The 56858-nt window shown below is 68.6% G+C and carries 51 protein-coding genes (2 of these 51 running past the window's edge); 20 read left to right on the top strand and 31 right to left on the bottom strand.

Going from position 1 to position 56858, the window contains the following annotated elements; translation table 11 throughout:
- The 7 genes from KIH31_RS05220 to KIH31_RS05190 form a co-directional block, all read right to left on the bottom strand.
- Positions 1–545 carry the 5' end (the start) of a bifunctional polysaccharide deacetylase/glycosyltransferase family 2 protein gene (locus tag KIH31_RS05220; RefSeq protein ID WP_250545490.1) on the bottom strand. Its footprint begins 1507 nt before the window's first position, so 545 of the gene's 2052 nt are visible here — the first part of the coding sequence; its start codon is at positions 543–545; the stop codon falls past the left edge of the window.
- A gap of 976 nt (positions 546–1521) precedes the next feature.
- Positions 1522–2142 (bottom strand): maleylpyruvate isomerase family mycothiol-dependent enzyme, encoded by a 621-nt coding sequence (locus tag KIH31_RS05215; protein WP_214426014.1) that lies wholly within the window; start codon positions 2140–2142, stop codon positions 1522–1524.
- Entirely contained in the window at positions 2139–2582 is a 444-nt protein-coding gene (locus KIH31_RS05210) for an SRPBCC domain-containing protein (protein ID WP_214426013.1), read from the bottom strand. The genes KIH31_RS05215 and KIH31_RS05210 overlap by 4 nt, the downstream gene beginning before the upstream one ends.
- Positions 2575–2931 (bottom strand): helix-turn-helix transcriptional regulator, encoded by a 357-nt coding sequence (locus KIH31_RS05205; RefSeq protein WP_214426012.1) that lies wholly within the window; start codon positions 2929–2931, stop codon positions 2575–2577. Before KIH31_RS05205 ends, KIH31_RS05210 begins: the two co-directional genes overlap by 8 nt.
- Before the next feature lie 295 nt (positions 2932–3226).
- Positions 3227–4156, bottom strand: coding sequence for a matrixin family metalloprotease (locus tag KIH31_RS05200; RefSeq protein ID WP_214426011.1), 930 nt, complete (start codon positions 4154–4156; stop codon positions 3227–3229).
- 278 nt (positions 4157–4434) lie between these two features.
- Positions 4435–5517: a DUF1648 domain-containing protein gene (locus KIH31_RS05195; protein ID WP_214426010.1), complete on the bottom strand. Its 1083-nt coding sequence runs from the start codon at positions 5515–5517 to the stop codon at positions 4435–4437.
- The gene (locus KIH31_RS05190; RefSeq protein WP_214426009.1) at positions 5514–5906 is read right to left on the bottom strand and encodes a GntR family transcriptional regulator; all 393 of its coding nucleotides are present in this window, start codon (positions 5904–5906) and stop codon (positions 5514–5516) included. The genes KIH31_RS05195 and KIH31_RS05190 overlap by 4 nt, the downstream gene beginning before the upstream one ends.
- 428 nt (positions 5907–6334) lie before the next feature.
- Here KIH31_RS05190 and KIH31_RS05185 point away from each other — a divergent pair, with 428 nt between their 5' ends.
- The gene (locus tag KIH31_RS05185) at positions 6335–6520 is read left to right on the top strand and encodes a hypothetical protein (protein WP_214426008.1); all 186 of its coding nucleotides are present in this window, start codon (positions 6335–6337) and stop codon (positions 6518–6520) included.
- 176 nt (positions 6521–6696) lie between these two features.
- Here KIH31_RS05185 and KIH31_RS05180 read toward each other — a convergent pair whose 3' ends face one another.
- Positions 6697–7575 (bottom strand): undecaprenyl-diphosphate phosphatase, encoded by an 879-nt coding sequence (locus KIH31_RS05180; RefSeq protein ID WP_214426007.1) that lies wholly within the window; start codon positions 7573–7575, stop codon positions 6697–6699.
- Positions 7576–7681: 106 nt separating this feature from the next.
- A complete protein-coding gene (locus tag KIH31_RS05175) occupies positions 7682–9007 on the bottom strand; it encodes an MFS transporter (protein WP_214426006.1) in 1326 nt (441 codons plus the stop codon).
- 215 nt (positions 9008–9222) lie between these two features.
- Between KIH31_RS05175 and KIH31_RS05170 the strand changes: the two genes are divergently transcribed.
- A complete protein-coding gene (locus KIH31_RS05170; RefSeq protein ID WP_214426250.1) occupies positions 9223–10278 on the top strand; it encodes a DNA polymerase IV in 1056 nt (351 codons plus the stop codon).
- 41 nt (positions 10279–10319) lie between these two features.
- On the opposite strand, the gene KIH31_RS05165 is transcribed toward KIH31_RS05170, so the two are convergent.
- From KIH31_RS05165 to KIH31_RS05130, 8 genes are all read right to left on the bottom strand, one after another.
- Entirely contained in the window at positions 10320–11111 is a 792-nt protein-coding gene (locus tag KIH31_RS05165; RefSeq protein WP_250545488.1) for an isocitrate lyase/phosphoenolpyruvate mutase family protein, read from the bottom strand.
- Positions 11108–12340 (bottom strand): non-homologous end-joining DNA ligase, encoded by a 1233-nt coding sequence (gene ligD, locus KIH31_RS05160; RefSeq protein ID WP_214426005.1) that lies wholly within the window; start codon positions 12338–12340, stop codon positions 11108–11110. The genes KIH31_RS05165 and ligD (KIH31_RS05160) overlap by 4 nt, the downstream gene beginning before the upstream one ends.
- Before the next feature lie 94 nt (positions 12341–12434).
- Positions 12435–13994 (bottom strand): long-chain fatty acid--CoA ligase, encoded by a 1560-nt coding sequence (locus KIH31_RS05155; protein WP_214426004.1) that lies wholly within the window; start codon positions 13992–13994, stop codon positions 12435–12437.
- 4 nt (positions 13995–13998) lie between these two features.
- Entirely contained in the window at positions 13999–15351 is a 1353-nt protein-coding gene (locus KIH31_RS05150) for an MFS transporter (RefSeq protein ID WP_214426003.1), read from the bottom strand.
- A gap of 44 nt (positions 15352–15395) precedes the next feature.
- Positions 15396–15851 carry a MaoC family dehydratase gene (locus tag KIH31_RS05145; protein WP_214426002.1) on the bottom strand — a complete coding sequence of 152 codons (456 nt, stop codon included), beginning with the start codon at positions 15849–15851 and terminating at the stop codon, positions 15396–15398.
- Positions 15852–15900: 49 nt separating this feature from the next.
- Positions 15901–17127: an acyl-CoA dehydrogenase family protein gene (locus KIH31_RS05140; RefSeq protein ID WP_214426001.1), complete on the bottom strand. Its 1227-nt coding sequence runs from the start codon at positions 17125–17127 to the stop codon at positions 15901–15903.
- Position 17128: 1 nt separating this feature from the next.
- Positions 17129–18022 (bottom strand): amidohydrolase family protein, encoded by an 894-nt coding sequence (locus tag KIH31_RS05135; RefSeq protein ID WP_214426000.1) that lies wholly within the window; start codon positions 18020–18022, stop codon positions 17129–17131.
- A gap of 1 nt (position 18023) precedes the next feature.
- The gene (locus KIH31_RS05130; RefSeq protein ID WP_214425999.1) at positions 18024–18959 is read right to left on the bottom strand and encodes an SDR family NAD(P)-dependent oxidoreductase; all 936 of its coding nucleotides are present in this window, start codon (positions 18957–18959) and stop codon (positions 18024–18026) included.
- Between the two features lie 122 nt (positions 18960–19081).
- Here KIH31_RS05130 and KIH31_RS05125 point away from each other — a divergent pair, with 122 nt between their 5' ends.
- Together KIH31_RS05125 and KIH31_RS05120 are read left to right on the top strand one after the other, a co-directional pair.
- The gene (locus tag KIH31_RS05125) at positions 19082–19564 is read left to right on the top strand and encodes a MarR family winged helix-turn-helix transcriptional regulator (RefSeq protein WP_214426248.1); all 483 of its coding nucleotides are present in this window, start codon (positions 19082–19084) and stop codon (positions 19562–19564) included.
- Positions 19565–19760: 196 nt separating this feature from the next.
- Positions 19761–20648, top strand: a complete 888-nt coding sequence (locus KIH31_RS05120; protein ID WP_214425998.1) for a TIR domain-containing protein — start codon at positions 19761–19763, stop codon at positions 20646–20648.
- Between the two features lie 305 nt (positions 20649–20953).
- On the opposite strand, the gene KIH31_RS05115 is transcribed toward KIH31_RS05120, so the two are convergent.
- A complete protein-coding gene (locus KIH31_RS05115; RefSeq protein WP_214425997.1) occupies positions 20954–21655 on the bottom strand; it encodes an SCO1664 family protein in 702 nt (233 codons plus the stop codon).
- 13 nt (positions 21656–21668) lie between these two features.
- Positions 21669–22331 (bottom strand): MSMEG_4193 family putative phosphomutase, encoded by a 663-nt coding sequence (locus tag KIH31_RS05110; RefSeq protein ID WP_374224847.1) that lies wholly within the window; start codon positions 22329–22331, stop codon positions 21669–21671.
- A gap of 47 nt (positions 22332–22378) precedes the next feature.
- Between KIH31_RS05110 and KIH31_RS05105 the strand changes: the two genes are divergently transcribed.
- The 4 genes from KIH31_RS05105 (at position 22379) to KIH31_RS05090 (ending at position 27690) form a co-directional block, all read left to right on the top strand.
- Positions 22379–23767, top strand: coding sequence for a sigma 54-interacting transcriptional regulator (locus tag KIH31_RS05105; protein ID WP_214425995.1), 1389 nt, complete (start codon positions 22379–22381; stop codon positions 23765–23767).
- Positions 23768–23794: 27 nt separating this feature from the next.
- Entirely contained in the window at positions 23795–25798 is a 2004-nt protein-coding gene (locus KIH31_RS05100; protein WP_214425994.1) for a VWA domain-containing protein, read from the top strand.
- Positions 25799–25828: 30 nt separating this feature from the next.
- Entirely contained in the window at positions 25829–26494 is a 666-nt protein-coding gene (locus tag KIH31_RS05095) for a dihydrofolate reductase family protein (protein ID WP_214425993.1), read from the top strand.
- 98 nt (positions 26495–26592) lie between these two features.
- Complete coding sequence (locus tag KIH31_RS05090; protein ID WP_307857549.1) at positions 26593–27690, top strand: Zn-dependent alcohol dehydrogenase; 1098 nt, start codon at positions 26593–26595, stop codon at positions 27688–27690.
- A 47-nt stretch (positions 27691–27737) separates the two neighbouring features.
- Here the strand turns inward: KIH31_RS05090 and KIH31_RS05085 are convergent, their stop codons facing one another.
- From KIH31_RS05085 to KIH31_RS05070, 4 genes are all read right to left on the bottom strand, one after another.
- Entirely contained in the window at positions 27738–29306 is a 1569-nt protein-coding gene (locus KIH31_RS05085) for a cytochrome b/b6 domain-containing protein (protein WP_214425991.1), read from the bottom strand.
- Between the two features lie 2 nt (positions 29307–29308).
- Positions 29309–30292, bottom strand: coding sequence for an electron transfer flavoprotein subunit alpha/FixB family protein (locus KIH31_RS05080; RefSeq protein ID WP_214425990.1), 984 nt, complete (start codon positions 30290–30292; stop codon positions 29309–29311).
- An 11-nt stretch (positions 30293–30303) separates the two neighbouring features.
- On the bottom strand, positions 30304–31080 hold the full coding sequence (locus KIH31_RS05075) for an electron transfer flavoprotein subunit beta/FixA family protein (RefSeq protein WP_214425989.1): 777 nt from the start codon (positions 31078–31080) through the stop codon (positions 30304–30306).
- A gap of 102 nt (positions 31081–31182) precedes the next feature.
- Complete coding sequence (locus KIH31_RS05070) at positions 31183–31755, bottom strand: MOSC domain-containing protein (RefSeq protein ID WP_214425988.1); 573 nt, start codon at positions 31753–31755, stop codon at positions 31183–31185.
- Positions 31756–31796: 41 nt separating this feature from the next.
- Between KIH31_RS05070 and KIH31_RS05065 the strand changes: the two genes are divergently transcribed.
- The 5 genes from KIH31_RS05065 (at position 31797) to KIH31_RS05045 (ending at position 38474) form a co-directional block, all read left to right on the top strand.
- Positions 31797–32270: a DUF427 domain-containing protein gene (locus KIH31_RS05065; RefSeq protein ID WP_214425987.1), complete on the top strand. Its 474-nt coding sequence runs from the start codon at positions 31797–31799 to the stop codon at positions 32268–32270.
- On the top strand, positions 32267–34900 hold the full coding sequence (gene hrpB / locus KIH31_RS05060) for an ATP-dependent helicase HrpB (RefSeq protein ID WP_307857548.1): 2634 nt from the start codon (positions 32267–32269) through the stop codon (positions 34898–34900). Before KIH31_RS05065 ends, hrpB begins: the two co-directional genes overlap by 4 nt.
- 240 nt (positions 34901–35140) lie before the next feature.
- Complete coding sequence (locus KIH31_RS05055) at positions 35141–35464, top strand: DUF732 domain-containing protein (protein ID WP_214425985.1); 324 nt, start codon at positions 35141–35143, stop codon at positions 35462–35464.
- A gap of 75 nt (positions 35465–35539) precedes the next feature.
- Positions 35540–36562 carry a non-homologous end-joining DNA ligase gene (gene ligD, locus KIH31_RS05050; protein ID WP_214425984.1) on the top strand — a complete coding sequence of 341 codons (1023 nt, stop codon included), beginning with the start codon at positions 35540–35542 and terminating at the stop codon, positions 36560–36562.
- Positions 36563–36806: 244 nt separating this feature from the next.
- A complete protein-coding gene (locus KIH31_RS05045) occupies positions 36807–38474 on the top strand; it encodes a GAF domain-containing sensor histidine kinase (protein ID WP_214425983.1) in 1668 nt (555 codons plus the stop codon).
- 10 nt (positions 38475–38484) lie between these two features.
- Here the strand turns inward: KIH31_RS05045 and KIH31_RS05040 are convergent, their stop codons facing one another.
- Both KIH31_RS05040 and KIH31_RS05035 read right to left on the bottom strand, forming a co-directional pair.
- Positions 38485–39447 carry a 1-phosphofructokinase family hexose kinase gene (locus KIH31_RS05040; RefSeq protein ID WP_214425982.1) on the bottom strand — a complete coding sequence of 321 codons (963 nt, stop codon included), beginning with the start codon at positions 39445–39447 and terminating at the stop codon, positions 38485–38487.
- 31 nt (positions 39448–39478) lie between these two features.
- The gene (locus tag KIH31_RS05035) at positions 39479–40099 is read right to left on the bottom strand and encodes an L-threonylcarbamoyladenylate synthase (RefSeq protein WP_214425981.1); all 621 of its coding nucleotides are present in this window, start codon (positions 40097–40099) and stop codon (positions 39479–39481) included.
- Between the two features lie 87 nt (positions 40100–40186).
- Here KIH31_RS05035 and acsA point away from each other — a divergent pair, with 87 nt between their 5' ends.
- From acsA to KIH31_RS05010, 5 genes are read left to right on the top strand one after another with little or no spacing between them, the layout of a single operon-like run.
- Positions 40187–41992 carry an acetate--CoA ligase gene (gene acsA / locus KIH31_RS05030; protein ID WP_214425980.1) on the top strand — a complete coding sequence of 602 codons (1806 nt, stop codon included), beginning with the start codon at positions 40187–40189 and terminating at the stop codon, positions 41990–41992.
- On the top strand, positions 41989–42987 hold the full coding sequence (gene pdhA, locus KIH31_RS05025; RefSeq protein ID WP_214425979.1) for a pyruvate dehydrogenase (acetyl-transferring) E1 component subunit alpha: 999 nt from the start codon (positions 41989–41991) through the stop codon (positions 42985–42987). Before acsA ends, pdhA begins: the two co-directional genes overlap by 4 nt.
- Complete coding sequence (locus KIH31_RS05020) at positions 42984–43964, top strand: alpha-ketoacid dehydrogenase subunit beta (protein WP_214425978.1); 981 nt, start codon at positions 42984–42986, stop codon at positions 43962–43964. Before pdhA ends, KIH31_RS05020 begins: the two co-directional genes overlap by 4 nt.
- Positions 43957–45381 (top strand): dihydrolipoamide acetyltransferase family protein, encoded by a 1425-nt coding sequence (locus KIH31_RS05015; RefSeq protein WP_214425977.1) that lies wholly within the window; start codon positions 43957–43959, stop codon positions 45379–45381. Before KIH31_RS05020 ends, KIH31_RS05015 begins: the two co-directional genes overlap by 8 nt.
- A complete protein-coding gene (locus KIH31_RS05010) occupies positions 45378–45626 on the top strand; it encodes an acyl carrier protein (RefSeq protein ID WP_214425976.1) in 249 nt (82 codons plus the stop codon). Before KIH31_RS05015 ends, KIH31_RS05010 begins: the two co-directional genes overlap by 4 nt.
- Positions 45627–45658: 32 nt before the next feature.
- Here KIH31_RS05010 and KIH31_RS05005 read toward each other — a convergent pair whose 3' ends face one another.
- From KIH31_RS05005 to KIH31_RS04990, 4 genes are all read right to left on the bottom strand, one after another.
- Complete coding sequence (locus tag KIH31_RS05005) at positions 45659–47317, bottom strand: SulP family inorganic anion transporter (protein WP_307857547.1); 1659 nt, start codon at positions 47315–47317, stop codon at positions 45659–45661.
- A 75-nt stretch (positions 47318–47392) separates the two neighbouring features.
- A complete protein-coding gene (locus KIH31_RS05000; protein WP_214425975.1) occupies positions 47393–48907 on the bottom strand; it encodes a CYTH and CHAD domain-containing protein in 1515 nt (504 codons plus the stop codon).
- Positions 48908–49166: 259 nt separating this feature from the next.
- Entirely contained in the window at positions 49167–50330 is a 1164-nt protein-coding gene (locus KIH31_RS04995) for an alkaline phosphatase family protein (protein ID WP_250545487.1), read from the bottom strand.
- Positions 50327–51592, bottom strand: a complete 1266-nt coding sequence (locus KIH31_RS04990; RefSeq protein ID WP_214425974.1) for an alkaline phosphatase family protein — start codon at positions 51590–51592, stop codon at positions 50327–50329. The genes KIH31_RS04995 and KIH31_RS04990 overlap by 4 nt, the downstream gene beginning before the upstream one ends.
- Positions 51593–51819: 227 nt before the next feature.
- On the opposite strand from KIH31_RS04990, the gene KIH31_RS04985 reads away from it, so the two are divergent.
- On the top strand, positions 51820–53088 hold the full coding sequence (locus tag KIH31_RS04985; protein WP_214425973.1) for an LCP family protein: 1269 nt from the start codon (positions 51820–51822) through the stop codon (positions 53086–53088).
- Positions 53089–53102: 14 nt separating this feature from the next.
- Here KIH31_RS04985 and KIH31_RS04980 read toward each other — a convergent pair whose 3' ends face one another.
- Positions 53103–53543: a hypothetical protein gene (locus KIH31_RS04980; protein ID WP_214425972.1), complete on the bottom strand. Its 441-nt coding sequence runs from the start codon at positions 53541–53543 to the stop codon at positions 53103–53105.
- 301 nt (positions 53544–53844) lie between these two features.
- On the bottom strand, positions 53845–56337 hold the full coding sequence (locus KIH31_RS04975) for a beta-propeller fold lactonase family protein (RefSeq protein WP_214425971.1): 2493 nt from the start codon (positions 56335–56337) through the stop codon (positions 53845–53847).
- A 160-nt stretch (positions 56338–56497) separates the two neighbouring features.
- On the opposite strand from KIH31_RS04975, the gene KIH31_RS04970 reads away from it, so the two are divergent.
- On the top strand, positions 56498–56858 hold the 5' portion of the coding sequence (locus tag KIH31_RS04970; protein WP_214425970.1) for a VOC family protein. Its footprint extends 113 nt past the window's final position; only the first 361 of its 474 coding nucleotides appear in the window; it begins with the start codon at positions 56498–56500; its stop codon lies off the right edge, out of view.

Raw genomic sequence — 56858 nt, 5'->3', positions numbered from 1 at the left:
TGCCAGTCCTCGCTGTCCTTCGTGGTGAGTACCGTGAGGTAGCCCTGGTCTGCGGCTGTGCGCATCGCTGACCAGGTGCCGTCCCTGACGGCGTCGTTCTCGGAGCTGTACGGCGGCCGCAGGAGCGTTGCGGCGTGGCCGGTGATGCCCGCGATGGTCTGCTGGTCCCCCTGCACCTCGAGTCGCTGGCGCCAGGGTGGGACACTTCCAAGGTCGGCGTGGGTCAGGGTATGGACGCCGATCTCATTGCCATCAGCAAGGATGCGGCGGACGAGATCGGGATTATCGATGGCGGCCGAACCGACTACGAAAAACGTGGCATGGACATGGTGCTTCCGGAGGACATCGAGGATCCGGGGCGTCCAGACGGGATCCGGGCCGTCGTCGAATGTCAGCGCCAGTGTGTGGTCCGCGGGGGAGACCGTGCGGACGGCTCCGCCCCGAGCGTCGACCACCGGGCCGCCGCGGGAGACCGAAGCCGGGACAGTCCCGGAGGAGCCTCCGCCGGGGACTGAGTCATCGGCAATCCCAGCCAGGTGATGCATGTATCCCTGCACGGCGAGGGCGACCCCCAGCGCAAACAGGACGGCCGTGAGGATGAACCAATGGGCCCTTACGCTGGCGGGAACAGCGGCCTTGCCCGGGCGGCGGACCCTCACGGGTGCGGCGGGGTCGACGGTCGTGTGGCCTGCCCTGGCGCTGTTCCGCTCCTGCCCGGCGCCGTCGGCGCCGTGCTCGTGGCGGGGGCGGGGGCAGCCGCGACGGGCTGCCTTGCGGCAGCATTCGTCGGCGGTGCTGCCGGAACGGCCGACGCCGGAGCAGCCGGGGCCGGGGCAGCACCCACCGGGGCCCGGAAAGCGGGCGCCGGGGCTTGCGTTGCGGTCACGGGCGCCCGGAAAGCGGCTGGCCCTGCGGGGCCGGCCGGGCGGGGTTGGCTGGCTTGGAGCCCGGATGCGGGGGAAACCGGTGCCGACGGCGACGGGCGGTCGCGGGCCGCCGGAGCGCCGGGCAGCGGTAGGAAAGGCGCGGCCACATTGGAGCCGCCGAGGAATGCCACCAGCAAGAGGATGACATATCCAGCCACGAGCCCGAGGGCCCCGAGGCCGATAAGTTTGACCCGCCGCAGGCGCCGACCTGAGGCATCAACAAAGACCGGCCCACGCGGGGATTCGGACCGCCTCTGATCGGGCGATTCGTCAAGAGCTACCATCGGGCATCAATCGTAGTTGCTTCAGTCGCTGATCCCTAAACTCACCGCCGCGCACGCCCGGCCTGCAGCCCGAATATCGCCGCGGGCGTTGACGAACACCTCTGACTGCCACGTTTCAGGGAGGCAATCTTGCCCGCAAGGAATGCCGAACCTGGTGGTGCCGACGGCAGGAAGTCCCGCTGATGCGAAGGCCAGTCCGGACCCGACGTCCCAGCCGCTCCGAAGCAGGAGGGGGAGAGGACGCACCGTGGCGAAGATGACGCCGTGCAGTTCGGCCAGCCGGTTCCCGTCGGGGATCGGAAGGATACGGGTCAGTAGACTGTGAACCGGGCGGCAGCCGGGCCTTGGAGGGCGGCGGCGGGCAGCCTGCGATCCATAAGGACCATGAGCAGATGTCGTGCAGGGCCGCGGAGCGGTTGGCCGTGCCCGAATGACCAGTCCAGGTCGTCGGCCTCGAGCCGGACGTCTGTGAGGTCCACTCCGAAGTGCTTCAGGCTCAACGGGCCGGTGGCATGATGTAGGACGATACGCAGGGCGGGCTCACTGACCGGATGCTCAATGCCTAACGGAATGGTGATGTCCAGACCGTGGACGGTGTCGTGGGTGAGCGCACCTTCGAGGCCGCCACCCGGCGGCTTCCACCGTGTGCTCTCGTGGGTGCGCCATGCGTCGAGGAGCGCGCCGGTCGGAGCCAGGGCGTCTCGGCGGGCGACCCGGTCGGCCATCCGCGCGAAGCTGCCCCGCGAACGGATCATCTCGCCTGCGAACCGCGGCGCGGAAAAGCGCAGGGGCATGATCATGTGTGCGACGACCTCACGCGCCCGCCATCCGGCGCATAGCGAGGGGGCGTTCCAGTCCTGCTCGGAGAGGGCGGCGAGTACGTCAGTGAAAGCCCTCCGCCCAGCGACGATGGTCGGCATCAGATCGGTCATCGACCTGCACCTGTCAGTTCGGCCAGGTGGGCGGAGAACCGATCGAGGGACGTGAGGAATCCGGCTTGCGCGCCGGGATCCATCATCGGCGCCGGCACGTTGGTCTGTTCGATGTCGACCCGGGTGCGGCCGTCGCCGAGTTCGATGAAGGTGATGGTCACGGTCATCCCTGAATGGTCTTCGATCCAGGACAATCGCTCCGGCGCCCTCACCTCAAGGTAACGAGCGCTCGTGGGGTAGGTGCTGCCGTCGGCGTCGTTGACCATGACGGTCGTGAAGGCTCCGCCGGCTCGGGCGTCGACGGTGATGGTGTCCAGTGGTGTGCTGACTCCGATGGGGCCCCAGAATTGGGCTAGATGCTCCGGCTCGATCATGCAGCTGAAGACAAGTTGCCGCGGCGCGTTGAAGACTCGGGTAAAGCGCAGGACCTGCTCAATCATGGTGATCTCCGTTCAAGGGTGCTTGCAGGGCGCGGAGGTGGTCGTCGAGTTTGTCGAAGCGTTCCGACCACAGGCGGCGGTTCTCCTCGATCCAGTCGGCGGCGACGTCGAGGGCCTGTCTCTCCAGATGGCACGGGCGAAACTGTGCCCGGCGGTGGCGGCTAATCAGTCCCGAGCGTTCGAGCACCTTCAGATGCCTGGAAATGCCCGGCAGGCTCAGCGCGAACGGCTCGGCCAACTCATTGACAGTCGCATCCCCGACGGCGAGCCGGGCCAGAATCGCCCGGCGGGTCGGATCGGCAAGTGCGGCGAACGTCGCGTCGAGCCGTTCACCCAGTGCTGCCGTCATAGGACTCTCCGGGGTGTTCTCATGGCTTTATTTAACCAAACAGTTAATTAACCGTCAAGCAAAATACTCAGGTAGTTTGGCTTCGCAGTCAGCTCACCGGCCGGGGTAAGTCGTTTAGAAGGATCTCGACGTGCCGTTTAGCGCCCGCCCCGCAGATCCCCATCGGGGCCGCGGAAGCCGAGGCCGGCGCCGAGGAGACCACACCTGCCCGAACACCTGGTCAGAGGGACACCGGCGCAGCGGAAGCTCACCGATACGGGCCGGCTTGCAGCCTGTATACCGCGGGGCGCAGTGCTTAGAGGTCCGGTTCGCAGGGGCCCTGGCCGAGTTGAGCCAGGCCCGTGAGGTCGCCGGTGTTGTAGGCGAGCCGACCCGCTCCGGATTCGGGGTACATGAGCTGTGCGGGGTCGGTGGTGTGGTCCAGACCCACCAGGTGCCCGAGTTCGTGTTCGATGACGGCTTGGACGGCGGCCGGACCTTGCCGGGCTTCCTGGGCCGTCAGGCCGGCGGCGTTCAGTTTCATTTGCCCGGTGACATACACCCACGGGTGGCCGTTGGCTGCGGCGTCCGAGCTGCCGGTGAGCCCGAGGACGGTGTGCTCGCTGTACCCGTAAGCCGTGGGCGTAGTCGTCGTTTTGAAGCTCGGTTCTTCCCGGATGGTGTCCCACGTGATCAGGACGGGAGCCCACCTGTCCCCGTAGCGGGCCTTTTGAAACATCTGCCGCTGCTTGGAGGGCCCTTCGATGGTGGACCCGTCGTCGATGAACCGCAGCCCCGTGGCCCGCGAGAGCCTGGCGAACGCTGCCTGCAGCAGTGCCGGCCCGTCAGCTGGCTCATTGGCAGCCCGGACCACGTAATGCACCGGGCGGCACGGGTCATAGGCCACGAACCGTTGGGTGGGGCTGCTCAGCAGGAACTTGTAGGAGGCGCTGCGGGCGGAGAGTGCCTCGGGGCGACCAAGGGGTGCGGGTGCTTCCCCGTATCCGGGTGTCGGGAAGGCGCCGCCGCGCGGAACTGAGGCGGGGGAGGGAACAGCATCGTGCGCATGGATGGCCGACTGCGGAGAGGGCGCGGGCCCCGCCTGTGGCGCCCGGGCGGTCGCTGCGGGCTGACCCCAGCGCGTGGGGGTCCGCACGGCGGACTGGGGGTGGGCCGTGAGCCCGTCGATCAGCGGGTACCCGAAATAGATGGCGGTACCCAGTACAGCGGCGCCTGCGAGGCTCATGGCAATTCTTCGGCCGGTGCCCCCGCCGCGGGGTGCGGGGGTGGTGGGCTCCGGGCTGTCCTCGCTCACAGGGCGACCGGCATCGGCTGCATGGCCGGGCATGGCGCCGTGCCGGCGAAGCAAGCGTCAGCGCCGTCGAACGCACAGCGCGGCCGCGGGCGATCCGCCTGCTGGAGAAAGCGTGACACGGGGCTCCTGAACTACGGTGGCGACGGCGATAGACGCCGGTGGGCAAGTGCTCGCCCTTATTATGCGGCACAGCGGGCTGCTTGGAGGGCTCAGCGCTCGAAGCGGAGGGTGAGGAGCAAGCCGACGAGCGCGACGATGCCGGCCAGGAGCATCGCGGCCCTCGGATTGGCGAAGTTGAGCGTCCAGCCCAAGCCGAAGCGGCGCGGGACCAGCAGTGCATGGTCTTCGCGGTTGGCGTAGAACAGGCCGCCGCGCCAGTACCTGTCGTCGTCGCGGTGGGTCAGGCCGGTGTCGTGTTCGCCCTCGTCCTGCTCACGGTTGTTCCTGGCCAGGACCACGACGGCGACAGCAACCGCGGTCAGGACCGGGAGCACGATGACCAGCGGCGCCCAGGGCGTGGTGGTTCCGGTCCACATCAGCGCGGATGAGCCCAGCATCCCCAGGTCGATCATCGCAGCCAGCCCGAGCAGGGCCTTCGCGCTCAGCGACGTGTAGCGGCGGTGCCAGCGTGCGGAGGCTGCCGGCCGGGCCGGGTCGAGGTCGGGGCGGCCGTGGACGATGGCTGCCGCGATTCCTGCGAGTAACCCGGTGACGCCGAGCTGCACGAACACCAGGGAGAAGGCCGTGCTGACTGATTTGACGGCAAACCGGTCGGCTGTGCCCTTCGCGCCGTGGTTCACGGTGAGGATCCCGGGCATTGAGGGGTAGCTGAGCACGCCGATGACCACGGTGGCGGCCGTGAGAATCACCGCCGGCAACAGCCAGAGCCAGGGAAACCGCGGCGGGTCGGTGCGCAGCCCGGTGTCCACCGCGATCCCCTGGTGCAGGCCCTCGTACCAACCTCCGGCGGCCTTCGCGGTGCGGATCTCGTGGTTGGCCAGGAAGAAGCAGCCGTACCAGACACCGACAAGCACCAGGACCGAGAGCGGAAGCAGCAGCGTCTCGCCGGTCACACCGTACAGGGCGACGCCGAGCGCGGCAGCGAGGATCCCGCTGATGAGTACCCGCCGGCGGTAGATACGGGTTTGTTTGGCCACCGCCGGATCGTCGGCATGAGTGGCCGGTACCCGGACACCGAAGGGCACGGTGGGACTGTTGATCGAAGGCAGCACCAGGGCGAGCACAAGCACCAGCGCCAGCAATGCAGAACTCAGAACGATAGCAAGGGTCATGGCGTGTCCTCCCGGTGTGTGCTGGCGAAGGAATCGAGCACGGACCGGCAGGTAGCGAGCACTTCGTCGGCCGACAGTCCTCTGGCCACCGCCTCGGCCAGCAAGGTCCGGGCCCTCGCCGTCCAATCGGCCGCGAACGGCGGGTCCGCGGCGGAGGCGGCGACCACGGCTCCGGTTTTCCGGTTGAGCCGGATCAGACCCTCCTTGCGCAGGAGGTCATACGCCTTGTTGACGGTATGGAAGTTGATGCCGAAATCGGCGGCGAGCGTCCTGATGGGCGGCAGCGAGCTGCCCTCGGCAAGCTCGCCGTCAGCGATTGCTTCCACGACCTGGTCCCGAAGCTGCTGGTAGATCGGCACCGCGCTGGCCAGATCGATGTTGAGGATCATCTACAACATGTCTCCCGCTCTTGATCTATAAGTTATAGAACAAAGGGCCGACGACGGCAATGCTCCGCTCAGCCGGTTGCCCCCATCGGCGGCTTCCCGCGCGAGGGTCCGCTTCTCGCGGGCTCATTCGAGCGGTGCAGGGCTAGAATTGTCGAAGGGGATAAGCCGTGGAGCGGGGTTTGCTGATGCAGGTACAGAATCAACTGAGGACCTGGTCGGCGGGCGATTATCCGCTGGAGGCAGCGACTGAGCTGCTGTTGCGCGGGTTTGGGGGGCGTTTCGCCGATACGTCCCGGGGGTGGATCATGCGGGACCGAATGGGCCGCTATGTAGTGGATTTTGCGTCCATCCCCGCTGGTATTTCATCCCTGACGGAGGGCGAACAAGGATTCCTTCGTATCGCATCCTCGTTGGGGGAGGGGGGACCCGTGCAGTTGAGCGAGGTGCTCCCCGGGATGGACCCCAGGAACATCATGCTCATCCTTGCCGCCGTCGCACATGCGGCCGGGACCCACGCGGACACCGACTTCCGGGTGGATCAGGAGGGACGAATGCATGTTGGTGCTGACCCGTCCCTGTACCCGTGGCCCAACCCGCAGCAGCGGGATCTGTAGTTCCGCAGCGTTGCGCTGACGCACCTGCCAACCCTGCATATGGGAGTGGGCAGGTGCAACGCTGCTGCACACCTACCCATCGACCATCCTACTTGACGAATTAATGAAACCGTCAATAGGTAAGGGAAATAAGACTCGCCAGGCCTTCGCTAGGGCCGCGGGCGCACCTGGGGGTTCTAGATCCCGAGGAGCATGAGGACGGTGTAGAGGACCCCTCCGATGACGCAGTAAACGGCGAAGGGGGTGAGGGTCCGTGTTTCGAAGAAGCGCAGCAGGAACTTGGTCGAGAACCATGCCGCGACCGCGGAGCAGACCGCGCCCACGAGGAAGCTGCCGCGCTCGGCCGCCATCGAGGAGCTGAGCAGTTCGGGAAGTTTCAGTGCGGCCGCGGCTCCGATCACGGGTGTGGCCAGCAGGAAGCTGAAGCGGGCCGCGCTTTCGTTGTTCAGCCCGGAGAGCAGGCCTCCGACCATGGAGGAACCGGACCGTGAGATGCCGGGGATGAGTGCGGCGGCCTGGGCGGTCCCGACACCGACGGCCTGCTTGAAGGAAAGCTCAGCGATCTGCGCGTCCGGTGATCCTCCCTCGGCCACCCGCCGCGCGTGCAGGCGTGCCTGTCGGGAGCGCAGGCGTTCGGCGGCGAGGAGGATCAGGCCGTTGACGATGAGCATGCCGGCGGCCAGCAGGGGGGAGGCGAACAGGGCCCGGATCGGCTTTTCGAGAAGCAGGCCCAGGATTCCGGCCGGGACGGTACCGATGATGAGCAGCCAGCCGAGCTTGGCGTAGGTGTCCGAGGGGGCGATTTTGCGGTCGCGGATCGACCTGCCCAACCCTTTGAAGATTTCGATCCAGTCCTTGAGGAAGAAGAGGAACAGGACCAGGGCGGTGGCGAGGTGGGTGGCGATGAGGAAGGTCAGGAACGCCGGCGCGTTCTGGTCCAGGTTCCATCCGAAAAGTCGGGGAAGGATGACGCTGTGGCCAAGACTGGAGATCGGGAAGAGTTCGGTGATGCCCTGGATGAGGCCGAGGACGGCTGCCTGAAAGGTGTTAAGCACACCCAGACCCTACCAACCGCGCCTTCGAAAGAGCCTGAAGGGACCAGTCCGCGGCTTTTCGCGGTCTGATCCCTTCAGTCCTTTACGGGATTGGAGGCAATTCCGGTTAGTGCGTCGGCCGGGGCTGCGCCACTTCCGGTTCCGCTGCTTCCGTGACCGGCCGGTCCCCGCCGCGCCGGAGGGTGAGCATGACCAGGCCCGCTGCAAGCAGGCAGGCCGCCAGGAAGACGGACATTGCCATGAAGCTTCCGTTGGTGAGGTCCTGCAGGAAGCCGCCGACGTAGGGTCCGACGAAGCCGCCGAGGTTGCCGACCGCGTTGATCAGTCCCATGGCAGTGCCTGCGACCGCGACGGGCATGGCGCGGGACGCGGAAGCCCAGAAGGGACCGTCGTAGGCCAGCGCACCTGCCATGGCGATGCTGATGAAGACCACGGCGATGATGGGCATCGAGTTTCCGGTTGCCACCGAGATGACCAGGGCGACGGCGCCGATGGCCATGGAGAGCAGTACGTGCCTGGAGTAGCGGCCGGTTTTGTCGGCTGCCTTGGCGTTGTACCAAAGACCGACCATCGCCAGGATGTAGGGGATGGCTGTAACGAATCCGACCTCCAGGGGTGATCCGCCGGTGATGGTCTTCACGACCTTCGGAAGCCAGATGTTCAGGCCATAGAACCCGATCTGGATCAGGAAGTAGACGAGCGTCAAACGCCACACGACGGAGTTGGAGAACACGTGCTTGATGCTGACGTGCTCCTTCGCCGGGTGCGCGGCGCGGTCGGCGGCGAGACCTTCCTCGATGTAGGCGCGCTCCTCCGGCGAGCACCACTTGGCGGTGCGGGGGTGGTCGGCGACGAACAGCCACCAGATGGGCGCGGCGATGACGAACGGGAAGATGCCCTCGATGATGAAGAGCCAGCGCCAGTCGGAGAAGGAGAGGATCCAGCCCGAGAGGGGTGCGGTGATGATGGAGGCGATGGCGATGTTCATCATCCAGAAGGCGTAGGCGCGGGCGCGTTCCGCCTCGGGGAACCAGTGGCTGATGAGTACCAGGATTGCCGGCCAGATGCCGGCTTCGGCGACCCCGAGGAAGAAACGAACGATGAGCAGCTGCTCGAAGTTCTGCACGAACCCGGAAAGCACCGCGAGAACGCCCCACACCAGCACCATGATGCCGACGAACTTCTTGGCGCTCCAACGCTCGGCCAGGTAGCCGCCCGGAATCTGGAGCGTCAGGTATCCGATGAAGAAGATGCCGGCGGCGAGGCCTTGCTGGGCCGCGTCGATGCCGAGATCCTTGTGCAGTCCGTTCAGGGCGAACCCGATGTTGGTTCTATCCATGAACGAGATGATGTAAACGATGATCGCGACCGGTATCAGGCGCGTCCAGCGCTTCCTCCCGACCTGCGAGGCTGCATGAGCCACATTGGTCATGACTACTCCTATTTCCTATAGGACGAATTAAGTATGTTTTTATCCCCCTGAGGGAAGGTACATATGATCTGGGTCACTGTCAACAATCCGGTTACCGTGTCGCGTGCAGGAGGCTCCGGTGCGCCGGCAGGTTGCCGCCAACACTGAGGCGCAGCAGGGGAGCCCTTGGGCCCCTTTTTTTGGGGCAGACTGGTGTCGTGAGCGGAAGCCGGTGGGTGCTGCACGTCGATCTCGACCAGTTCATCGCGGCGGTCGAGGTGCTGCGGCGCCCCGAGCTTGCGGGCAAGCCGATCATCATCGGCGGTCGGGGCGACCCGGCGGAACGAGCGGTGGTGTCCACCGCATCCTATGAAGCCAGGGCATTCGGCGTCGGCTCCGGGATGCCCTTGCGCATTGCGGCACGGAAAGTGCCCGACGCCGTCATCCTGCCCGTCGATCAGGAGGCTTACCTCGCGGCGTCTGAAACAGTGATGGCCACCCTGCGGGCGCAGCCCGGTGCCACCGTGCAGGTGCTGGGTTGGGATGAGGCCTTTGTCGGCGTCGAGACGGAGAGTCCCGAAGCCTACGCCCGGCAGCTCCAGGCCGCCGTCCTGGAGCGGACGCACCTTCATTGCAGCGTGGGGATCGGCGACACCCTCGTCCGTGCCAAGGTCGCGACCGGCTTCGGGAAGCCGGCCGGCGTCTTTCGCCTTACTGCCGGGAACTGGCTCGATGTCATGGGCGGACGGCCCACCAAGGACCTGTGGGGCGTCGGAGTCAAGGTGTCCGCCCGGCTTGCCAAACTCGGCATTCGCACAGTGGCCGAGCTTGCGGCAGCCGACCCCCAGGAGCTGGTCCCGGAGTTCGGCCCCAGGATGGGCCCTTGGTACGCGGAGCTTGGACGAGGGGAGGGCGCCAGCGTTGTGGACGATACCCCGTGGGTTGCCCGCGGGCACAGCCGGGAAACCACCTTCCAGCGCGACCTGACCGAGCCGGCCCAGCTGGACGACGCCGTGCGGGAGCTGACAGCGCGTGTGCTTGAGGACGTTGTGGCCGAAGGGCGGCCCGTGGTTGGGCTCACTCTCAAGGTTCGGTACGCGCCGTTCCTCACCAAGACACACGCGAGGAAGATACCCGAGACATTCGACCGCGGCGAGATCCTCGAACAGGTGCTGGGCCTTGCAGCCGGAATCGAGCCGGGCCGCCCGGTCCGGCTCCTGGGCCTGCGCGCCGAAATGGCCATGCCCGACGACGCGCGGAAGGGACACACGCCAACGCGCGGTGGCTGGTGACGGCGTCGACGCTTCGTTGCCGTCGGCGTCGGCGTCGTCGCTCAAGCGTTGCTGGAATCCCTGAATGCCTCGAGGCGCGATTGCATCTCCCAGTACGAGGTGGCGGCAGGCGTCTGTTTGCCCTCGCGCAGGGCACTGACTACGTTCACCGCGGCGTCGACCGACGCCCGGTACGGCAGGGAGCCGGAACTTACCCGCCGGACCCCCAGCTCGCCCAGTTCGGCGACGGTCAGCGACGGATGTGCCAGTACGTTGACCGGCAGCGCAGTGCCCGCGGCGATGGTCCTGATGTCCGAAGGATCCACCAGTCCGGGGACAAATGTCCCGTCAGCCCCTGCGTCGGCGTAGACTCCGGCTCGGTGCAGGACGGCCTCGACGGTGGCCTGCTCTTTGAACCAGATGTTGTCCACCCGCGCGTTGATGAACACCTCCGGGCAGCGGCGCTTGACGGCGGCAATCTTGGCCGCGAGAACTGACGGATCGACGAGGTGCCCGTCCTTGCTGTCCTCCAGATTGACCCCGGCTACGCCGATGGCCGCCAGCTGGGCGACGTAGTCCGCGACCTCGGCGGAATCGTCGGAGTAACCGTCCTCGATGTCTGCCGTGACGTGGACGGGGAGGCGGCACAGCTGCGGCAACAGAGCGGCGGTGGCCGCCTTGCTGTACCCGCCGCCGTCGGGCATCCCCGCGCTTGCTGAAATGCCGAAGCTCGTGGTGCCGACGGCAGGGAATCCCGCTTCCGCAAACGCCAGACCCGATCCAACGTCCCAGGCATTGGGTAGCACCAGGGGGTACCCGGTGTAGTGGAGTTCCTGGAAAGTCGCCATGGTCATTCCCTTCCTGCAAACCTGCCGGCCCACGGGTCGTAGTCGGCAACGAGCTCCTCCTGCGGCGGCCGCTCCGCTTCGGGAACGTGCTGCAGGTTCACCCGAACCCGGTACCAGAGCGAACTCGATCCGCGCATCCCGTCCACGAGGACATCGGCGGGGCTCAGGGCCGGGACGACGTCAGCGTGCCGCTTCTTCCACTCCTCAAGTGCCGCGAGAGCCTCCGGCTTGGTCTTGGTGCGGGCCACCTCGATGAGCGGCATGACCGACTGTCGGCGGCCGTCGGTGCCACCGCGGGGCGGCTTTTCCGCCGGGCCGAGCTCTTCGGTGAGAGCGAGGAGGCCGTCGAGTTTCCCGACGGCGTCGTCAATCCCGCCGTGCGGGTCGCCGATGGCTGCGAAGCGTTCAAGCACCGTGGGCACAGTGAACTGCTCCGGCCGGGTGGAACGGACTTCGTCCCAGGTGAGCGGCGTCGAGACGCGGGCGTCGGGCACGGCCCTGATCGAGTACGCCGAGGCGACGGTGCGGTCCTTCGCGTTCTGGTTGAAGTCCACGAACACGCTCTCGCCGCGCTCCTCCTTCCACCACCGCGCCGTCGCGAGACCCGGAGCGCGGTTCTCGACCTCGCGGGCGAGCGTCTCGGCGGCGAGCCGAACGTCGCGGTAGGACCACTGCGGCGCGATGCGCACCAGGATGTGGAGCCCCCGCGACCCGCTCGTCTTCGGCCACCCCACCAGGCCGACGTCGTCGAGCACCTCCCGCGCGACGTAGGCGACGTCGACGATCTGCGACCAGTCGACGCCCGGCATCGGATCGAGGTCCACCCGGAGTTCGTCGGGGTGCTCGAGGTCCTCGGCGCGCACCGGGTGCGGGTTGAGGTCCAGGCAGCCGAGGTTCACCACCCAGGCCAGGCCCGCCGCGTTCCGGATGACTGCCTCCTCGGCCGAGGTCCCCGAGGCGTAATGCAGCGTGGCGGTCTCGATGAACCCGGGGTGGTTCTCCGGCACGCGCTTCTGAAAGAACGGCTCGGCGTCAATGCCCTTCGGGAAGCGCTTGAGGACCATCGGCCGGCCGCCTGCGCCACGCAGCGCACCGTCCGCGACGGCGAGGTAGTAGCGCACAAGGTCCAGCTTGGTGAGCCCGGGCTCGGGGAAGACGATTTTGTCCGGACTCGAGATGCGCACCTCGGTCCCGTCAACGTCGAGGACTTCGGCCGGGGTCTTCGAGGGGCTCATGCCGTCACGCTAGCAACGAACGCAGGCCCCGGCCAGAAGCAGTTACCGGGCGCGCAGGTGCCGGCTGCCCGTGACGAACAGCCGGCACCGCGCCTCAGGACCGCCGGCCCGCCTCCTGGCGCAGGTCCGATTTGCGGATCTTGCCGCTGGCGGTCCTCGGCATTTCGTCCACGAACACCACGGACTTCGGGATCTTGTAGCGGGCGAGCCGGCCGGCGAGGTGGGTCCTGATGTCCTCCTCGGTGACGTGCATGCCGTCCCGCAGCACCACCACCGCGCGCGGCACTTCGCCCCACTTTTCGTCCGGCACGCCGATGACGGCGACGCTGCCGACGGCCTCGAGTTCGGTGATGGCCTGCTCGACCTCCGCCGGGTAGATGTTCTCGCCGCCGGAGATGATCATGTCCTTGATCCGGTCCGAGACGAAGACGAACCCGTCGTCGTCCTTGTAGCCCATGTCCCCGGACTTGAACCAGCCGCCCTCCGCGTAGGAGCCCGCGGTGGCGTCCGGCCGGTTCCAGTAGCCCGGAATGACGTTCGGTCCCTTGATCTGGATTTCACTGACGGTGCCGGGTGCTGCGGTGCCCCCGTCGAGGTCGGCGATCCGCACGTCGGTGAAGAAGTGCGGCAGCCCGGAGGACCCGGCCTTGTCCCGCGACCTTGCGGCGGGCAGGGTGGTGGCGCCCGGGGCGGTCTCGGTCATGCCGTAGCCGTTGGAGAACCGCAGCCCGCGCGCCTCGTACGCCTCCAGTACCCGCATGGGCACCGCCGAGCCGCCGCAGGTGAGCTTGTTCAGCGAACTGATGTCCGTGGTGGGCCACGCGGGGTGCTCCGCGAGCATCTGGAAGGTGGTGGGCACTCCGCTGATGGTCGTCGCCCGGTGCCGCTGGATGAGTTCGAGCGCGCGGCCCGGCTCGAACCGCGGCTCCAGCACCACCGTCCCGCCCTTGAGCAGGGTGGGCAGCACGCCCATATCCAGGGAGGCGACATGGAACATCGGCGAGATCATCAGCGCCACGTCCGCGGAGGAGAAGTCGAAGTCCACGATGACGTTGATGCAGTTCCACGTGATGTTGCCGTGGGTCAGCAGCGCCCCCTTCGGCCGCCCGGTCGTGCCGGAGGTGTAGAGGATCATGGCGCCGTCGTCGAGCCCCACCGCTTCGTCCACAGGGTCGGCGCTTCCGGAGGCCAGCACGGCCTCGAAGTCCTCCGTGGCGGCAGGTCGCTGTCCCTCGGCTGCCGCTGCACCGGGTCCGGCGTCGTCGACGGCGATGCGGCGCGCGACGGGCGTGGCGGCGGCCCCGCGGACCGCCAGCTCGCCGACGCTCTGCGCATGGATGAGCACCTTCGCTTCGCAGTCCTGGAGCTGGAACTGGATCTCCGGGGGAGCGAGCCGCGTGTTCAGCGGCACGAAGATGGCCCCCAGCTGCCCGCAGGCAAAGAGCGTCTCCAGGAACGACGGGTGGTTGTCCCCGAGGTAGGACACCCTGTCGCCCTTGGCCACGCCGCGGTCCCGGAGGGCGCTGGCCAGGCGCGCGCTCCGGTCCGCCAGCTGCTCGTAGCTGACTTCCTGGTCACCGCTGATGAGTGCCGTTTTGCTGCCGGACTTGGGCCTGCGGCGCTGCAGCCAGGAGCCGATGCCGAAGTTCTCCATGGGGTCAGGACTCCACTGTCAGCAGGTCGTTGTTCTTCGGTTCCCGCGTCAGCAGGATGAACACGATGGACACCACGGACATGACTGCGAGGTAGGTGACCACGGAGGCGGTGTTCTGGCCCGAATCCTTGAAGATCTGGGCGACGATGCCCGGGGTGAAGCCGGCGCCAAGCAGGGTCGCCAGCTGGTAGCCCAGCGAGGCGCCGGTGTAGCGGGAGGTGGTGCCGAACTGCTCCGAGACGAAGGCGGCCAGGGGCCCGAAGAGGGTGGAGTGGATCATCAGGCCGACCGTGAAGGCGACGAAGACCAGGGCGATGTTGTTGGAGCCGAGCATCGCGAACATGGGGGTGAGGTAGAGGATGAACAGCACCAGGGCGCCGATCATCACCGGACGCCGCCCCAGCCTGTCCGAAAGCCGGCCGCCGAGGATGACGAACACGATGGAGACAAGCGACGCCCCCGCGAACGCGTACAGCACCCCCTGGCGGTCAGCTCCCCTGGAGACCGCGTAGGTGACGGAGAAGGTGGCGAGGACCACCTGGAGGGCGAATCCGGCCGCGCCGGCGAACATGGTGAAGATCAGGGTCCGCGGGCGCCGGAGCACCTGCAGCACCGGCATGGCCGGCCGTCCGGCGCCTTGCCGTTCCGCCGCCGCACGTTCCGCCTTCTCCTGCTCGATCGCTGCCTTGAAGATCGGGCTCTCCGAGACCTTCAGGCGGACGAACATCCCCACGCCGAGCAGGACGAAGGAGAGCAGGAACGGCACGCGCCAGCCCCAGCTGAGGAACTGGCTGTTGGGGAGCGCCGAGAATGCCCCCATGATGAGCGTGCCGAGGACGGCGCCGGTCGGAGCGCCCGCGTTCACAAAGGAGGCCGCGAAGCCGCGTTTGCCGGATTCGGAGTGCTCCAGCGCCATCAGCGCGGCGCCGCCCCACTCGCCGCCGACGGCGATGCCCTGCAGTGCGCGCAGGACCACCAGCAGGACGGCACCCCAGGGGCCGGCCACGGAGGCGTCCGGGACCGCGCCGATCAGCGTGGAGGCGATGCCCATGACCAGCATGGAGATGATCAGCATGCCCTTGCGGCCCATCCGGTCCCCGAAATGGCCGAAGATGACGCCGCCGATGGGGCGTGCCAGGTAGCCGGCGGCGAAGGTGCCGTAGGCGGCCACGACACCGACCCAGTCGTCCATCCCGCTGAAGAAGACCTTGGGGAAGACGACGGCGGCGGCCGTGGCGTAGAGCAGGAAGTCGTAGTACTCAATGGTGCTGCCCAAGTAGCTGGAGGCGATGACGGTGCGCGCTTCTTTGCGACGCTCCGTGGTGCCCAGGGCTTCAAGCTGGGTGGTTCCGGACATGGCTGTTCCTTAGGAGGAGTAAAAGAGCAGGGTTGTTGGGGGAGTTACTTGAGGAAGCGGGCGAGGAATTCGGCCACGACGGCGGGGCGTTCCTGTCCTTCGATTTCGATGGTGCAGACGACCTTGATCTGGGCGCCGCCCATGACCTCGGTGACCTCGGCGATGGCAGCCTGCATGCGGATCCGCGAGCCCACCTTCACGGGGGAGGTGAAGCGGACCTTGTCCAGGCCGTAGTTGATTTTGGTGGTGACGCCCTCGACGTCGAACAGCTCGCCCCAGAAGGGGATGACGAGCGAGAGGGTGAGGAAGCCGTGGGCGATCGTGGCACCGAACGGGCCCTCCTTGGCGCGCTCCGGGTCCACATGGATCCACTGGTCGTCGCCGGTGGCGTCGGCGAACTTGTTGATCTGTTCCTGGGTGATTTCGCGGTACTCGGTGACGCCGAGGTCGGTGCCGGCGAGGGTGAGCAGCTTGTCGAAGTCGACAACGAGGTTAGGCATCTTTGCCTCCTGGTAGGGGGTGGGTGTTCGGAAAGCTAAGGGTGCGGCGTCAGCGGGTGAAGGCGCTTTCGCCGGTCAGGGCGCGGCCCACGATGAGCGCGTTGATTTCGTGGGTGCCCTCGTAGGAGTAGACGGCTTCGGCGTCGGCGTGGAAGCGGGCGACGTCGGTCTCCAGCGTGATGCCGTTGCCGCCCACCACCTCGCGGGCCAGGGCCACCGTCTCGCGCATCAGCAGGGAGGTCTGCATCTTGGCCAGGGCGGAATCCTGGTCCCGGTAGATGCCCTTGGCCTGCTGCTCGGTGAGCCGCACCACCAGGGACAGCGCCGAGGTGACGTTGCCGAGCATCCGGGCCAGCTTCTCCTGGACGAGCTGGAAGGAGCCCACGGGACGGCCGAACTGCTGGCGTTCGGTGACGTAGCGCAGGGCCGCCTCGAAGGCGCCGGCCTGGAGCCCGGTGGCGATCCAGGCTACGTCCGAGCGCATGGCGCGCAGCATCGCGGCCACGTCCCGGAAGGAGTTCACGTTGTGCAGCCGCATGGACTCCGGTACGTGCACCCCCGTCAGGGTGATGTGGGCGTTCTGCATCATCCGCAGGGACGTCTTGTGCTGGATCTTCTCCAGCGTCACACCCTCCGCCCGACGGTCCACCAGGAATGCCTTCACCTGCCCGTCGGCCGTATCGCGGGCGAAGACGGCGAGCACGTCCGCGCTGACGGCGCCGCCGATCCAGCGCTTCGCGCCGTCGAGGATCCAGCCGTCACCGTCCCGGCGGGCGGTGGTGGACAGGCCGCCGGCGATGTCGGACCCGGACCCCGGTTCGGTGAGTGAGAAGACGCCCTTGAGTGAGAAGTCGATGACCTTCGGCATCCACTCCTTCTGCTGCTCGGCGGAGGCGCCGACCCGGATGGCCGTGCGGAACAGTCCTGCCTGGGAGGTGTACCAGGTGGCCAGCGACGCGTCGGTGCGGGCGAGTTCGAAAATACGGAAGCCCTGGTAGATGCCGCGGGCCTGGCCGGTGCCGTCGCCGCTGTCGACCCTAGCCTGGCCCGAGGCCAGCGCCGCCGGTTCCATCAGGTCCAGGTCGATCAGGGGCTGCGCGAGCTCGTCGGGGAACTCGCCCCTCTCCCAGTACTCAGCCAGCAGCGGGCGCGCCTTCTCGTCCAGGAAGCTGCGGAGCGTGCCGAGGATGCGGCGTTCGTCGTCGGTGAGAAGGGACTCGGCGTCGTAATAGTCGCAGACGCTGTAGAGCCTGGTCCGCTCGGCTGTTGCGGTCATCTCAACCCTCCAGCCCGAGCAGGCGGACGGCGTTGCCCTTGAGGATCTTGGGCCGCACCTCGTTCTTGAGCGGCAGGTCAGTGAAAGCGCCCAGCCATTTCTGCGGCGTGATCAGCGGGAAATCGGTGCCGAAGAGCACCTTGTCCTGCAGCACCGAGTTGGACATCCGGACCAGGGACTCCGGGAAGTACTTGGGGGACCAGCCGGAGAGGTCGATGAACACGTTGGACTTGTGCGTGGCGATGGAGTTGGCCTCGTCCTGCCACGGCACGGAGGGGTGCGCCATGATGATCTGCAGCTCGGGGAAGTCCGCCGCGACCGCGTCCAGCAGCAGCGGGTTGGAATAGGCGAGCTTGATGCCGTAGCCGCCGGGAAGCCCGGCGCCCATGCCGTTCTGCCCGGTGTGGAAGATGACCGGCAGCCCGAGTTCCTGCAGGGTGCCCCACAGAGGATAGAACTGCTCGCTGGACGGGTCGAAGCCCTGCAAGCTCGGGTGGAACTTGAACCCGCGGGCTCCGAGGTCCACGGCCTGGTGCTTGGCGCCCTGGATGGCCTCGGCGCCGGTGCGCGGATCCACGCTGCCGAAGGGGATAAGCACGTCATTGTGCCGGGCTGCCCCCGCAATGAGCTCGGGGATGCTGTTGGGCTCGTGGTTGAGCTGGGTCCGTGCGTCGACGGTGAAGACGACGGCGGCCATGTTCAGCCCGCGGTAGATCTCGGCGATGCGGTCCAGCGACGGCGTCCGGTCCTCGGCCTTGAAGTACTTGGCGGAGGCCTCCGTCAGGGCCTGCGGCAGGGACTCATGGCCGTGGCCGTCTACTTCAAGGTGGACGTGCATGTCGATGGCGTCGAGCTTGGCCGCGTCGACGCCCAGTTCGTAACGTTCGGAGGCCATTTCAGCGTGCCTCAGCCGGCTCGGGTTTGAGGTCTTCGGGCAGCGGCAGGAACTCTTCGCCGAGGCTCTGGAGCTTGTCACCGAACAGCTTGCCGAAGTTGTCCACGAGGTCCTGGTAGTGCCAGCCGCCCTCGCGGTATTCCGTGGCAGCTGTCTCGGGGTGGGTCCAGACCTGCAGGCGGTCCCCGCCGGCGCCGATGGCCTGGCCGGTGATGTTCGCCGCTGCGTCGGAGGCGAGGAACGCGACCAGCCCGGCGACGTCGTCGGCGGTGCCGAAGCCGAGGTCGTGCCGGAAGAAGGCCGGCATGGCCTCGCCGCGCTCGTCCGCCTCGACGGCCTTTTGGAAGTAGGGGACCGTCTTGGTCATCGCGGTGGCGGCTACCGGGATGACGGCGTTGGCGGTGACGCCGGCCTTCTTCATCTCCAGGGCCCAGGTGCGGACCATGCCCACGATCCCTGCCTTCGCGGCCGCGTAGTTGGTCTGGCCGAAGTTGCCGCGCTGGCCGGTGGGGGAGCCGATGGTGATGATGCGGCCCGCGACGCCGTGCTCCTTGAAGTAGGCGAAGGCCTCGCGGGCACAGGTGAAAGTGCCGCGCAGGTGCACGTTGATCACGGCGTCGAAGTCCTCGTCCGTCATCTTCAGCAGGGACTTGTCCCGCAGGATGCCCGCGTTGGTGACCAGGATGTCCAGGCCGCCGAATTCGGTGACGGCCGCGTTCACGAGCTGACGGGCCACTTCGGTGCTGCCGACCGGCGCGACGACGGCGATTGCCCGGCTGCCGTCGGCCTCAATCCTGCGGACCGCTTCCGCCGCGACCTCGGCGTCCACGTCGTTCACGACGACGGCCGCTCCCTGCCGGGCGAGCTCCCGGGCGTAGGCCAGGCCGAGGCCCCGGCCGCTTCCGGTGACGATGGCGACTTTTCCTGACAGGCTCATGCTGCTCCTTTGCTAGCTGACCGCGTGCATCCTGCCGTCCGGCGTGGGATGCTGTTCTGCATTCATGAAAATACGTATAGTTGAAAATGTCAACGATTTATTTTGAGGATGACCGGAGCGCCATGACCGTCGGAACACCAGAACTGCGAAGTGCCGAGCAGGCGCACAAACTCATCGCGTCCTCCATCAGCCGGGACGTCGGGTTCCTGCTGGCCAAGCTGCACGCGGCGGGCTCCGTGCTGAACAACAGCGCACTCGCCGAGTTCGACCTCAAGGAGCGTTCCTACTCCGTGCTCGCCCTCGCCAACAGCGGGCTCGAGCCGACCCAAAGGGAGATCGCCGAATTCCTGAGCCTCGACCCCAGCCAGATCGTCACCCTGGTGGACGAACTCGAGAACCGCGGACTGGTCACGCGTGAGCCCGGGCGGCAGGACCGCCGCGCGAAGATTGTCACCGCAACGGCGGAAGGCGCCCGGGTGTTCGACGGTGCCCGGCAGGCGGCGCAGCGGGCAGAGGTCCTGGCGCTGGAGGCGCTGGAGGAGAGGGAAGTGGGGACGTTGAAGGAGTTGCTGCGAAAGGCGCTTTGGGGCGCGGGGGTGGAGTGAGGAACCCCGAGCGCGGCGCCAAAGGTCCGCGGTGAGATCGTGGCTCCCTGCAGCCCGCTTCGGGTTCGCGGAGCCCACCAGCCACGCCGTTCGCGGAGGGATGCAGTCAAGGGGACGCTGCAGGCATGTCCGGACTTGAATCCACGGGTTGATCGGCTGATAATCTGACTGGCGCTCACACACCATTGGGGGAATTTTGAAGGTTTTTATTAGCTGGTCGAAGAACTCCTGTGACTTCGGCGGCGCGCTGAATAGCGCCATGGAGCGCTTGTTCGACACGGTTGAGACCTTCTACAGTCCGGAGATTCCTGCTGGCGAGCAATGGCTGACCATGATCGAGGAACAGCTCACTGATACAGACTTTGGCATAATTTGTGTAACGAAGGAAAATCAGAAGGAGCAGTGGCTCAACTATGAGGCTGGAGCGTTGTCACGCCAAGTCACGGACCGCCGCAAACGGCTCGGGGTACTGCTCTTAGATTTTGACGACAAAAATGACGTTGATGGGCCCTTCAAAAACTTTCAGATGAAGATGGCGACTGTCAGTGAGTTTAAGTCGCTGATGAAGTCGCTAAATGAACTTGGACCGAAGATCAGGGAAGATGTCGTTAATGATCGCATCGACCGTGAGTGGCCAAAGCTTGAAGAAGAGTTAGTTAAAGTTCGGAATAGTGCGCAAAAGCCTGGTATTCCCGATCGAGGTATCCATGAGAAGGTGGACGAGATCCTTCGACTCGTGCGTGACTTCGACGTAGCAAGTACGCCTCCTGTACTTACAGCCTTTCCTGTGACCACCGACGTAAGAATGCGTGGACGTCAATTTGTGTCCCGTCTCTACCTGATGACGAAGGGCCGAGAAATTCATTTCGACTTCCGTCCCGTCAACGAGACAACCGATATCCTCGATATCACTGCCTCGATGAGTGACCAGGAGAAACGAACGATCGAGAATTTTTACAGGAGCTTCTTCCCGGATGTGGCCAAGCGGCTCCTCATCGCCGATGTCGCTTGGAAAGATAAGTTTATCAACTCGGCTGATGAAACAGTGGAAACGTTAATCCAGTCGAGCATGATTCATGAGTAACCTTCAAGGCTTCACCTGAAGCGGGAACCTTTGCATATCAAGACAAAACGAATCGAATCGAATCGTCCCGACGCAACGGGTTTTGTGTCGAGCTTCTCGCAGCAGGGCCGAAGGCGTGAATCGCCGATCGTCAAATTTGTCGTTAGCGCGCAGCCACGCACGGCGTTTTCTGTTTGGGGCAAAGCCCGAGGCCTAGGGCTATGACACGCCACATTGTCTGGCCCTGGCTCTAAATGATTCTCCCCCACAGACGGCGCTCGCAGTGCTACCACGGAGCGGTAGCCGGTACGTCTGGGAGTGACCACTCACACCAGCGGCCACGGGTACCGCATGCCAGTGCGGTCCACCGGCAGCGCGCCCTCCCGGAGCAGCCGCTGGACCCGGCGCTGCAACGCAAGGACTTCGTCATTGTCGAGCAATTCCGCCAGCTCGTCAGGCACGGCCTCGGCCAGTGGCGCGATGTCCTCCAGAAGCGCCTCGGGAATGTCGTCGCCGGCGAAGTCCCAGATGACGGTGCGCAGTTTGAAGGATGCGGCGAAGCAGAGCCCGTGGTCGATGCCCCAGATCCGGCCGTCGTCGCCGCGCAGGACGTGGCCGCTTTTGCGGTCGGTGTTGTTGGCGACGCAGTCGAACAAAGCGATCCGGACCAGGTCGTGGTGGGTCTCGGGCGCGTCCGCGTAGAGGGTGAAGTAGTGCTCGTCCTCGTCGCATTCGACGAACCACTGCAGCGAGCCAACTCCGAGCGGGGCGTCCTCGCGGATGATGGTGGGCGGCACGAGGCCCCATCCGAGGTGCTCGCTGAGCAGGTAGGCGGCGCGCTCGCGCCGGTGGAGCCCGGGCGGAAAGTCGTGCAGGGGCCGTTCGCCGGCTTCGGGTTTGTAGACGGCCCAAGCCGTGTCCTCGCCGCAGCTGACTTCGGCGAGGAAGGTGGCGTTGCTGCCGCGCAGGAAACGGCCGACCAGCTCGACTTGGCCTTCCGTAAGCAGGGTCAGTTCCCGCCGGGACACCGTGCGTGCCTTTTCATGATGCTTTGAGCCCGCTCAGGGAGTCCAGAGTGGAGTTGACGGTCAGCACGGCGGGTTCCCGGCCCTCCACATAGGCGATGGCGGAGACGGAGCCGGGGCTGATCATGATGCGCTGGAACTGGTCCAGATGCGAACCGAGGGCGTGGGCGACGGCTGCCTTAATCGGATCCGCGTGCGAGAAGCAGACGACGACGCCGCCGGTGTGGGCGGCGCACAATTCCTCCAGCGCTCCGACGATCCGCTCCTGCATCTCGGTGAAGCTCTCGCCGTTGGGGAAACGGAAGGCCGAGGGGGTGCGCTGCACCGTCTGCCACTCCGGCAGGCCGTACAGCTCGGTGAGCGCGGCACCGGTCCACTCACCGAAGTCGCATTCGAGCAGGCCGTCGTGCGCGGTCACGCTCAGCCCGGTGCTGGCGGCCGTGGGTTCCGCTGTCTCGCGGGTGCGCTCCAGCGGCGAGGAGTAGAGCCCGTCGATCGACAAACCGGTGAGGCGCTCAGCCACGCGTTCGGCCTGGGAGCGGCCCCGGTCGGAGAGGTGCAGGCCCGGGGCGCGGCCGGGCAGCACCTGGCCGGTGGTGGGCGTCTCCCCGTGGCGAACCAGGAGGAGCAGGGTGCCGGGAGGCGCCGGAGTCGGCGATGTCGTTTCACTCATCAGCATCAAGCCTATGCTCGATTTCCTGCAGGTCCGAGGACTACGGTGGAAGAGTGAGTGATCGACCCGATATCTTCACCGTTGGCGAACTGCGCGCCGCTGGCCACGTCCACAAGGACCTGCGCCGCGAGATCCGCGACAACCTGCTCGCCGCGCTTGCGGCGGGCCGCGACCCGTGGCCCGGCATGTTCGGGTTCAGCCGGACCGTCCTGCCGCAGCTCGAACGCGCACTGCTCGCCGGGCACGACGTCGTCCTGCTGGGCGAGCGCGGACAGGGCAAGACGCGCCTGCTCCGGACGCTGGCGGGGCTGCTGGACGAGTGGTCCCCGGTGATCGAGGGGTCGGAGCTGAACGAGCACCCCTACGAGCCGATCACCGAGCAGTCCCGGGCCCGGGCGCTCGCCGAGGGGGACCGGCTGCGGGTCGCGTGGCGGCACCGCTCGGAGCGGTACGTGGAAAAGCTCGCCACCCCGGACACCTCGGTTGCTGACCTGATCGGCGACGTGGACCCGATGCGCGTTGCCGAGGGCCGCCGGCTCGGCGACCCGGAAACGATCCACTATGGCCTGGTCCCGCGCTCGAACCGCGGCATCATCGCCATCAACGAGCTGCCGGACCTCGCCGAGCGCATCCAGGTCGCGATGCTCAACGTGATGGAGGAGCGGGACATCCAGATCCGCGGCTACGTGCTGCGGCTGCCGCTGGACGTGCTCGTCGTCGCCTCCGCCAACCCCGAGGACTACACCAACCGCGGCCGCATCATCACGCCGCTGAAGGACCGCTTCGGCGCCGAGATCCGCACCCACTACCCGATCGAGCTCGAGGACGAGGTCGCCGTCATCCGACAGGAGGGGCAGCTGGTCGCGGACGTGCCGGCGGTCCTGCTCGAGATCCTGGCCCGCTACACCCGTGCCCTGCGGCAGTCCCCGGCCATCAACCAGAGCTCCGGCGTCTCGGCCCGGTTCGCGATCGCCGGCGCGGAAACCGTCGCGGCGGCGGCACTGCGCCGGGCCACCGTGCGCGGCGAGGAACACGCCGTCGCCCGAATCGTGGACCTGGAGACGGCGGTGGACGTACTCACCGGCAAGCTCGAATTCGAATCCGGCGAGGAGGGCCGCGAGCAGGCCGTGCTGGACCACCTCCTGCGCACGGCTACGGCCGAAGCGGTGCGGGAGCACTACCGCGGCCTGGACTTCGGCCCGCTGGTCGCGGCGCTGGACGGCCACACGACCGTGACCACGGGGGAGCAGGTCACCGCGCGGGAATTCCTCGAGAACCTCCCGTCCCTGGGCGGGTCCGGCTTCTACGACGAAATCAGCGACCGGATCGGCGCCACCAACGACGGCCAGCGGGCCGCCGCCATCGAACTTGCCCTCGAAGGTCTCTTCCTCGCCCGGCGGATCTCCAAGGAGTTCGACGACGAGGAGACCATCTACGGCTGACAGCCAGCACCAGGGAGAGGCCTCATCATGAGCGTGCATCACCGGTCCTCCAAGTACGGCCGGTACGCCGGCGGGCCCGATCCGCTCGCGCCGCCGGTGGACCTGACGGAGGCGCTCGACGCCGTCGCCGAGGACGTGATGGCCGGCTACTCGCCCCGGCACGCCCTGCAGGAGTTCCTGCGGCGCGGCGGCCGGAACCGGGAGGGTCTTGATGACCTCGCCCGGCGGGTGCAGCAGCGCCGGAACGAACTGCTCGGCCGCCACAACCTGGACGGCACCCTCAACGAGGTCCGAAAGCTGCTCGACACCGCGGTGCTGGAGGAGCGCAAGCAACTCGCCCGCGACGCGATGATGGACGACACGGACCGCGCGTTCCGCGAGATGCAGCTGCAGAACCTGCCCAGCTCGACGGCCGCCGCGGTGAACGAGCTGGCGAACTACGACTGGCAGTCCAGCACCGCGCGGGAAGCCTACGAACGGATCAAGGACTTGCTGGGCCGCGAGGTGCTCGAGCAGCGGTTCGCCGGCATGAAGGAAGCGCTCGAGAACGCGACGGACGAGGACCGCGAGGCCGTGGGCGAGATGCTTCGCGACCTCAATGAGCTGCTCGACAAGCACCGCCGCAACGAGGACACCGACGAGGACTTCCAGGAGTTCATGGCGCGGCACGGCCAGTACTTCCCGGAGAACCCGCAGTCCGTCGAGGAGCTCATCGACGCGCTGGCCAAGCGGGCTGCGGCAGCCCAGCGGATGCTGCGGTCCATGTCCCCGGAGCAGCGGGAGGAGCTGATGCGCCTCTCCGCGCAGGCCTTCGGCTCGCCGGCCCTGATGGACCAGCTGGACCAGCTGGACTCAAGCCTGCGCGCGCTGCGACCGGGGGAGGACTGGTCAGGCTCCGAACAATTCGAGGGCGAGGAAGGGCTCGGGCTGGGCGACGGGACCGGAGTGCTGCAGGACCTCGGCGAACTCGACGAGCTGGCCGAACAGCTCTCGCAGTCCTACAGCGGATCCCGCCTCGACGACCTGGACCTGGACGCCCTCGCCCGCCAGCTGGGTCCGGACGCAGCCGTCTCGGCACGCACCCTCGCGGAGATCGAGCGGGCAATGCAGGACGGCGGCTACCTGCGGCGCGGCGCCGACGGCGACCTGCGGCTCTCCCCGCAGGCGATGCGGCTGCTTGGAAAGTCCCTGCTGCGGGACGCCGCCCGCCAGCTCTCCGGCAGGCAGGGGCGCCGCGACACCCGGCTCGCCGGTGCGGCAGGGGAGCAGACCGGCTCCAGCCGCGCCTGGCAGTTCGGGGACGCCGAGCCGTGGGATGTCACCCGGACCATCTCGAACGCGATCAACCGCACGGTCGCCGAGGGCGGTGCGCCCGGCCGGGGTCTGCGCCTGAAGGCGGACGACATCGAAGTGGCGGAAACAGAGGCACGCACCCAGGCCGCCGTCGTCCTGCTGGTGGACGTGTCCTTCTCGATGGCCGCCGAGGGGCGCTGGGTGCCGATGAAACGCACGGCGCTCGCCCTGCACCACCTCGTGTCCACCCGGTTCCGCGGGGACCGGCTGCAGCTGATCACCTTCGGCCGCTACGCACAGACCATGGACATCGGCGAACTCACGGCCCTGCCGGCGCTGCGGGAGCAGGGCACTAACCTGCACCACGGCCTGCTGCTGGCCGGCCGATTCTTCCGCCGGCACCCGTCCATGCAGCCGGTCCTGCTCGTGGTGACCGACGGCGAACCGACCGCTCACCTGCTGCCCGAGGGCGAGCCGTGGTTCTCCTGGCCGCCGGACCCGGAGACGATCCGGGTCACGATCGCCGAACTCGACCGGCTCGGACGCGCGGGCACGCAGGCCACGTTCTTCCGGCTCGGCAACGACCCGGGCCTGGGGCGGTTTGTGCAGCGCATGGCCCGGCGGATCGACGGCCGGGTGGTGGCGCCGGAGGTGGGGGAGCTCGGCGCCGCCGTCGTCGGGGAATACCTGCGCGCGCACTTCACCAACCCGTACGATGACGCCGACTGGGTCCAATAGGGGCCGGCGACCACTACTTCAGGAGATGACATGTCCCTCGTCCGCGTGCACAACTTCTCGGTGTCCCTCGACGGCTTCGGCGCGGGCGAGGGCCAGCGACTTGAGGCTCCGTTCGGCCACGCCGGTTCACGGCTGATGGAGTGGGCTTTCGGGACGAAAACCTTCCGCGAGATGGGCCTCCCCGGCGACGGGGAACCATCCCGGGGCGTCGACGAGGCGTTCGCCAGCCAATGGGGGCCCGGGATCGGCGCGGAGATCATGGGGCGCAACAAGTTCGGCCCCCAGCGCGGTCCGTGGGAGGACGAGGAATGGAAGGGGTGGTGGGGCGACAACCCTGTCTTCCACACCCCCGTTGTTGTCCTGACACACCATCCCCGGCCGGTGCTGGAGATGGAAGGCGGAACAACCTTTCACTTCGTCGACGCCGGCCCAGCCACCGCGCTCGAGAAGGCCCGCGCCCTGGCCGGTGACCTCGACGTCCGGATCGGTGGCGGCGTCAGCACTGTCCGGCAGTTCCTTGAGGCCGATCTGATCGACCACCTGCACGTCGTCGTCGTTCCGATCGTCCTGGGCCGGGGTGAACGGCTCTGGGACGGGCTCGAGGGCCTCGAAGAACGCTTCGACATCGAAGCGACCCCATCCCCGAGCGGGGTCCTACACCTGGTCTTCACCCGCCGGACGGCGGACGTGCTTTGACAACAGCGCGGTCTGCCCGCCCATAGTGTTGTGGACAGCCCGCAATGGCGTGGATCACACCGCGGCCCCTGACGGGTTCAGACGATGAAGGAGTCAGGGTGAAAGCTGCCGTCTTGCATGCGGCCCATGAGCCGCTGAGCGTGCTCGATCTTGCCCTCGACGCCCCGGGTCCGGGCGAGGTGCGGGTGCGGATCGAGGCGGCCGGTGTGTGCCACAGCGATCTGCATTACCTCAACGGCGACCTTCCCTGCCGGACACCGATCGTGCTCGGCCACGAAGGGGCAGGCATCGTGGAAGAAACCGGGCCCGGCGTCACCTCCGTCCGGCCGGGCGACAAGGTGGTACTGACCTGGCGCCCACGCTGCGGGCAGTGCGAGTTTTGCTCCAGCGGAAGGCCGGCGCTCTGCGTCCAAGGCCGGGTGCATGGGGAGTCCAACGGCCTGCTTCGCGGCGGCACCCGCCTCTCGCTCGACGACGAGGCCGTGCACCACCTGATGGGCGTCTCCTGCTTCGCGGAGGCCTGCGTGGTGTCGCAGGAATCAGTCATCAAGATCCCCAATGACGTCCCCTCCGAGATTGCCGCCATCGTCGGGTGCGCTGTCATTACCGGGATGGGAGTGGTGCTGAACCGGATGACCGGCGCCGCCGGCCAAGGGGTGCTGATCATCGGCGCCGGAGGCGTGGGGCTTTCGGCCGTGATCGGCGCCGAACTGGTGGGCGCCTCACCGATCATCGTGGCCGACATCGCCGACGACAAGCTCGAAAAGGCCATGGAACTCGGCGCCACCCATGTGATCAATTCCAGCAAGGACGATCTGGTGGCCGCGGTGAAGGCCATCACCGGAGACGGCGTCCACTGGGTCATCGAAGCGATCGGGAAACAGGCCACCATCCAGCAAGCCATGGCCAGCCTGCGCACCGGAGGAACCACTTTCGCCGTCGGCCTGGGCAATCCCAACGACATGGTGAGCGTGCCGCTCAACAACCTGGTGCAGTCCGAAAAGTCGCTGGAGGGCAGCCTCTACGGCTCGTCCAACATCGGAGTGCAGGTTCCGCGGATCCTGGAGCTGTACCGCTCCGGCAGGCTCCCCTTGGACAAGCTCCTCGGCGATACCTACCGGCTGGATCAGGTTCAGGAGGCGCTGGAGGCCCTGACGGCGGGGTCCGTGGGACGCTCGGTCATCGTCCTGAGCTAGCCGCCTCAGGGAGGTCACCCGGGGAAGGGCACCCAGGGAGGTGAAGCCTAGCGGCTGCTCACCTGGCCGAACAGCCTGGCTAGCGGTGCGAGCACCAGCGGGCGGGCCGCGTACCAGCCGGCGGCCGTGACCGCGATGGCGGCCGCGAAGAGCCAGAACCCTGCCCAGTTCACCGCGTCGGTGCCGCCGAACATGTGGTTCAGGTTGCGCAGCGCACCGGTCGCGAACACCAGGAACACGTGGATGAGGATGAACACCACGAAGAACAGCATCGTGGGGTAGTGGACGGCGCGGGCGGCCTCTATCGGGTAGAGCCTGTTCAGGGTTTTGGCGTTCTTGGGCCAGAATTCGCTCAGGCGCACACCGGTGACGGCGGCGAGCGGAGCCGCAATGAACACCACAATGAAGTACATGAGCTGCTGCAGGCTGTTGTAGTTCACCCAGCCGGTCTCCACCGGCCAGTCCAGGGTCATGTACTGCAGGAGCGCGGAGGCCGCGTTCGGGAACACCTCCCAGCTGGTCGGCACGATCCGCACCCAGCGGCCGGAGGCGAACAGCAGCACCACGAAGACGAGGCCATTGGCCAGCCACACGATGTCGAGCGCCTGGTGCAGCCACAGGTTGATGCTGATCTTCTTGCCGCCGCGCTTCGGCGTCCAGTACGCAGGCGGCTTCTGCTGGGTGCGCACGTGGTAGCCGGAGCGGATGATGAGCGCCATCAGGAAGACATTCAGGAAGTGCGCCCACTGCGTCCACCATGGGAAGCCGGGCTCGGCCGTAGCGGGCAGGCTGTACGCGCCGGGGTACTTCTTGAGGAATTCCGGCACGCCCGGCAGCGTCGTCACGCCGCGGGCGGCGAGTACAAGAATCCCGGCTGCGGCCACGGCGGCGACGGCGAGGAGTATCATCCGCTTGGTCCACTGGCCCAGGGTGCGTGCTCCATAGAGCCGAGGTTCGGCCGCTGGCTTCCCGGGCTTTTCGACGGCGGCAGGCGCGACGGCGGGAGGCGGCTTGACGGCGGGGGTGGGCGCGACGGCGGGGGCCGGAGCTGGGGATGCGGGAGCGGGGGCAACGGCCTCGTCAGCCGCGGCGGGCGTCGGGACAACGGGCGCTGCCGGGGCCTCGCTCCGGGAGACCAGTTTCGGAGCCGCCGGCGGGGCGGCGGCAACGGGTGCGGGAGCGAACCCGGCCGGGGGCCACGGCTCGCCGCCGGGGACGCGGGGGAGCCCGCGACGAAGCGGGGTGGCTCCTGACGCCGGCGTGGGCATTGCGGGAGCCCCGGCCTCAGTCTCGGCCGGAGCCACAGCCGGAGCCGGCGTCGGCGCCGCGGGCAACGGAACCGGAGCAGCTGCGAACGCCGCAGCAGGAGCCGTCGCCGGTGCCTGAACCGTCCGCGCCGGCGGCCAAGGCTCGCCGCCCGGCACGCGCGGGAGGCCGCGGCGGAGCTGCCGCGCAGCCGTGGCCGCCTTCACCTCAGGGGTGTTCGCCGGAGGGAGGGTGGGGGAAGGGACGTCGACCGCGACAGCGCGTGCGGGCGCATCACCGGCGGGCGGCCAGGGTTCCCCGCCGCGTACCCGCGGCAGGCCTCGCCGGATGGATCCAGACTGAGTTGCCATCGTTACTTCTTCCGGGCCTCAAGGGCACTGATGAGCTGGGGGACCACCTTGAAGACGTCACCCACCACCCCAAAGTCGGCGATCTCGAAGATCGGCGCGTCACCATCCTTGTTGACGGCGACGATCGTTTTGGCGGTCTGCATCCCGGCCCGGTGCTGAATCGCACCGGAAATGCCGAGCGCGATGTACAACTGCGGGGACACGGAGACCCCTGTCTGGCCCACCTGCTGCGACTGCGGGACGTAGCCGGCGTCCACTGCCGCACGCGAAGCGCCGACAGCGGCGCCGAGGGCATCGGCGAGCTGTTCAACGAGGGCGAATTCCTCCACCGACCCGAGGCCGCGGCCGCCCGCCACGACCTTCGCTGCGCCGCGCAGTTCCGGCCGTGACGTCGCAGCCACAGCCGCCTCGAAGGAGTCGATCCGTGCGGCCGGTTTCCCGGAAGGCGCTACCGCCAGGGTCTCCGAGGCCGGGGGCCGCGCCGCTGCCCGCGCCTCGATGGAGCCCTGGCGCACCGTAATGACCGGTGCCCCGAACGTGGAGGTCGAGGTCACGTTGTAGGCGCCGCCGTAGACGGAGTGGTGGGCCACCACGCCCTCGTCATCGCGCGAGACGCCGACGGCATCCACGGAAACGGCCGCCCGGGAACGGGCCGCGTAACGGCCCGCAAGGTCGCGTCCGTTCAGCGAATGCGAGATCAGGATCGCGTCGGGCTGCACCTGCTCGGCCGCTGCGGCAAGCGCGTCGACGCCGGCGGCGTCGAGTGCGGACGGCTCGGGAGCCTCTGCGATCAACACGTGGGCGGCGCCGAGGGCCGCGGCCTCCTCGGCGGCGGCGCTTCCGGAGCCGGGCGACGCCAGGACGAGGGCAATCGGTGTGCCCACCGCGGCGGCGGCGCCAAAGAGTCCGGCTGCGGCCTTTTCGAGCTCGCCGGACGCTCCGGTTTCAACGACGACCAGGATCGCGTCACGAGGAAATTCAGTCATGCCGTTGCTCCTCAGGCCAGTCGGTTTTCAATCAGGAAGTCTGCGAGCTTCTGGCCGGCGTCGCCCTCGTCGGTGATCTTGACTCCCGCCGCGCGCGGGGGCTTCTCCGCAACCGCCAGCATGATTGAACGCGCCGCGTCCGGGTCCTCCGCGTTGATGCCGAGGTCCGCGAGGGTGAGCGTTTCAACGGGCTTCTTCTTCGCTGCCATGATGCCTTTGAAGTTGGGGAAGCGCGGGCCGGGAAGCGCCTCGGTAACGGAAATCACCGCGGGCAGCTGCGCGGACACCTGCTGCACACCCGAGTCAATGATCCTGGTGCCGGACACCGCGCCGTCGCCGATCTCCACGGAGCTCAGGCCGGTAGCCAGCGGCACGTTGAGCAATTCTGCGAGCATCGCGGGAATCATGCCGCCGGATCCGTCGGTGGAGAGGTTGCCGGTGACCACCAGGTCAAATTCCACCCGTCGGATCGCCGCAGCGAGGGCTTCAGCCGTCAGCCCCAGGTCCGCGCCCCGCAGCGCCTCATCCGCGATATGGACGGCGCTGCCCGCGCCCATCGCCAGCGCCTTGCGGATGGTCGACGTCGCGCTCTCGGGAGCCAGGGACAGGACCGCGACGTCGGTGCCCTCGTTCGCGTCGGCGTATTTCAGCGCGAGCTCCAGGGCGCGCTCGCCGATCTCGTCGATGACCGTCTCACTGGCTTCGCGGTCCGCGAGGCCGGTTTCGAGGTTCAGTTTGCGGTCCCCGTAGGTGTCGGGGACTTCCTTTACGAGGACGATGATCTTCATTGATGGCTCTTCCTGTGGCGGGCATGTCTGTCAGAGACAAGCCGAGTCTGAGTTGAGTCTACGAAAGCCTGGCCCCGTCCGGCTGGCGGGACGCGTGTCGCGCTAGGGCAACCGGGACGGGCGCAGCAGGTTTGCTGCACCAGCGTGGCTCGGATCGAGCGGCACCGGGCTGATCAGCACCGCAGGCCCGTGCAGCAGCACGCCGTCGGACAGCACCTGGCACCGCACCCCGCCACGCCCGCGCATGGCCTTATGGGCGCCGGGGGCCAGCACCGCGTCCATCCAGGCACAGGGGTGGGCCGGCCGCCCGGCTTTGAGCCGCACCAGGCCGCCGTCGGACTCCAGCGCGAACTCGTGGCCGAGCAGCGGGGCCAGCTCAGCACCCCGAAGCACCACGTTGCGGCGCGTCAGCAACGGGTCGAAGGGCGTGGTTCCCAGTTCGGCGGCAATCGATTCCAGGGCTTCGACGGCGAACACGGTGACGGCGGCGTCCATGTGCGCCGCCTTGCCGAAGAACCGGTCACCGACGATGCCCTTGCCGGCGACCAGCTGCACCCGCTCCGCGTCGGTGGTTGGGACGTCGGCTGCGCCCTCCCGGGCCCGGCCGAAATAGGCATGCGCGGGCGACACGAGCAGATGCAGAATCCCGACGTCGTACCTGAAGCTGGCCGTCATCCCACCAAACTACCGCTGCCCGCAGGTGGGATCATGGGGGCATGACTGCAGCTCAAGAATCCGTGTGGGACTACCCGCGGCCGCCAAGGGTCGAGCCCCGGTCGGAACGGGTCGTCGTGCGGCTTGGCGGGCAGGTGATCGCCGACACCACCGACGCCGTGCGCGTCCTGGAGACGAGTCATCCCCCTGTCTACTACTTGCCCTTGGACGCGTTTCCTGCCGGTGTCCTCGTCCCTGCCCGTGGCACCACCTTCTGCGAGTTCAAGGGCGAAGCGCACTACTTCGACGTCGTTGCCGGCGGTGTCACCGTTCCCCGCGGCGGATGGACCTACCCGAAACCTGCCCGCGGCTTCGAGGCGCTGAGCATGCGGGTGGCGCTGTATCCCAAGCACATGGACTCCTGCGAGGTCGACGGCGAACAGGTCACCTCCCAGGAAGGTGACTTCTACGGCGGCTGGATCACCAAGCGGATCATCGGCCCGTTCAAGGGCGGCCCGGGCACGGCAGGGTGGTGAGCCCGCCCCTGCCGCCGGTCCGGCCCTTCGACCTCGAGTCGATCGGGGCGGACCTGGCCTTCGCAGCGTCGCTGGAGGAGCTGTCCGCGGTGCTGAAGGGAGGCGGCACCGCCGCAACGGCTGTGGTGCAGGCGCCCCCGGGGACGGGAAAGACGACGCTGGTGCCGCCGCTGCTCGCCAACCTCGTGTACGGCAGGCCGAGGACTGCCGCGGCCGGAGGCCGGCCGCGCGTCGTCGTCACCCAGCCGCGCCGCGTGGCCGCGCGGGCAGCAGCCCGCCGCCTGGCGGTGCTGGACGCCAGCCCGCTGGGGGAACGGGTGGGCTACACGGTGCGCGGTGAACGCCGGAGCGGTCCAGGCACGCTCGTCGAGTTCGTCACCCCCGGGATCCTGCTCGGACGGCTGCTGGCGGACCCGGGCCTGGAGGGCGTCGACGCGGTAGTGCTGGACGAGGTCCACGAGCGGGGGCTGGAAACGGATCTGCTGCTCGGCCTGCTTGGCGAGGTCCGCGAACTGCGCGGGGACCTGGCCCTCGTCGCCATGTCGGCCACGCTGGACGCGCCGCGGTTCGCCGCCCTGATCGGACGGCCCGGCGGCGGCCGCCCGGCGCCCGTCGTCGACTGCCCCTCCGCGCTGTACCCGCTGGAGACCGAGTGGCGCCCCTCCGCCGGCGCCCGGCTCGACGACCGCGGAGTGGCTACGGCCTTCCTCGACCATGTGGCGGAGGCCGCCGCGGCAGCGCACGCCCGGGCGCTGGCGGCGGACCCGCAGACGGACGCGCTGGTGTTCCTGCCCGGGGCGCGGGAGGTGTCCCACGTTGCCCGGCGGCTGCGGGGGCTCACCGCGGCGGAGGTGCTGGAACTGCACGGGCAGGTCGGTGCGGACGAGCAGGACAGGGCCGTCTCCGGCCGGGAAGCCGGCGGCCGGCCCCGGATCGTCGTCTCCACGGACCTGGCCGAGTCCTCCCTGACCGTCCCCGGCGTGCGCCTGGTGATCGACTCGGGGTTGGCGCGCGAGCCGCGGCGCGACGCCGCCCGCGGCATGTCGGGCCTGGTCACCGTGTCCTGCTCGCGGGCTTCCGCGGACCAGCGGGCGGGGCGGGCCGCCCGGCAGGGACCGGGCCGCGTAGTGCGCTGCTACGACCAGCGGACGTTCGGCGCCGCGCCCGCGCACCCCACGCCGGAAATCCTGGTGGCGGACCTGACCGGCGCTGCTTTGGTCCTCGCCTGCTGGGGCGTGCCCGGCGGCCGGGGCCTGGCCCTGCCGGACAGCCCGCCCAGCGCCGCGATGGAGGAGGCGGTCGAAGTGCTGCGGGAGCTCGGCGCCGCAGGACAGGACGGGTTGGCGACGGATCTGGGCCGCGTCCTTGCCAGGATTCCGGCGGACCCGAGGTTGGCCCGTGCGCTGCTCGACGGCGCCGCCGTCGTCGGCCACCGGCCGGCAGCCGAAATCGTAGCCTTGGTCGCCGGGGACCAGCGCGCCCCCGGCGCGGACCTCGTCCGCCTCCTCAGGACGCTCCGCACGTCCAAGGATCCGGCGGCCCGCCGCTGGGCGGAGGACGCGCGGCGCATGGAACGCCTGGCCAAGGAAAATACGGGGCGCATTGCACCCTCACTGCCGCCCGGTTCTGTGCCCGCGGCGGACGCCGTGGGCTTCGTCGTCGCCCTTGCCTTCCCGGACCGGGTCGCGCGGCGGGTTCCGGGCGAAGGGCCCGAACGCTACCTCCTCACGTCCGGGACCAGGGCCGGGTTGCCGGCGGGCAGCTCGCTCTCCGGACACGAGTGGCTGGCGGTGGCCGACGTGTCCCGCGCGCAGGGGCGCGACGCGGCCGGCACGGGCGCCGTGATCCGCGCGGCGGCCCCGCTGTCCGCCGATCTTGCGGAGTGCGCCGCAGGGCGCCTGCTGGCCGAGGCGCTGGAGGCGCAGTTCAGCCTGGGGCGCGTGACCGCACGGCGGGAGCGACGGTTGGGCTCGATCGTCCTGAGTTCAACCCCCGTCCGGCCGGGCCCCGAGGAGGGCCAAGCGGCAGTCGCCCGTGCGTTGGAAAAGGAGGGGCTCGCCGTCATCGGCTGGTCCGCCGCGGCGGATGCGCTGCGGCGCAGGCTCGCGCTCCTGCACCGGGAACTGGGCGAACCGTGGCCCGACGTGTCCGAGCAGGCTCTGCTGGCCAGGCTCGATGACTGGCTGGCGCCGGAACTCGGCGTGCTGGCCGGAGGCTTCCCTGCCGGAAGCATCAGCCTCACCGAACCGCTGCGGCGCTTGCTGCCCTGGCCGGAGGCGGCCCGGCTCGACGAACTCGCCCCGGAGCGGCTCGCAGTGCCCAGCGGCTCGCGGGCCAGGATCGAGTACCCGGAGGCCGGCGACGACGGGCGTCCGGTGGTCGCCGTCAAGCTGCAGGAATGCTTCGGCTGGGCCGCGACGCCCCGGCTGGTGGACGGCAGGGTCCCGGTGCTGTTCCATCTGCTCTCACCCGCGGGCCGGCCGCTGGCCGTCACGGATGACCTCGCGTCCTTCTGGTCCGGACCGTACGCGCAGGTGCGCGCCGAGATGCGGGGCCGCTACCCGAAGCATCCCTGGCCGGAGGATCCGTGGACGGCGCCGGCCACCGCCCGGACCAAGCCGCGGGCGTAGGCGGCCGTTAAACGTTTCGAGCGACCGCCCGGGGTCTCAAGTCAGGCGGTCGCTCGGCGAACATTCGTCAACGTTCAATTCAAATACTCCCACCAGCGCCGAAACACCGCGATGGGGAGAACTCCCCATTGCGGGTGTGCGCGTGCTGCTCTACGTCCCTCCGCGGGCGGGGTCCCTCCGCGGCGGCCGATGGCAGCCCCCGGTGTACCCGCACGGCGTCGCCGACGTAAACTCTCCTGCATGAAACGGATTCGGGGGCCCGCGGCCCTCGCCGCGCTGCTGATGCTCACCGGCTGCTCGGGCTATTCCATCGCCCCCTCGGAGCCCAGTTCCAACGAGTCGGCGTTCCTCGACGCTTGGCACCAGCGCTACCCCAAAGACAAGGACTCCGATGCCCTGAACGTGGCCAAGAGCATCTGCAAGGCGTTCAAGGCGGGGACCTCCTATAAGGACGAGGTGTCGCGGCTCATCACGCTCGGCTCCCATGTGACGCCCGACGACGCCGGCGCGATGATCGGCATGGCGACGACGGGTTTCTGCCCGGCCTACAGCACCCTGCGCTGAGCATCGCGGATCCGCCTCCCGGCGACGCCGTCACCCCCGCGCGGGCGGAAAAGGTGCAAGGGGTATGTTGTTCCCATGGCGAGCGAAGCGACCACCATCACCGTTGACGGCCCGCACGGTCCGCGCGAAATGCGCATCTCCAGCCCGAGCCGGGTCCTCTGGCCGGACCTGGGCCTGACGAAGCTGGACCTCGCGCAGTACATCGTTGACGTGGGCGAAGCGTTCGTCGCCGCGAACGGGGACCGGCCGATTTCCCTGCAGCGGTTCTCCGACAACATCGACGGCGAACAGTTCTTCTCCAAGAACCCTCCGAAGGGTGCGCCGGACTTCATCCGCTCCGTGAAGGTGGTCTACCCGAGTGCGCGGTCCCACGCGCAGCTGGTCATCGACGAGCCGGCCGCCGCGGTGTGGGCGGTGCAGATGAACACCATCGTCTTCCACCCGTGGCCGTCGCGCGCGGAGAATTCGGACAACCCGGACCAGCTGCGCATCGACCTCGACCCGCAGCCCGGGACGGACTTCGACGACGCCGTGCCCGCGGCCCTCGAACTGCGGAAGGTCCTGCAGGAGGCCGGGCTGGAGCCGTTCATCAAGACCTCCGGCAACCGGGGACTGCACCTTTACGCGCCGATCGAAGCCACCCGGGAGTTCCAGGTGGTCCGGCACGCCGTCATCGCCGCGGCGCGCGAACTGGAACGCCGGATGCCGGACAACGTCACGACGGCGTGGTGGAAGGAGGAGCGGGGCCGGAAGGTCTTCGTCGATTTCAACCAGGCCAACCGGGACCGCACCATCGCCGGAGCTTACAGCCCGCGGGCGCTGGCGCACGCACCCGTGTCCTGCCCGATCACGTGGGACGAACTGGAGACGGTCGACCCGAAGAACCTCACCATCATGACGGTCCCCGAGCGGCTCCGCACCGCGGGTGACCCGTGGGCGGACATGCACGCCAAGCCCGGCACGATCGACGTCCTGCTGAAGTGGTGGGAACGCGACGTCGCCGACGGGCTCGGGGAGCTGCCCTTCCCGCCGGACTACCCGAAAATGCCGGGGGAGCCGCCGCGGGTGCAGCCGAGCCGGGCCAGGAAGGCGGACTGACGGCTGCCTCCAGCGCTTGAGCCTCCGGCAGGGCGCGGTACCTATCGGTCCTGAGGTCAAATTTGGTATCGTCACGGCTGTATTCAGCTGGGGAGTACACGGTCCGCGGTGAAGCAGTCCGCTGCGGGAGAGTTTGTCCTTTGGAGTGCCATGAGCATCCGATTCCCCCTTGCGGCCGCTTCCCGTGATCCGCGCTTCGTGCCGCCGGCCCTTAAGGTGTCCCGGCCGGCGGGAGGTCGTGCTGATGTGGCGTGAACCTTTGCGCCGGCACACCCGGGAGCTGATGGACGAGTTCATCGACCGGGCTGACGAGCTCATCCGCATCCAGGAGCACGTCCAAGGACTGCTCTGGGCCGTGATGTCCCTGGTGGAGGACCTTAGCCTGCCGACCGTGCTCGAACGTGTCGTGCAGTCCGCCTGCGATCTTGTGGGAGCACAGTACGGGGCGCTCGGCGTGGTGGACGACGGCCGGAGCCGGCTGAGCCATTTTGTCACTGCCGGAATGGATGAAGAAACGGCGTGCCTGATCGCCGAGCTGCCCGCGGGGCAGGGGCTGTTGGGGGACCTGAGCCGGCAGCCCGAACCTCTGCGGCTGCATGACCTGTGGGAACACCCCTTGGCATCGGGGTTCCCCGAGGGCCACCCCGAGCTAAAAAGCTTCCTGGGCGTCCCCGTCCGCTCGCGCGGCTCAGTTCTGGGAACCCTGTACCTGACAGGGAAAGCTGGGGGAGAAGACTTCACGGCCGAGGACGAGGCCTTGACGGTGGCCCTGGCCGCGGCGGCCGGAGTGGCCATCGAGAACGCCCGCCTTTTCGAGGACGCCGAGCGCAGGCGGCGCTGGCTCGAAGCCGGCATGGAAGTCAGCAGCCGGCTGATCGAGCTGAACCGCCCGGAGGATCCCGGGAATCTCGTGATGGTCGCGGAGCGCGCCCTTGAGGTGTCGGAATCGGCTCTCGCCGTCATGCCAGTCCCCGGTGGCGCCGGCGGCTTCCGTGCCGAAATTTCCGTCGGCGCCCTCTCGCTGCCCGCCGGCACAAACCTGCCGGCGTCGGGGCTGCTCTCGGGCGTGCTGCGAACCGGGGAACCGGCGACGGCGCAGGCGTCCGAGGTGCTCGGCCCGGACGCACAGGAGAAACTGGGCCCGGTGCTGGTCACCGCGCTCGGCGAGAAGTCCACCTCGAACGGTGTGCTGATCCTCGCCCGGCAGGCAGGAAGCCCCGCTTACTCCCGCCAGGACGAAGAATCGAGCGTGGTCTACTCGTCCCGGATCGGGCTTGCCCTGGACCTGCTGCGGGCGAACCGGGAACGGGAGGAGCACCTGCTCCTGGACGACCGCGACCGCATTGCCCGGGACCTTCACGATCTGGTCATTCAACGGCTCTTCGCCGCGGGCATGAGCATCCAAAGCCTGCGCCGCTTCACCCCCGACAGCATCGCCCTGGAGCGTATTGACACCGTAACCGGGGAACTGGACGAGACGATACGGGAGCTGCGCAACACCATTTATTCCCTCCGCGCCGAGCAGAGCAAGGAGTCGGTCACCGCCCTGGTGCTGCGAACCGTGCAGCAGGCCGTGGCCGGTTCCGGTCTGAGCCCGCATATCCGTTTCAACGGCCCGGTCGACGCAACGGTGACCGGCGGCCTCGCCGAGCAGATGTTCGCGGTGCTCACCGAAGCGGTGAGCAACACCGTGAGGCACTCCAACGCCCACAGCCTGCAGGTGGCGGTAATCGTCGCCGACGGCAACCTTGAGCTCACGATCGAGGACGACGGCCAAGGTTTCGAACGGCCCGCCAGGGTGAGCGGCCTCGACAACATGAATCACCGTGCCCGGTCATTGGGGGGCTCCTGCAGCATCGAAAGCGCCCCCGGCAGCGGAACCAGGATCGTCTGGGCAGCACCGTTGGCCTGACGCATCCGTCTTACGGCGCTGCGGCGGCCAAACCCGCTTCGAGGCGTTCGACGTCGGCGCGGTGGCAGAGTTCGGTGGCGGGGGTCATCACTGTGGCGCTGCCGGCGGCGACGGCGGCCCGGAAGGCGGCGTCGACGGGCCGGCCCTGGGCGAGCCGGAGCACGAAGGCGCCGAGGAAGCTGTCCCCGGCGCCGACTGTGCTCAGTACCGGCACCTCGGGAACGGGAAGCCGCAGGACGCCGGAGGCGGAAGCGAGTACTGCCCCGCCCGGACCGAGGGTGAGGGCAACGTGCTCGGCGGACCCGCGTGCGACCAGTGCTGATGCGGCGTCGAGCTGGCTCTGCTCGCTCTCCAGTGGTTCCCCGCAGTAGGCCCGCAGTTCGCGCAGGCTCGGTTTGACCAGGAACACTCCCTCGGCGAGCGCTGCGGCCAGGGCCGGCCCGGAGGCGTCGACGATGCAGCGGGCTCCGCGGTCCCGGGCCAGCCGCGCCACCCGGGCGTAGAAGTCCTCGGGAACACCCGGGGGGAGGCTGCCGCTGGCCACCACATACCCGCCGGCGGGGGTGGAAGCGGCAACGAGTGCCAGGCAGGCCTGCCACTCGTCCTCGCTCAGTTCCGGACCTTCGAGCACGAACCGGTACTGCTCGCCGGTCGAGGTCTCATCGACGGTGAAGTCCTGCCGGGTGCTTCCGCGGATGGGCACCACAACGGAGGGAAGCTGCTCGCCCTCGACGAGCCGCCGGTAGGCCTCACCGGTGGGGCCGCCCGCGGTGTAGAGGGCGAGGGTCTGCCCGCCCAGTCGCTGGATCACCCGCGCCACGTTGACGCCTCCGCCGCCGGGATCGACGCGGCTCGTGCCGCAGCGCAGCTTGTGCCCGCTGACCACGCGTTCGGTAGCGGTGCTGATGTCCAGCGCAGGGTTCACCGTGAGGGTCAGGACCGGGTGAATACTCGTTCGCTGCGGGGCCTCCATGCGCCAAGCATAGGGCGGACGTTCCGGCCGGTCACTCGAACCGTGAAGGGTCTCCGTTGCCCCGGCGCACGATTTCCGCGCTGCCGCCGGAGAAGTCGATGACAGTGGTGGGCTCGGAGCCGCAATCACCGGAGTCGATCACGGCGTCCACCACGTGGTCCAGCCGTTCCTTGATTTCCCAGCCCTGGGTGAGCGGCTCCTCCTCGTCCGGCAGCAGCAGCGTGCTGGAGAGCAGCGGCTCACCCAGTTCCGCCAGCAGGGCCTGGACGACCTTGTTGTCGGGGATGCGCACCCCGACAGTCTTCTTCTTCGGATGCAGCAGCCGGCGCGGAACCTCACGGGTGGCCGGGAGGATGAACGTGTAGCTTCCGGGGGTCACCCCCTTGATGCTGCGGAACACGTCATTGTCGATCTGCACGAACTGGCCCAGCTGGGCGAAATCCTTGCACACGAGCGTGAAGTGGTGCTTGTCATCGAGATGGCGGATTGTGCGGATCCGGTCCAGCGCCTCCTTGTTGCCCAACTGGGCGCCGAGTGCGTAGCAGGAGTCGGTGGGGTAGGCGATCAAACCCCCGGACCGCACGATCTCGACCACCTGGGCGATGGCGCGCGGCTGCGGGTTGTCGGGGTGCACATCGAAGTATCTGGCCATGCACCGAGCCTACGCCGTGCGGCCCGGGACACCCCAAGGTGACCTTGTCCTCTAGGCCCGCCGGGGCATCGGACGTCCGATGGAGTCATGACGGCAGGAACCGAGTCCGCCACCCGCTGGCCCACGATCCACAAGGACCCCGCCGCGCTCGCCGTACCCCCCAACCTCGCCGACTACGACGCGGCCTGCGCCGCCTTCAGCTGGGACCAGGCCCGGCGCGAACTGTCCGGGCTGCCCGGAGGCCGCGGCCTGAACATCGCCTACGAGGCAGTGGACCGGCACGCAGCGGGTGACCGCGCGGAGAAGGAGGCGCTGCGCTTCATCCGGGCCGACGGGAGCGTCCGCTCGCTCAGTTACGCCGCGCTCGCCGAACAGACCGACCGGTTCGCCAGCGTGCTGCGCGGGCTGGGCATCGGCCGCGGGGAGCGGGTGTTCTCCCTCCTGGGCCGGAGGCCGGAACTGTACGTCGCGGTGCTGGGCTCGCTCAAGAACGCGAGCGTGTTCTGCCCGCTGTTCTCCGCATTCGGGCCCGAGCCGGTCCGGCAGCGCCTGGAACTGGGGTCCGGCCGCGTGCTGGTGACCACCCGCGCGCTCTACCGCAAGAAGGTAGCCCCGGTGCGTGACACGCTTCCGGACCTGGAGCACGTCCTGCTGGTCGACGCCGGAGGCCGGCCCGAACCGGGCACCCTGGACTTCGCCGGGCTGATGCGCGACGCGGCGCCGTTTGGCGGCATTGCGGATACCGGCCCCGAAGAGACCGCCCTGCTGCACTTCACCAGCGGCACCACCGGCAAGCCGAAGGGCGCCGTCCACGTGCACGACGCCGTCACCGCGCACTACGCGACAGGTCTCTTCGCGCTCGATCTGCACCCCGATGACGTGTTCTGGTGCACGGCGGACCCGGGCTGGGTCACCGGCACCTCCTACGGCATCATCGCCCCGCTGGTGCACGGCGTGACCGCGGTGGTGGACGAGGAGGAGATGGACGCCGACCGCTGGTACCGGATCCTGGCCGGACAGCAGGTGAGCGTCTGGTACACCGCCCCCACGGCGCTGCGCATGCTGATGAAAGCCGGCGCGGAACGGGCCGAGGGCCATGACCTGTCGCGGCTGCGGTTCGTTGCCAGCGTCGGTGAACCGCTGAACCCCGAGGTGGTGATGTGGGGGCAGGACGCCTTTGGCCTGCCGGTGCACGACAACTGGTGGCAGACCGAAACCGGCGGCATCATGATTTCCAACTACCCGTCCATGGACATTCGGCCCGGCTCGATGGGCAAGCCGCTCCCCGGCGTCGAGGCCGCGCTGGTGCTGCGCGACGAGCAGGGCAAACCGGTGCTCCGGGACGGTGCTGCCGTGCTGGTGGAGGACCCGGACGCCATGGGCGAACTCGCGCTGCGCCCGGGCTGGCCGTCGATGTTCCGCGGCTACCTGCATGAGGAGGAACGGTACCGCCGCTGCTTCGCCGGGGGCTGGTACCTCACCGGGGACCTCGCCCGCCGCGACCGCGACGGCTACTACTGGTTCGTCGGCCGCGGTGATGACGTGATCAAGTCCTCCGGGCACCTGATCGGCCCGTTCGAGGTGGAGAGCTCGCTGATGGAGCATGAGGCGGTCGCCGAGGCGGGCGTGATCGGCATTCCGGACGCGGTGGCCGGGGAAGTCGTCAAGGCGTTCGTTGAGCTGCGCCGCGGTTGGGAGCCGTCCGAGGACCTGCGCCTGGCGATCATCGGTTTCGCCCGCAAGCGGCTCGGCCCCGCGGTCGCGCCCCGCGAGGTGGAGTTCACGACGGCGCTTCCGAAGACCCGCAGCGGCAAGATCCTGCGGCGGCTGCTCAAGGCCCGCGAGCTTGGGCTGCCCGAAGGGGACACCTCAACGATCGAGGGGCGGCCATGAACGGCGACGCCGGGCCCCGGGTGGCGGCAGACCCGGCGCACGCGCGGGAGCTGCTGCGTCAGATGCTCAGGGTGCGGCGCTTCGAGGAGAAGTGCGTCGAGCTCTACAGCGCTACCAAGATCCGCGGTTTCATGCACGTGTACATCGGCGAGGAGGCAGTGGCGGCCGGGGTGCTCTCCACTCTCGCGCCCGACGACGCCGTCGTCGCCACCTACCGCGAGCACGGCCACGCGCTGCTGCGCGGCGTCGACCCCGGGGCGATCCTGGCCGAGATGTACGGCTACCAGGAGGGCTGCTGCCGCGGCCGGGGCGGCTCCATGCACCTGTTCGACGCCGGGACCCGCTTCTACGGCGGCAACGCGATCGTGGCCGGAGGGCTGCCGCTCGCGGTGGGGCTGGCGCTCGCGGACAAGATGGCCGGCCGGTCCAGGGTCACGGCGTGCTTCTTCGGCGAGGGTGCCGTCGCCGAAGGAGAGTTCCACGAGAGCATGAACCTCGCGGCGCTGTGGGAACTGCCCGTGCTGTTCTGCTGCGAGAACAACCTTTACGCGATGGGCACCGCGCTGGGCCGCTCGGAGTCCCAAACCGACCTGGCGCTGAAGGCTGCCGGCTACGAGGTGGCGGCATGGGCGGTGGACGGCATGGACGTGATTGCCGTGGAGGAGGCCGCCCGCCGCGCCGTCGACGCGGTGCGCGCCGGCGGAGGGCCGCACTTCCTGGAGCTGCGGACCTACCGGTTCCGGGCGCACTCGATGTACGACCCGGAGCGTTACCGGGAGAAGGCCGAAGTCGCCCAATGGCTGGAACGTGACCCGGTCAGCCTGCTGCACGCGTCCCTCGCGGCGGCCGGAGACCTTCCGGACACCGAGTGGGAGCGGGTCCAGCGGGCCGTGGACGCCGAGGTGCAGGCGGCGGTCGACTTCGCCGAAGCGGGCACGCCGGAGCCGGTGGAGGAACTCACCCGATTCGTCTACAGCGAGCGGGGCGCGCAATGAAGACAACGTACCGGGAAGCCATCCGCGCCGCGATGCGCGAAGCGCTGCTGGGCGACGAGCGGGTGTTCCTGATGGGCGAGGACGTGGGGCGCTACGGAGGCTGCTTCGCTGTGAGCCTGGGCCTGCTGGAGGAGTTCGGGCCCGAGCGGATCCGGGACACGCCGCTGTCCGAGTCCGGGTTCGTCGGAGCCGGGATCGGCGCGGCACTGGGCGGCATGCGGCCGATCGTGGAGATCATGACGGTCAACTTCAGCCTGCTCGCGCTGGACCAGCTCGTGAACAACGCGGCCACCCTGCTGCACATGTCCGGCGGCCAGTTCAACGTGCCGGTGGTCTTCCGGTTGACCACCGGCGCCGGGCGGCAGTTGGCGGCGCAGCACTCGCACAGCCTCGAGGGCTGGTACGCCCACATTCCCGGCCTGAGGATCCTCACGCCGGCCACACTGGAGGACGCCCGCGGCATGCTCGGCACCGCGCTGGAGGACCCGGACCCGGTGCTGATCTTCGAGCACGGTTCGCTCTACAACGTGCCCGGCGAGATCGCCGACGACGCCGGCCTGGTCAACATCGACAAGGCTGCAGTCCGCCGCGCCGGGGCCGACGTCGCGCTCATCACCTACGGCGGAACACTGCCTGTGGTGCTTGAGTCCGCTGACCGGCTGGCAGCCGAAGGGATCGAGGCCGAAGTGGTGGACCTGCGCGTGCTGCGGCCGCTCGACGATGCCGCGCTCCTCGCCGCCGTCGCCAAGACCCACCGGGCCGTCGTGGTGGACGAAGGCTGGCGCAGCGGCAGCCTCTCCGCGGAGATCAGCGCGAGGATCACCGAACAGGCCTTCTTCGACCTGGACGCACCCGTCGGCCGGGTCTGCAGCGCCGAAGTGCCGGTGCCGTACGCCCGGCACCTCGAGCTCGCCGCGCTGCCGTCCGTTGAGCGCGTGGTTGAGGCCGTGCACAAGGTGGTCGGTGCGGGTGGGTGAGTTCCGGATGCCTTCGCTCGGCGCGGACATGGAGCACGGCAAGGTGGTCGAGTGGCTGGTGAAGCCGGGGGACTACGTGCGCCGGGGCGATGTCGTGGCCGTCGTCGACACGGAGAAGGCGATGATGGACGTCGAAACCTTCGAGGAGGGCGTGGTGGCCGAGCTGCTGGCCGACGTCGGCGCCACCGTCCCGGTCGGGGGCCCGCTCGCCCGCATCACCCAGACCCCCGCCGCCGCGCCGGCACCGGAACCGCGAGCCGCCGCGGCGGAAGCGCGACCCGCCGCGCCGCCGCCGGTGCGCCACCTTGCCCACCGGCTGGGCGTCGACACCGGCCGCATCAGGGGCACCGGCCGCAGCGGCGCCGTCACCCGCAGCGACGTCGAACACGCCGCAGCGGCAGCCGCGGTCCCGCCCGTAACCGTGCCAGCGCCCGTAACCGTGCCAGTAGTCCCAGTAGTGCCAGGGCCGGCGCCCCGGCCGGCGCCCCGGACGGCGTCCGGGGCGGAGCGGGAAGAGACCGGCCGCATCCGGTCCTCGCCGCGTGCCCGCTGGCTGGCAGCCGAACTCGGCGTGGACCTGGCGAAGGTGCCGGGCACCGGGCCGGACGGCGCGGTCACCGAATCGGATGTGCGCTCCGCGGTGCCGGCTGCAGCACCGGCCGCGGAGCCGGAACCCCGCCCGGCCGGGCCTCAGCCCGCCGGACGGGCGCCGGAAGCGGTGCCCGGCGCCGACCGCGCGGAACGTGCCGAACGCGCCGCCGGGCTCCGCCACGCCATCGGCGTGCTGATGGCCAAGTCCAAGAAGTCCATCCCGCACTACTATCTGAGCACCACGCTGGACCTGCGGGCCGCCGTCGGCTGGATGCAGGAGGTCAACGCCCGGCGGCCGGTTTCCGCGCGGCTGGTTCCCTCCGCCCTGCTGCTGAAGGCAGCGGCGCTGGCGGCCCGCGAGGTTCCGGAGATGAACGGCTTCTACACCAATGGTGCCTTCCGCCCCAGCGACTCGGTACACCTCGGCGTGGCCGTCGCCCTGCGTCGCGGCGGCCTGGTGGCTCCCGCCATCCACGACGCGGACAGCCTCCCGGTCGACGCACTGATGGAGCAGCTGCGCGACCTCGTCGCGCGCGCCCGGGGCGGCCGGCTGCAGCGGGCCGAAATGGCGGACCCGACCATCACGGTGACCAACCTCGGGGACCTGGGCGTGGAGAGTGTCTTCGGCGTGATTTACCCGCCGCAGGTGGCGATGGTCGGCTTCGGCCGGGTGAGCGAACAGCCCTGGGCGCAAGACGGGATGCTCGGCATCCGCCCCGCCGCGGTGGCCACCCTCTCGGCGGACCACCGCGTCAGCGACGGGCTGCGCGGCGGCCGGTTCCTGTCCGTCATCGACGAGCTGCTGCAGAAACCGGAGGAGTTATGAACGAGCTGGACGCGCGCACCGCCGTGGCCGCCGCCATCGGCAAGGTGGCCCCCGACGTCGAGGAGGCCGACCTTGAGGACTCCGCCCGGCTGCGCCAGGACCTGGAACTGGACTCCCTCGACTTCCTGCGCCTCGTCCAGGTCCTCGCGGAGGACGCCGGGGTGGACATTCCGGAGCGCGACTACGCCAAGGTCGCCACAGTCGGTGGACTGGTTGGCTACGTGGCCGCGCACGCCGCGGCCTGAAGCTACCTGACCTGTTGCTACCTGGCCTGTTGCTACCCGGCGTCGAAGGTCTTCCGGTAGGTGCGCACCGCGTTGCTCACCGTGGGGAAGAAGTGGTCCGGACCGAACCTGGCGCTGACCCCGAAACGGATCAGCCGGTCCTTGATCGGTCCCTTCATCTCGGCGAACACCAGGCTGATGCCGCGGCGGGCGAGTTCGTCGTCGAGGTCCACCAGCTCGTCCAGTGCGGTGGTGTCCAGGTCCGTGATGGGTTCGGCGGCGACCACCACCCACCGCACCGGGCCGGGGGCCTGTTCCACGAGGCTGCGGATGTGCTCGGCGAACACCGCCCCGTTGGCGAAGAAGAGCGGGGCGTCGAACCGGGCGATGACCAGTCCCGGCACGCGGCGGGCTTCCGGGTGCCGGCCGAGATCGTGGTAGCCGGGGACGTCCTCCACCTCGGCCAGTTCGGTCCGGTAGGGGTCCCAGGCGCGCCGGACGAACACGGCCAATGACAGCACGATGGCCACCACGATGCCCTGGAGCACCCCGATGAAAGCGACCCCCAGGAAGGCCGCCACGAGCAGCAGGGTCTCGGTGCGGCTCATGCGGGCCAGCCGCAGCAACGAGCGCAGGTCCACCAGTGAGGCTGCGGCAACGATGACGACGGCGGCCAGCGTGCTCGCGGGCAGATACGCGGTGACGCCGGGGGCGGCCAGCATGAACAGGACCACCAGGGCCGCGGCCGCCACACCGCTGAGCGGCGTCCGGGCGCCGGCGTCCAGGGCCACCGGCGTCCGGGAGGAACTGCCGCAGACCGGGAAGCCGCCCAGCACACCGCTCGCGAGATTGGCCAGCCCCAGCGCGCCCAGCTCCTGGTTGCCGTCAAGCGGCGTTCCCCGGCGCGCCGCGAGGCTCTTCGACAGCGCGGAGGTGTCGGCGAAAGCGATCAGGGCGATGCCGGCCGCGGGGGCAAGCAACGCCAGGACGTCACCCGGAACCGCGGCTCCGAGCGCGGGGGAGGGCAGCCCGCGGGGCAGCGCCCCCACCATGGGCAGGGCGCTGCCCAGCGCGAGGGCGGCGGCGGTGCCCGTGGAAGCCGCGACCGCGATGAGGACGCCGGGAAGACGCCACGGCAGAACGCGGCAGAGCACGATCAGCGCCAAGGAACCGCCGCCGAAGGCCAAAGCGACGGGGTTTGCCGCGCCGGCAGCCACGGCCCGGACGGTGGCAACGGCGCTTTCCGCCAGCGACCCGGAGGGCGTTGCGAGCCCGAACAGGCGCGGCGCCTGGCTGACAATGACAGCCAACGCGATTCCGTTGAGGTACCCGACGCGGATGGGCCGGGAGAGCAGGCCGGTGATGAAGCCGAGCCGGAACAGCCGCCCGGCCAGCAGGAACAGGCCGATCAGCACCGCGAGGACGCCGGCCAGGGCGACGGCCCGCTCCGGCGTCCCGCCGGCAAGGGGCAGCACGGCGGCGGCGATCATCGGGGCGAGGGAGGAATCGGGACCCACGATCAGCACCCGCGAGGGGCCGAAGACCGCGTACACCAGCATCGGCACCACCGAGGCATACAGCCCGGTCACCGCCGGCAGCCCTGCTGCCTCGGCATAGGCCATGCCGGCCGGGATCAGCGCCGCACTGAGCGCCGCGCCCGCGGCCAGATCGGAGGCCAGCCAGCCGGGCCGGTACGAGAGCGCGGTCCGCACCCCCGGCGGGCCTTCTCCGCCCAGGCCCGGCGCCGGGGCAACCTCTCGTGGCCGCTCACCTCGGCTGTCCTGGGCCTACCGCGGCAGCGGCTTGGCCTTGAAATGCTTCCAGGCCTTGGTGAAGGCGGCTTCGGCGTCCTTCGCCCGCTGTTCCTCCTTGGCATGCAGACGGCCGAAGGTGAAGCCGTTGGCCCCCGAACGGTTGCCGTGGGCGCCGAGCTCGCGCAGGAACTGGCGGGTCACCACGCTGTCCTGCAGGGCCCCGAGGATGTCCTGGATCGCTTCGGCACGTTTGGAGAGGCGTGCCGCGCGTTTGCCGTGCAGCACGACGGCGGCCTCGGCGGAGTAGCGCAGCCGTTTCGCTTTCTTGCGCACTTCGTGAAGAGCCGCGTCGCGGGCGTCCGCTGAGGCAGCCTCTGCGGCGGCGACGGCGGAGCGCAGCTTTTTTAGGTCGGCGTCGACGAGCGCGGCGGTGGCCGCCGCGGCCGGTGCCGCGGCCCGGTCCGTCAGCGGCGGCTCGGAGAGGAAGGCCTCCAGCTTCGAGACCAGGTCGAAGTACCGTTGGCTTCCAAGCGCCTCGAGTCCCTCCAGGCGTGCCGCGTGGTAGCGCGCCCCAAGATTCTCGTTGATGGCCTGGGCCACCGGTCCCATGACCAGCTCGGGGGGCTCCTCGGCAACCATCTGCGCCAGCCGTTCGCGCATGACCTCCGTGTCCCGGGCTTCGCCGACGGCGCCGGCAAGCCACTGCAGTTCCTCGCGCAGGTGCTCCACCGTTTCCGGCTCGACCAGCTTGCGCGAGGACGCCAGCACCGAGCGCAGCCGCCGCGCGGCGACGCGCAGCTGATGGACGGCGTCGGGCTCGTCCTGCCGCACACCGGGGTCGTGGGTCTTCAGGGCCCGAAGCTGGTGTGCGGCGTAGCCGAGCAGCACATCGGCCGCAGCCCCTTTGCGTTTCGGGACCGCCGGTTGTGCGGGCCCGGCCGGGAACTGGCTGCCCAAGGCGCGCGCGAGTTTGGACGGAAGCGCCGCCGGGTATCGGCCGGACGCGGCCAGCAGGGTGTCGGCCGCCTCCAGCAGATCCTCGGGCCCGCTGACGAGTTCCAGTTCCCATTCCCGCCAGCTGGACTCAGCCGGTTCGGGGAGCAGCACTTCGGCCTTGACCCGGTCATCGGCGAAGTCGGCCAGCACGGTGTTGTCGGGCCCGACCAGCCGGTGCACGGTGCGCTGGTTCCGCAGCCGGGCAATCGGCACCACCGGACGGTCACGCACGTGCACCCGCACCAGGTCCAGCAGGGCGTCCGGGACCCGTTTCGCGTCCCGGCCCAGAGGCTCGTGGACTTCCTTCCGCGCGCCGTCGGCGAGCGGCAGCTTCAGGTGCCAGCCGGCGTCGTCGCCGCCGGTGCGCCGGCGCAAGGTGATGCGCTGCGCGGCCAGAGCGAGGTCCTCGGTATCGAAATAGGTCGCGTCCAGCGACTGCGGTTCGGGCGGCGCGAGGGACTCCACACCCGGCAACACCCCCAAAGGAGGCAGCGGGGCCGACTCATCGACGTCGTACTTGCGTTCAATTTCCACACCGTCAGCGCGAACCATGCTCGATTCTATGCCGCATCCCCGGCCGGGTAGAGGCCCCTATGGTCGCAGCCGCCGCGGAAGTGCCGAAGGGCCCGTTTTCACGGTCTGCCCTTGAACTCACCCGGCCGCCCGTCATAGTCTCTCTCTGGCGGTCACCGACCTTCGGCTGTTGGGGGACGATTGATGGCTGCCGGTCTCGCAGGAGCGCAACGCTCAGTTGTGAGAGCGTGTCTGCCCGGCTTGCCGCCGGGCAGACACGCCGATCCTCCGGCCGGAACTAGACGCCCGCGTTGTAGACGTCGAGGCCGAAGCGGTTCAGCCCCGGAGCGCCCGCGTAGCCCAGGTAGGGCAGTTTGAAGGTGTCCTCGATGCTGGCCAGCAGGCTGTAGTGGTTGTACGGCGTGGTGGACCAGGTGCCGCCCTTGGTGAAGGGGGAGAGCACCAGGGCGCCTACCCGTCCGCCGCCCATGCCGGTGATGCCCGGCTCGGCGGCGTTGGGTCCCGGCCCTTCGCCGCAGCAGGCGCTCGAGTCGGACTGCGGTCCGTCGGATTCGTCGAACGTGATGACCAGAACGCCGTCCTGCTTGAACGCCGGCGAGGACGTGATCATCGGGACGTACTGCTTCAGCCACTCGTCGGCGCTGGCAAGGCCGCCTGGCTGGCCGTCCACACAGGGTGAGTCGTGGCCGTCATGGCAGAGGTTCGGGGTGATCAGGGACAGGTTCGGCGTCGTCGCGGCGCTGGCCAGGTCCGTCTGCAGCGCGCTCAAGTCGACGTCGTTCTTTGCGCAGTCGGGCGAACCTGTGATCCCGGCGAAGTACACGAACGGGTTGTGCCGCGCGGCGTACTGGTCGCCGACCCTGGCCTTCTGCGTGTCATCGATGGCGCCCAACGCCGGGTGCCGGCACGGGGTGCCCATGTCCTCCATGTAGCCCTTCCACGTCTTGCCGGCCGTGGTGAGCTGGTCGGCGACGGTGGGGACGCCGGCCGGGAAGACGCAGCCGTCACCGACGGCCTGGCCGGGATCCACCGTCCCGGTCTGGAGGAACGGCGAATACGTCTGGCAGTCGGCCTGCATCTGCGCGTTGGGCCCTTGGCCGGAGATCTCGGCCACGTAGTTGGGCTGGGAATTGTGGGCGGTGCCGTAGTACTGGTTGAGCAGCACCCCCTGGTTGCGCAGCGTTGTCGACAGGTAGGGGGCAGCGGAACCGGCGCCCCAGGTCTTGTCGTAGCCCTTGTTCTCAAGGTTGATCACGAAGACGTGCTGGGCCCCGGGGAGGTAGCCCGTGCTGCCCGTCGCTGTTGCGACGCTCGCCTGCGCCTGCGGCTGTGAGACGCCATAACCGACCGACGCCGCGCCGAGCAGGACCAGGGCGACGACGGCGGCGCGGCGCGCCAGCGTGCCGGTGAGCCGGTGCTTCAGGTTGTTTTCCGTTCTCATGGGAGCTTCCATCCGTCCGCGATTGCCTTCTGCTTCAGTCCCGACCATTCTTCTTCCGGCGGCGGCCCGACCGGCGAACACGGAGTTCCGGCCACGAACGCCGGCACCGAGTAGCGGGATGCGGAGAGGTTGGGTGCGCTGCCGAAATCGAGGACCTCCGCGATGTTGCGCGCGTCCTGGTCCCGCGGAGTCAGCGGCGCCAGGCCGAAGCGCCACTCGATGGCCTTCAGGACCGAGGTGTGGTCGTACACGTCGTGGGCGACGTAGCCGCGGCGGGCCCGCGGGGAGACGACCACTGCCGGCACGCGGAAGCCGCGCAGGGCCGTGTCCGCGCTGGTGTCCGGCGCCGTCGTCGGAGCAACATGGTCGTAGAACCCGCCCCACTCGTCGTAGTTGATCACCAGCATGGTGTTCGCCCAGTTAGGGCCGGTGGTCACGGCGTTGTAGACCTCGGCGAGGAACTGCTGGCCGGAGCGGATGTCGGCGTGGGGGTGATCGTCGCCGGAGGTGCCCGATGACTCATCGGTGAAGCGCGGGTCGACGAACGAGACGGCGGGCAGCTTTCCGGCGGAGCAGTCGGCGAGGAACTCGGAGTACTGGTGCGAAATTCCCATGTACTTCGTGCCCCAGAGCGCCGTGAAAGGGATGTCGTTGTAGTAGTACTTCCCGTCCACTCCGGCAGCTGCCAGCCGGTCCCAGATCGTGGGGAGCGTGCTGGTTGCCGTCGAGTTGTGGGTCCGGTCCGTCGCGGCGGCGTGCTGGTAGAAGCGGTTCGGGTAGGTTTCCGCCATGGTGGCAGCGAAGTAGCGGTCGCAGACCGTCCAGCCCGGAACGGCCTGGCGCCAGAAGTCGAGATCGGTGGAGGTGTAGTAGCCGACGGCGAACTCGTCGTTCTCGCCCGCCCGCAGCCAGCCGTCGTTCCTGCCGTTGTTGAACTGGATCCGGCCGCCCTCGTAGGAATGGTCGGGGTCCGGGTGGCCGCAGCCCTGGAAGTCGGTCAGATGGTGCGTGGAATGCGGAATTCCGTAGCGGTCGATGAAGCTCAGGCCCGACTGGCTGCCGTCCGCACCGGGCGTCCAGCCGAGGAAGTGATCGAACGAGCGGTTTTCCATCATCAGGACGATGATGTGGTCAATGCCGGAGGACGCAGGGGCGGGCAGGGCCGCGGCAGCGTTCGCGGCGCTGGGGGCGCTTCCCGCGACCAGGCCCGCGGCGGCGGCCGATCCGGCAGCGGTCAGAAAGTTGCGTCTTGTGAAGTTCACTCACGGAATTAGATCACTGTGAGGTTACGGTGCGGGGCCGAAAGGGTGTTGCTTCAGCGAGCGTTCACCGGGAATTCACCGTGGGCGCAGTCGCGAGCTCCCCGCGTGGCCACGCCGCGCAAGTATTCCTTTCAACTTTCCCAGCTTTTTTTCGGTTGGATCGGGATAATTGCACCCAAAGTGCGGGTTCGGTGTCCACTGGGCTGACGGGGTTGAAGGAGTGGTCCATGGAAGGTGCGGGGGGCGTGGAACGACGGCAGGGACCGCGGCATCTGCGCCGGCGCAGCCACGCGAAGCGCCGTTGGCTGCTCACCGGGTCGGCACTGTCCGTTACTGCAGCGCTGGTGGCCGGAGTGGGCTACGCGAACCTGCAGCACAACATCCGTTCCGAGGACCTGCTCCAGCCGGGGCAGACCCACGTTGCCGTCGTCGCGGCGCGACCGGGTTCCTCCGCGCAACCAATAGTCAACGACGGGCCGATGAACATCCTCGTCCTCGGCACGGACACCCGTGCCGGCGCCGACGGCGCCTACGGGTCCGTCAACGACTCCAGCGGCTACGGAAACTCGGACGTCATCCTCATTGTTCACATTTCCGCGGATCGCAGGAGCGCGGGCGTGATCAGCATTCCCAGGGACACGGTGGCGCCCTATCCGGGATGCACCGACTCGCGTTCCGGCAGGGTGACCGGTCCGTTGGAGGGCCAGATGATCAACCTGGCCCTGCAGGAGGGCGGGCCGTCCTGCACGGTGAAGACCATTGAAGCCCTGACAGGAGTCACCTTCCAGCATTTCCTCGTGGCCGACTTCAACGCGGTGGTGGACCTGACGAACACCCTGGGCGGGGTGCCCGTCTGCGTCACTGCGGCGGTGAACGACCCGCTGTCCGGACTGAACATCCCCAAGGGCACCAGCAGCATCCAAGGCCAGCAGGCTCTCGCCTTCCTGCGAACCCGGCACGGCTTCGGCGACGGCTCGGACCTGGGCCGGATCAAAGCGCAGCAGAGTTTCCTGGCTTCCATGGTGAGGAAAATCAAAGGCGAAGGTACCCTGACGAACCTTCCCAAGCTGTACGCGATCGCGGACACGGTGACCAAGAACCTTACCGTGGACAAGTCACTGGCCAGCATCCCGGCCCTCCTCGGCCTGGCGGACCGGCTGAAGAACATTGACCCGCAGAATGTCGCTTTCATTACGGTGCCCAACGAGCCGTACACGCTGGACCCGAACAGGGTTCAGCTTCAGGCTGACGCCGCGGACCGGCTGTTCCGTGCGGTCATCGCGGACACCAGCATCACCTCGGCCCTCGCCGCCCCGGCTCCGGCCGCCCGGCCGGTTCCCGCTCCGACGGCAGGGGCAACCTCGGCGGCAACGGCCGCGGCAACGTCCGGAACAACGGCAAAGCCGTCCGCCCGCGCTGCCGCGCCTGCTTTGCCGCCCGGCGTCAGCGGGCAGACCGGCAGCCAGGCAACCTGCCAGGGGGCCGCGGCCGGCTGAGGCGGCGCTTCTGCTCAGGAAATCGCGTAGAGGGAGACCGCCATGCCGGCGGCGACGGCGGCCTGGCCCACGGCAACCAGCGCCGGAACCCGGACCGACTTACTGTCCTCGGGAACGGCGAAAGCGGCAAGCAGCCAGCCCGACGCCGCGATGACCAGCGCCACCGCTGCACCCAGATCGACAATGATCACGCCGAGTTGGTGGGCCGGGTGGTCTGCCGCCGACATCCCGCTGCGGGCCGCGCCGACCAGGACCCACCCGGCCAACAGCGTGAGCATCACCCGGTACACGGCCACGGCTGTTGCCGGTTTGCCGGGTTGCCGCCGGGACACCGCGCGGAAGATGAACCAGGCCAAGGCCGCCACAAGGAGGACAGCCAGCCCTGCGAAAGCGTAGGCCGCCCAGCCCAGGACAACGGCCGAAAGCACAGCACAGATCACCACGAGCGCCGCCACATCGACCCTCGTCCTCGGCGCCGGCCGCCGGGCGACGGACCAGGCGCTGCAAAGAGCCCCGCACCCTAGAAGGGCCAGAATCAGAGTGACTATCAGGGGACTGGCAAACATCGAAGTCGGGTTACCTCTCGCGCTTCGTCCAGCCGCTCACCGACCGGACCACCTCGTAGTTGTACCAGCCCCGGCTGGGGACAAGCCGTGACAGCCTCCCCGGCAGGCAACGAGACGGCGTCGGACAGTCACCGGTACAGCACAAGGGGCGGCTGCCCGAAAGCAGCCGCCCCTGCGGAAGGGAGGGGGATCAGCCGTCCGAGTCCGGGCCGGCGGCCGGCGCCGCCTGCGCACCGGAACCGATGACGTGGTGCTGCGGGGCCGGCATTGCCGAACCGGCTCCGCGGACCGACTTCCAGATGGCCTGGTTGTAGGCCTGCTCGTTGATTCTGTCCTCGCTGGTGGTGTCCTGCGCGCCGCTCAGCTTGGCCATTGGAGCGTCAGCGCCGTTGATGGTGGTCATGTCGTAGCCCGGCTTGATCGCCGTGTACGGGGCGGTGTTCGGGTTGGCGGTGAATGAGGCGCTCATCGGCGTGGCGAACGCGTCGAACTGGGTGAGCGGCTTCAGTCCCGTGATGAGACCGATCGTCCGCACCATGGAGGCGGTGCTGTAGAACGTCGAGTCGACCTTGCCGGTCTGCGTGTACGGGCTGATCGCCAGGGCAAGCGTGCGGTGCGCGTCCACATGGTCGGAGCCGTTCTGGGCGTCATCCTCGGTGACGAAGATGGCGGAGTCCTTCCAGATCGACGAATGCGACACCGTGTCCACGAGCTTGCCCAGGGCATAGTCGTTGTCGGCGACGTACGCCTTCGGCGTCGGAACCCCGGCCTTGGTGGCCTGCGTGTGGTCGCTGGGCAGGCGCAGCAGCTGCACCGAAGGGACGTTTCCTGCGCTCACGCGGGACTGGAAGTCCTTCGCCCATTCGTCGATGCGCGGGGTGCCGCAGCTGTCGTTGAGCGGCTTGAAGGTGCCCGCGGTGTCGGGGCAGTTCAGGTCGAAGCCGCGGTAGTTGTGGTCCGTCGAGGCGTCGAGGACCGGGTCCGAGGCGTTGAACGTGCCCTGGTTGTTGTTGACGTAGAAACCGTAGTTGCGGAAGCTGACGCCGGCCTTGGCCATCCGCTGCCAGACATACGTGTTGTCCGGCCGCTGCGCGGCGATTTCCGGTGCGTTGCCCTCGCTGGGGTAGGGGGCTTTGCGGCCGGAATAGTTCGCCGGCCACATCTGCTCCGCGTAGGGGTTGGAGTTCGCCGAAGCAACCCAGTTCCAGCCGTTCGCACTCACCTCGGCGTCGGCGTAGAAGTTGTCGATAGTGGTGAACTTCCTCGCCAGTGCGCGGGTGTTCGGCGCCGACTCGTCGCCGAACAGGTTCAGGGCTGCGTCTCCGTTGCCCTTGCCGAGGCTTCCCAGCTCCTGGTCGTAGGTGCGGTTCTCCTTCACGACATAGATCACGTGCTTGATCGGGCTCGCCTGGCCCGGACGGCGCGGAATCACTTCGCCGTGGGCCGTGTCCGGCCGGTTGTTGTGCTTGACCTGCTCGGTGGCCTTCTGCAGCTGGCCCCCGGAGGGGACCTCGAAGCTGCTGAGCGTCCCCGCGATCATGGAGCCGCTGTACTGGTTCTCCGCCGTCTTGGCGGTGGACTCGGGGTTCGGGTGCCCCGGCCCGTCGTTCGGTCCGGCGCCGAGGCCCTTGGCGTTGGTGACCTGGAGCTGGCCGCGGGCGAAGGCGAGCGACGTCGGGTACCAGCCGACCGGCACCAGGCCGGCGACTTTTTTATCGGCCAGGCTGACGACGGCGACGTCGTTGTTGCCGGAGTTGCTCACGAAGAGCCGCCCACCGGCCTCGTCCAGAGCGAGCCCTGTCGGGTTGGTGCCCACGGGAGCGCCCTGTTCCGGGGAGACGCTGATGCTGGCGGCGGTGCCGGCCGCCGTGTCGACGGCGGAGACGGTGTCGTCGTCGCCGTTGGCCACGTAGAGGGTCCTGCCGTCCTTGGAGAGCACGGACTTGTTTGGGTGCAGCCCCACCGGAAGCGTGCGTGTGACCTTCGGCTCCGCCCCTGCGACGTCGACGACGGAGACATCCGAACCGCCCTGGTTGGTGACATAGGCGGTGCGGCCGTCGGGGGAAAGCGCGACGTAGGCCGGGCGGTGGCCGGCGGGAGTGGTGGTGGTTTTACCGGTGCCGAGGTCGACGACGGAAACGGCGTCCGCCAGCTGGTCGGCGACGACGAGGCGCCTGCCGTCGGCGCTGACCGCCAGGCCCGCGGGGAACAGGTTCAAGGACTTGCCGTCGGCCGTCTTGGTGGGCAGCGCGATGGGGTCACCCTCGGTGAGCTTTCCGCCGGTGTAGCTGTACGTGCGGATCTTCGCGTTGGCCGCGGCGCTGGCATAGGCCTTGGTGCCGTCCGGGCTCCACGCCAGCCCCATGTAGAGCGATTCCGGGGACTTGTAGGGGATGGTCTGTTCCACCTCGTGGTCGGCGACGTCCACCAGCTGCAGCGACTGGGTGCCCTGGCCGTTGTTGCTGACCAGGAGCTTCCTGCCGTCTGGGGAGAGCGCGGAGTTCAGCGGCAGGTCCCCCAAGGTGGTCTGCTGGCCCGCCGGCGTCACCCGCATGCCCATGGGTGTGATGGCGGTGCCGTCGTCGTGCGGGCCGGCGAAGGTGGAGACAGCTGCGACTGCACCCCCGCCGACCAGCACGCAGGAAACGGTTCCGATGACAATGGGGATGGTTTTCTTGTTCACATCCAGCCACGCTAGGCAGGCCCGGGGAACGGCAGGGGTGCCGACACGGGACGGTGAGGTGAACGCAAAGCGACGCCGCGGTGGCCGCCCTCCGCCTCTTGCGGGAGCCGGCGGCCGGGGGCATCCTTATCCCTCCCGCGCAGCCCACGAAGGAGTCTCCGTGCAGACCATCAGCCCGTTCCTGTGGTTCGACGACCAGGCCGAGGAGGCGGCCAACTTCTACGTCTCGGTCTTCCCCAACTCGTCCGTGACGAACGTGTCACGCTATCCCGAAGGCGCCCCGCGCCCTGCCGGCACCGTGATGGTGGTGAGCTTCACGCTGGACGGCCTCGAACTGCTCGCCCTGAACGGAGGGCCGGCGTTCCGGTTCACCGAGGCAATCTCGCTCTCCGTCCGGGCGGAGACGCAGGACGAAATCGACGAGCTGTGGGAGAAGCTGGGCGAAGGGGGCGAGCCGGGGCAGTGCGGCTGGCTCAAAGACAGATACGGACTGTCCTGGCAGATCAACCCGCCTGTGCTCA

The organism is Paenarthrobacter sp. DKR-5, from assembly GCF_018531425.1.
Lineage (GTDB): Bacteria > Actinomycetota > Actinomycetes > Actinomycetales > Micrococcaceae > DKR-5.
Note: the sequence above shows the minus strand (reverse complement) of the source record. Positions and strands in the feature narration are given on the sequence as shown.

Bases quoted from the DNA above. Each gene is read 5' to 3' on its own strand.
- KIH31_RS05215 (WP_214426014.1), bottom strand. From the start codon at position 2,142: ATGACCGATCTGATGCCGACCATCGTCGCTGGGCGGAGGGCTTTCACT.
- KIH31_RS05210 (WP_214426013.1), bottom strand. From the start codon at position 2,582: ATGATTGAGCAGGTCCTGCGCTTTACCCGAGTCTTCAACGCGCCGCGG.
- KIH31_RS05205 (WP_214426012.1), bottom strand. From the start codon at position 2,931: ATGACGGCAGCACTGGGTGAACGGCTCGACGCGACGTTCGCCGCACTT.
- KIH31_RS05200 (WP_214426011.1), bottom strand. From the start codon at position 4,156: ATGAGCCTCGCAGGCGCCGCTGTACTGGGTACCGCCATCTATTTCGGG.
- KIH31_RS05195 (WP_214426010.1), bottom strand. From the start codon at position 5,517: ATGACCCTTGCTATCGTTCTGAGTTCTGCATTGCTGGCGCTGGTGCTT.
- KIH31_RS05190 (WP_214426009.1), bottom strand. From the start codon at position 5,906: ATGATCCTCAACATCGATCTGGCCAGCGCGGTGCCGATCTACCAGCAG.
- KIH31_RS05175 (WP_214426006.1), bottom strand. From the start codon at position 9,007: ATGACCAATGTGGCTCATGCAGCCTCGCAGGTCGGGAGGAAGCGCTGG.
- KIH31_RS05165 (WP_250545488.1), bottom strand. From the start codon at position 11,111: ATGACCATGGCGACTTTCCAGGAACTCCACTACACCGGGTACCCCCTG.
- ligD (WP_214426005.1), bottom strand. From the start codon at position 12,340: ATGAGCCCCTCGAAGACCCCGGCCGAAGTCCTCGACGTTGACGGGACC.
- KIH31_RS05155 (WP_214426004.1), bottom strand. From the start codon at position 13,994: ATGGAGAACTTCGGCATCGGCTCCTGGCTGCAGCGCCGCAGGCCCAAG.
- KIH31_RS05150 (WP_214426003.1), bottom strand. From the start codon at position 15,351: ATGTCCGGAACCACCCAGCTTGAAGCCCTGGGCACCACGGAGCGTCGC.
- KIH31_RS05145 (WP_214426002.1), bottom strand. From the start codon at position 15,851: ATGCCTAACCTCGTTGTCGACTTCGACAAGCTGCTCACCCTCGCCGGC.
- KIH31_RS05140 (WP_214426001.1), bottom strand. From the start codon at position 17,127: ATGACCGCAACAGCCGAGCGGACCAGGCTCTACAGCGTCTGCGACTAT.
- KIH31_RS05135 (WP_214426000.1), bottom strand. From the start codon at position 18,022: ATGGCCTCCGAACGTTACGAACTGGGCGTCGACGCGGCCAAGCTCGAC.
- KIH31_RS05130 (WP_214425999.1), bottom strand. From the start codon at position 18,959: ATGAGCCTGTCAGGAAAAGTCGCCATCGTCACCGGAAGCGGCCGGGGC.
- KIH31_RS05125 (WP_214426248.1), top strand. From the start codon at position 19,082: ATGACCGTCGGAACACCAGAACTGCGAAGTGCCGAGCAGGCGCACAAA.
- KIH31_RS05110 (WP_374224847.1), bottom strand. From the start codon at position 22,331: ATGCTGATGAGTGAAACGACATCGCCGACTCCGGCGCCTCCCGGCACC.
- KIH31_RS05100 (WP_214425994.1), top strand. From the start codon at position 23,795: ATGAGCGTGCATCACCGGTCCTCCAAGTACGGCCGGTACGCCGGCGGG.
- KIH31_RS05095 (WP_214425993.1), top strand. From the start codon at position 25,829: ATGTCCCTCGTCCGCGTGCACAACTTCTCGGTGTCCCTCGACGGCTTC.
- KIH31_RS05085 (WP_214425991.1), bottom strand. From the start codon at position 29,306: ATGGCAACTCAGTCTGGATCCATCCGGCGAGGCCTGCCGCGGGTACGC.
- KIH31_RS05080 (WP_214425990.1), bottom strand. From the start codon at position 30,292: ATGACTGAATTTCCTCGTGACGCGATCCTGGTCGTCGTTGAAACCGGA.
- KIH31_RS05075 (WP_214425989.1), bottom strand. From the start codon at position 31,080: ATGAAGATCATCGTCCTCGTAAAGGAAGTCCCCGACACCTACGGGGAC.
- KIH31_RS05070 (WP_214425988.1), bottom strand. From the start codon at position 31,755: ATGACGGCCAGCTTCAGGTACGACGTCGGGATTCTGCATCTGCTCGTG.
- KIH31_RS05065 (WP_214425987.1), top strand. From the start codon at position 31,797: ATGACTGCAGCTCAAGAATCCGTGTGGGACTACCCGCGGCCGCCAAGG.
- KIH31_RS05055 (WP_214425985.1), top strand. From the start codon at position 35,141: ATGAAACGGATTCGGGGGCCCGCGGCCCTCGCCGCGCTGCTGATGCTC.
- ligD (WP_214425984.1), top strand. From the start codon at position 35,540: ATGGCGAGCGAAGCGACCACCATCACCGTTGACGGCCCGCACGGTCCG.
- KIH31_RS05045 (WP_214425983.1), top strand. From the start codon at position 36,807: ATGTGGCGTGAACCTTTGCGCCGGCACACCCGGGAGCTGATGGACGAG.
- KIH31_RS05040 (WP_214425982.1), bottom strand. From the start codon at position 39,447: ATGGAGGCCCCGCAGCGAACGAGTATTCACCCGGTCCTGACCCTCACG.
- KIH31_RS05035 (WP_214425981.1), bottom strand. From the start codon at position 40,099: ATGGCCAGATACTTCGATGTGCACCCCGACAACCCGCAGCCGCGCGCC.
- acsA (WP_214425980.1), top strand. From the start codon at position 40,187: ATGACGGCAGGAACCGAGTCCGCCACCCGCTGGCCCACGATCCACAAG.
- pdhA (WP_214425979.1), top strand. From the start codon at position 41,989: ATGAACGGCGACGCCGGGCCCCGGGTGGCGGCAGACCCGGCGCACGCG.
- KIH31_RS05020 (WP_214425978.1), top strand. From the start codon at position 42,984: ATGAAGACAACGTACCGGGAAGCCATCCGCGCCGCGATGCGCGAAGCG.
- KIH31_RS05010 (WP_214425976.1), top strand. From the start codon at position 45,378: ATGAACGAGCTGGACGCGCGCACCGCCGTGGCCGCCGCCATCGGCAAG.
- KIH31_RS05000 (WP_214425975.1), bottom strand. From the start codon at position 48,907: ATGGTTCGCGCTGACGGTGTGGAAATTGAACGCAAGTACGACGTCGAT.
- KIH31_RS04995 (WP_250545487.1), bottom strand. From the start codon at position 50,330: ATGAGAACGGAAAACAACCTGAAGCACCGGCTCACCGGCACGCTGGCG.
- KIH31_RS04985 (WP_214425973.1), top strand. From the start codon at position 51,820: ATGGAAGGTGCGGGGGGCGTGGAACGACGGCAGGGACCGCGGCATCTG.